Raw genomic sequence first — 46,907 nt, 5'->3', positions numbered from 1 at the left:
ATCAAGGCGGCACTGCACGACCCGGAACTCACCGGCATCGCCACCAAGGGCGTACGCCAGAAGCTCACCGAATACGCCGAGCACCTCCCCGGACGCCACTGATGGCGGGTGACACGACGGCACGGGAGGAGTACACGGTCGACGCGGTCGACGTGCACGCCTTCCAGGTGCCGTCCGACGGGCCGGACGGCAGGGAACAGGACGGCACCCTGGAGTGGGACTCCACGACCCTCGTCCTGGTGCGGGTGCACGCCGGTGGCAGGACCGGCCTCGGCTACACCTACGGCGACGCCTCGACCGCCGCCTTCGTGCACTCGAAGCTGGTCCCGGTGATCGAGGGGGCGAGCGTCTCCTCGCCGGCGGCGCTGTGGCAGCGGATGGGCGCGCAGATCCGCAACGCCGGGCGTCCCGGGGTCGGCGCCATGGCCCTGTCCGCCGTCGACGTGGCGCTGTGGGACCTCAGGGCGCGGCTGCTCGGTCTCCCGCTGGTCCACCTGCTGCCGGCATTCCACGACCGGGTGCCGGTCTACGGCAGCGGCGGCTTCACCAACTACTCCCTGGACCGCCTCACCGACCAGCTCGCCGGGTGGGTCGGACAGGGCATCCCTCGCGTGAAACTCAAGACATCGCGCGAACCGGAGGCCGACGCGCGGCGCCTGACCGCCGTACGGCGGGCGGTGGGCGACGAGCCGGAACTGTTCACCGACGCCAACGGTGCGCTCGGCCGCAAGGAGGCCCTGTACTGGGCCCACCGGTTCCACGACGAGTGGGACGTGCGCTGGTTCGAGGAGCCCGTCAGCTCCGCGGACCTGGAGGGACTGCGGATGCTGCGAGAGCGGGGACCGGCCCGGCTGGAGATCACGGCGGGAGAGTACGCGTTCACCTCCCAGGACTTCGTCAACCTCGTCGAGGGGCCGGCCGTGGACTGCCTCCAGGCCGACGTCACCCGGTGCGGCGGCATCACCGGCGTGCTGGAGGTCGCCGGCCTCGCGGCCGCCCAGCATCTCGACCTGTCCGCCCACTGCGCACCGGCCGTCTCCGCCCACGCCTTCTGCGCCGTACGCCGGTTGCGGCACCTGGAGTACTTCCACGACCACGTGCGGGTCGAGCGACTGCTGTTCGACGGCACTCTGTCCCCCGACGGCGGCGCCCTCTCCCCCGACACGGGCCGGCCGGGACTCGGCCTGGACGTCAAGTGGGCCGACGCGGAGCCCTATCGCGTATACGGCACGCGACCGTCCTGAACAGGCCCCACTTACCACGAGGAGATACGAGAACCCGATGGCGAAGGCAACGCGCGACGTACCCACCAAGACCCACCCGGAAAGCGCGGGACCGCCACGCGCCCGGCAGACCATCGACGTCGGCAGACTGGAGCAGGCCCTGCGCGAAGCAGTGGACGGCGAGGTCCGCTTCGACGCCGGCTCGCTCGGACTGTACGCGCAGGACGCCTCGAACTTCCGGCAGGTGCCGATCGGTGTCGTGGTCCCGCGCACCCTGGACGACGTGGTGGCGGTGCACAGGATCTGCCATCGCTTCGACACCCCCGTCCTCAACCGCGGAGGCGGCACCAGCCTGTCCGGCGAGACCGTCAACGAGGCCGTCGTCATCGACCACTCCAAATACCTGACGACCATCACGGACATCGACCCCGAGCGCCGCCTCGTCACCTGCGAACCCGGCGTCATCAACGAGGAACTCAATCGCCACACCGGCGAGTACAACCTGGTCTTCGGCCCCGACCCCTCCTCCCACTCCCGGTGCGTCATCGGCGGGAACATCGGCAACAACTCCTGCGGCATCCACTCGGTGCAGTCCCAGCTGTACGGACCCGGCCCGCGCACCAGCGACAACGTGGCGGCCCTGGAGGTCGTCACCTATGACGGCGAACGCTTCTGGGTCGGTGTGAACGAGGAGGAGCAGCTCGACGAGATCATCGCCGCGGGCGGGCGCAAGGGCGAGATCTACGCGGCGTTGCGCGACCTGCGCGACGAGTACGCCGACACCATCCGCGCCCGCTTCCCCTCCGAGAAGCAGGTGCCGCGCCGGGTCTCCGGCTACAACCTGGACGAACTCCTGCCCGAACGCGGCTTCAACGTGGCCCGCGCCCTGGTCGGCACCGAGTCCACCTGCGCCACGGTGCTGCAGGCAGTCCTCCAGCTCACCCCCGCCCTGCTGGAGCGCACCACCGTGGTCGTGGAGTACGACGACCTCGCCGATGCCGCCGAGCACTGCGAGGAGATCATCGAGAAGTGGCGGCCGATCGGCCTTGAGGCCCTGGACGACGAGCTGATCCGGGACCAGCAGGAACAGAACATGCACGTCGAGGACATCAAGGAGCTGCCGCGCCTGGGCGGCGGAGGCTGGCTCGTCGTCCAGTTCGGCGCGGACACCAAGGAGGAGTCGGTCGGGCAGGCCCACGGGTTCATCGAGTGGCTCACCGACGACAAGGGCTACGCCCGCGACCGCATCCGCATCGCCAGGAGCAAGCAGGAGGGCGGCACCAGCGAGCACCTGTGGGCGATCCGGGAGGGCGGTCTCGGCTCGACCGCCTTCCCGCCGAGCGGCAAGGACCACTGGCCGGGCTGGGAGGACTCGGCCGTCCCGCCCAGCCGGATCGGCGAGTACGTGCCCAAACTCCGCGAGGTCATGGACCGGCACGGCATCAAGGGCGCCCTGTACGGGCACTTCGGCCAGGGCTGCATCCACTGCCGGCTCAGCTTCGACCTGCGTACCGCCGACGGCATCGCCACCTACCGGGCCTTCATCGAGGACGCCGCCGACCTGGTCGTCGCCCTCGGCGGATCGGTCTCCGGCGAACACGGCGACGGCCAGCAGCGCGCCGAACTGCTGGAAAAGCAGTACGGGAGCGAACTGCTGCAGGCCATGCGGAAGTTCAAGGCCGTATGGGACCCCCAGGGCAAGATGAACCCCGGCAAGGTGGTCGATGCCTACCGGATGGACGAGAACCTCAAACTCGGCACCGACTACAACCCGCCCCGCGTCCCCCTCAAGTTCGCCTATCCGGAGGACGGCGGCGACTTCGCCCACGCCACCCTGCGCTGCGTCGGCATCGGCAAGTGCCGTGTCCCGCAGGCCGAAACCACGATGTGCCCCAGCTACCAGGTGACCCGCGAGGAGAAGCACACCACCCGCGGCCGGGCCCGCCTGCTGTACGAGATGCTCAGGGGCGACGTCATCACCGACGGCTGGCAGTCCAAGGAGGTCAAGGACGCCCTCGACCTGTGCCTGGCCTGCAAGGGCTGCACCAACGACTGCCCCGTCAACGTCGACATGCCGACCTACAAGGCGGAGTTCCTCCACCACCACTTCAAGTCGGCCCGGCGGTGGCGCCCGCGCCACGCCTACGCCTTCGGCTTCATCGACCAGGCCGCCCGGATCGCCTCGCACATCCCCGAGCTGGCCAACGTCGCCACCCAGGCTCCCGGCCTGTCGCAGCTCGCCAAGCTGGTCGCCGGCATCGACCGCAAGCGTCCGCTGCCCAGGTTCGCGCCGATGACCCTGCAGGAGTGGTTCGCACGGCGCGGCGGCAGCGCCAACCCGACCGGACGGCCCGTCGTCCTCTTTCCCGACACCTTCAACAACTACTTCCACACCCAGGTCGGCGTGGCCTGCGTCGAGGCCATCGAGGCTGCGGGCTGGCGGGTCATCATGCCCGAGCAGCACATCTGCTGCGGCCGGCCGCTGTACGACTACGGCTTCCTGGACGCCGCCGAACGCTATCTGCGCCGGGTTCTGGACGTCCTGCGGCCCGAACTGCGGGCCGGCACACCCATCGTCGGGATGGAGCCCAGCTGCCTGGCCGTCTTCAAGGACGAGCTGCCCAAGCTGCTGCCGCACGACGACGACGCCAAGCGGCTCACCCGCAACGCGTTCCACTTCGCCGAGTTCTTCCAGACCTACGCCATCAAGCCGCCCGCCTTCGACGGCAAGGCCCTCCTGTGGGGTCACTGCCACCAGCGGGCCACCGGCGGCATGAGCCCCGACCGGAAACTGCTGGAGGACATGGGCCTCCAGGTCGAGAACCTTCAGGGCGGCTGCTGCGGCCTGGCGGGGTCCTGGGGCTTCGAGTCCGGCAAGTACGACATCTCCATGGACTGCGGTGAACAGGCGCTGCTGCCCGCGGTCCGGGACGCCGAGACCGACTGCGTCGTGGTCGCCGACGGCTTCTCCTGCAAGACCCAGATCAAGGACGCCGGCACGGGCCGCGAGGCACTGCACGTCGCCGAGGTCATGAAACTCGCCCGGGAAGACGGGGCACACGCCGGGTCCGGCCGACCCGAGAAGGCCGGCCCCTCCCGCCCGGCTCCGCCATGGCGCAAACGTGCCCTGCGCATCTCGGCAGCCGCTGCCCTCGCAACAGCCGTCACCACGGCCGGAATCCGTGCGGCCCGCTCCTGACTCACGGGGGCCCGGCCGGAGCGGGCACCCCCGAAGGGCAGACCCGAGTCTCACCTTCGGGGCCCGCCCGGCCCCTTCGCCCTGACCGGAGCCGGGGCCGGCGAACGCGAGTCGCCGCCGGCCTGCTCATCGTCGAGCCTCACCCGCTTCAGGACCTCCCGTTGGCCCACCTGGTCATCGGCGGCTCCGGCAACACGGCCCTTCCTGGTCGGTGGTGTGCTTTCCGTTCCCCAGCACGGCTCATCACTCCCGCCCCGCGGTGAAGAGGCCGGCGCACTCCTCGTCACTGTCACCGGTGATGAGCAGTACCTCGTCGCCCACCCGCAACCGCGTGGCCCCGCGCACGGGAACGATGCCGCCCTCGCGGACGACCATGCTGATCCAGATCCCCTCGCCGATGTCCAGCCCGTCGACCCTGCTTCCATCGGCCGCGGACCCCTCCTCGACCACGTGTCGCGCGACCCCTTCGGGGCGGTCTCTCAGGCGCATGCCCAAGGCCCACGGTTCCAGCTCCACGGACCGCATCGGCACCCGGCACAGCCGGGCCACCGTGGGCACCAGCGAGCCCTGCACGATGACCGAGAAGACGACCACGACGAACACCACGTCGTACAGGCGGTCGGCCTGCGCGACTCCGGAACTGACGAGGTAACTGCCGAGGAGCACCGGGACCGCCCCCTTCAGCCCGGTGAAGGCGAGGAACACTTTCTCCCCCACGCGCAGGCGCATCCCCCACAGCAGCACGGCCATCACGACGGGCCGCACCACGAAGGCCAGCAGGACCGCCAGGAGGAGACCGTCCGTCCACGCTCCCTCCCTGGTGAACGTCCACAGCGGCACGGTCAGTCCCAGTACGGCGAAGGCGACGATCTCCCCCAGACTGCCGAGCGCCGTGTGGAAACGTTCGATCTCCCGTTTGTAGGGGGCCCGGATGTCGCCCAGCAGGACACCGGCCACGAAGACGGCCAGGAAACCGGAACCGTGCGCCACCGTGGTCAGCCCGTAGACCGCGAACGCTCCGGCCAGCGTGCGCAGCGGATACAAACCCTCGGCAGGCAGCGGCACCTTGCGCATCAGGAACTTGAGCCCCCAGCCGCCCGCCGCTCCCATCACCGCGCCGATGGCCATCTCCTGCACGAAGATCAGCGCCGTGTGGCCCGCCGTGTCGAGCGCCGACCCGGCCGACATGCCCAGCAGACCGGCCATCAGGGCGATGCCCACGGGATCGTTGGCGCCGGACTCGCCGGGCAGCAGGACACCCGTCCTGCCGGTGATCTTCCGGCGGCCGAGGACGGAGAAGACGACGGCCGGGTCGGTCGGCGCCAGTGCGGTGCCCAGCAGCAGGGCGGTGCGCCAGTCGAGCCCGAGCAGGAGGTGAGCCGCGACGGCGAGCAGACCGGCGGTGGCGAAGGTGCCCAGCACGCCGATCGAGAGGATGGCGCGGATCTCCGGCCTGAGGCGGCGCCAGCCGATGTCCATGCCGCCCTGGAAGAGCAGCACCACGAGCGCGATGGTGACGATGTCCTGCACCGTTGCCGTCGAGAGCTTCCTCAGTTCCGGGAAGACGTCCACCGCCACGGCGGTGCCGACGAGGAAGAACGCCGGGGCCGGGATGCGGGCGCGTTCGCTCACCCGGTTGGACCCCAGCGCCGCCAAGCCCGCCAGTGCCACGACCAGCACCGCCAGTCCGAACGACCAGACTCCCTCCATGTACTCCCCTCACTCCCTTCGGCGGCCTCCCCGGGGAGGCCGCGGCATCGGCCGGGCCACGAGTTGCGCGACGTCGGCGACCACGGGGAGGGCGCCGCGCTGCGACCGGTGCCAGGTGCGAGGGCTGTGTCCGGTGCCGGCCCGGCCGAGCAGCTCGGCCGGGAACCGTCGTCGAGCAGACCCCGCCAGTACCCGCGCCGCGACGGATCATGCCGTCGGCGCGGGCACGCGGAGCCCGTTCGGACGCGCCCGCGCCGGTTGGTACCTGTGGCACCTGCCCACGACGGGCGAGGGCAGGCCGACGGGATCCATGACGGCCCTCCGCTGTGACGCCTCTCTCCCGTGGTGACCGGATGTCACGACCGTGTGTCCCCGGGCGGGAACGCGCGAGCGGTCGAACTCCCCTCGGCGGCGACCGCGGCGATCAGGCACGGACACGCGGTTTCCCACGGCCTCGCGGGTCATGACCGGTCACCTCGGCCGCGCTGCTCCCTCGTCCTCGGTCCGGCCCGGGACACCTCGCTGGCCTACGGACGGCGCACGCGTCGGCTCGTGCGTACTCACCGGTCGTCCCTCCCGAGCGACAAGAGCGCACCCCGACGGGAGCGGCCCCGGACGGCCGGACCGTCGGAGTGTCCCCGGGTGCGGACGAACCTGTTTCCCCTCGGCCGCCGTTTCGGCCGCGCACACCTCGGGGACCCGTGCCAGGCTCGACACGAGCGATGAGCGACGAGTCATGAACAGCTTGCAGTCGGTACGGCTGAACGGCGGGAGGATGGCGCACCGTGGCGGTCCGGGACGGGAACCACACTGCTGGACAGGCCACGCGAGGAGAACGGGTGGTGGGCGCACTCGACAGGCGTCTTCCGCTCTCCTCGGCGGGCAAGGTGTTCCTGCGCAAGGCGTTCCCCGACCACTGGTCGTTCCTGCTGGGCGAGATCGCCCTCTACAGTCTTGTGGTGCTCGTGGTCACCGGTGTGTTCCTCACCTTCTTCTTCGACCCGAGCCTGGCGGAGCAGCCTTACACCGGTTCGTACGTCCCCCTGCAGGGCGTGATGACGTCACAGGCGTACGCCTCTGTGCTGCACATCAGTTTCGATCTGGGCGGCGGGCTGCTCATCCGGCAGATCCACCACTGGGGCGCCCTGGTGTTCGTCGCCGCCATCGGCGTGCACCTGCTGCGCATCTTCCTCACTGGTGCGTTCCGCCGGCCCCGCGAGGTCAACTGGACCATCGGGGTGACCCTGTTTCTGCTGGCCATGCTCGAGGGCTTCTGCGGCTACTCGCTCCCCGACGACCTGCTCTCGGGCACCGGGCTGCGCACGGCCCAGGGCATCATGCTCTCGATTCCGATCGTCGGCACGTACGTGTCGTTCTTCGTCTTCGGTGGGGAGTTCCCCGGAGCAGACATCATCCCGCGCCTGTACGTGGCACACGTCCTGCTGATCCCCGGACTGCTGCTGGCTCTCGTCGCGGCCCACCTGTCGTTCGTCATCTACCACAAGCACACCCAGTGGGCCCGCCCGGGCCGGACCAATCACAACGTCGTCGGCAAACCGTTCTACCCGCAGTACACGGCCAAGTCGGTCGGTCTGATGTTCGCCGTCGGGGGCGTGCTCACCCTGATGGGCGCCCTGATGCAGATCAACCCGATCTGGGACTTCGGTCCGTACCGCCCCGACAAGGTCTCGATCGACGCCCAACCCGACTGGTACGTGGGCTTCCTGGAGGGCGCCCTGCGCCTGATGCCCTCCGCGGAGACGAACTTCGCCGGTCACACCGTCGTGTGGGACGTCTTCCTGCCGGGTGTGGTGCTGCCCACGACGCTCTTCGTCGTTCTGTACAGCTATCCGTTCTTCGAGCGCTGGATCACCGGGCCCCTGCCCGAACAGCATCTGTGCGACCGGCCTCGCGACCAGCCCACCCGCACGGCCCTGGGTGTCGCGGCCGTCACCGCCTACGGTGTCCTGCTGTTGGCCGGCGGACAGGACGTCATCGCCCTGGTCTTCCACGTGCGACTGGAACTCGTGACCTACACGTGCCGCGTAGCGCTGTTCCTCGGGCCCTTCCTGGCCTATCACCTCACCAAACGGGCCTGCCTCGGTCTCCAGGCAGCCGACCGGCGGCGGCTGCTCCAGGGCCGGGCGACGCCTGAGGTGCGCCGGGCCGACGACGCCGGTTACCGGCAGGTCCGCACGCCGCTGCCGGCGGCCGACGCGTACCGCATCCTCGTCCGCGACGAGCCCCGGCCCCGGGGGCACGGCACGGAGGCGTGGCGCTGGTTCCGCAAGCACCGCATCCGCAACGCGCTGAGCCGCTGGTACTTCGGCAAGCGGGTCGAGCTGCCGGTCACCGAGTGGCAGCACCGCCGGATCGAGGCCGTGCGGGCGGCACCTGGTGAGGAGGAGACGGCGGACCAAGCGTGATCCATGCCGTTCGAGCGGGCGCACCGCCGTGAGCGCCGGGTCGGGCGGGGCACAGCCGGTACCCGTCCGCCGGCCGGGGCCGGGGCGGCCCCGGCGCGCGGCACACTCCGGGTCACGGGGGCGGGTCACGGGGGCGGGTGACGGGGGCGTCGGGCGCGTCGGGCGCGTCGGGCGCGTCGGGCGCGTCGGGCGCGTCGGGCGCGTCGGCCCGGGTTACTTCCCCAGGGCCGGCAGCGGTGGCGTCTCCCGGGCCTCGTGGTCTTCCCGGTCCTCCCGTGTGATCCAGGTCCAGGTGAGGGCGGCCGCGATGACGCCCAGCGGCAGCATGCCGACGATCATCGCGATGCCCTGAGCCGAGTGCCCTGCGACGATGACGCCGAGCGCGGGCAGATCCAGCAGAGGCGCGGCCAGGAACAGGTACAGGCAGCGGCCCGGATCGCTGAGCCGGTGCCGGGTGCGGGCCACGGCCGGCACCCAGAAGAGCACGGCGCCCGCGAGCAGCACCGGCTCCGTCACGAGATGCCCGCCCGCGGGGGTCGTCCCCAGTACGTCACCGAGTACCGCCCAGGCGTGCAGCAGCACCAGCAACGGCAGGGCCGCACCCGGGTGAACGCTGACCCGCTCCCACAGAGGGGACCGCCGCGAGAACCACACCAGGCCCGGTACCACGGCGGCCAGGGCCAACCCCGAGCAGGCCATGAGGGCCACGGAGGACAGGTGGACCGCGTGCGTCGAGTGGTCCACCGGCGTCACTCCTCCCGCACCGTCGTGCCGCGCACCGCCATGGCGCCCGCCACGGCCAGCAACGGCAGTCCGAGCGCCAGCAGCCACATGCCGTAGACGAACGTCAGCGCCACCAGGAGGACGCCGACGGCGGCAGGGGCCGCCGCACCGGCGGCACGTTCCGGTACCCGGTAGCGGGTGTGCTCTTCGGGCCCTCGGCGAGACGAGGCGAACACGGCGAGGGCGGTCAGCTCCAGCAGCACCACGACGCCTCCCCAGAGCCAGAAGACCAGCGCGCTCTCACCGTAGACCGCCAGCACCGTCAGCAGCACCGCGTTGAGTCCGCCCCATCCGGCCACGACCGTGAACGACACGAGCCGTTTCACGACTTGCCTCCCGGAGCCGGGTCCGGCACCTCGCGGCCCAGCCGCTGCCGCAGGTCGAGCAGCGGGGCGAAACTGGTGACCGGGGGCAGCGGGTACTCGGTGGAGAAGTTGAACCGCGGCGGCGGTGAGGCGGTGGCCCATTCCAGGCTGTGGCCTCCCCAGGGGTCGTCCGGCGCCGGGTCGGCGCGGCCCAGGTACCGCCGGCGCAGGGTCCACAGGACGTTGACGATGAACACCATCATGCCCGCGGCGAGGAACGCGGCTCCGATGCTGGACAGCAGGTTCATCACGCCGAACCCCTCGAAGTCCGCGTACGTCGCCACCCGGCGGGGCATGCCGAGGTAGCCGAGGGCGAACATGGGCAGGAAGGTCAGGTTGGTGCCGATCACCAGCAGCCAGAAGTGCAGACGGCCCCCGCGGTCCCCGAGCATCACGCCGGTCACCTTCGGGAACCAGAAGTAGACCGCGGCGAACAGCCCGAAGCCGCTGCCCGCGAACAACACGTAGTGCAGGTGGGCGACGATGAAGTAGCTGTCGGTGACGTGGTAGTCGATGACCGGTGTGCCGACCATGATCCCGGTCAGGCCGCCGATCAGGAACTGCGGGACGAACGCCAGGGCGAACATCATCGGCGTGGAGAACCGGATGCGACCGCCGACGATGGTGCCGAGCATGGCGAAGTACTCGACACCCGCGGGGACGAGCAGGGCGATGGAGGTCAGCGAGTAGTAGTCGTTGGTGGCCTGTCCGGTGGCGAACATGTGGTGACCCCACACACTCATCGACAGGGCGGCGAAGACCAGAAGCGACACGACCGTGCCCTTGTAACCGAAGAAGCGGCGGCCGGAGAAGACGGCCAGCACCTCGGCGACCGCCGCCAGGTAGGGGAAGAACATCACGTAGACGACGGGGTGACCGTAGAACCAGAAGAGGTGCTGGTAGCCGATGTTCCACACGTTGGACTGGAAGATCGACGGATCGACCCGCCCGGCGGCCAGCAGGGCCAGGGCGGCGAGCAGGGCCGGGAAGGCACCGATCACCATCAGGCAGGTGACGATCATCGACCAGGAGAACACCGGCAGCCGCAGCATCGTCATCCCGCGGGCGCGTTTGCGCAGCACGGTCCACAGCACGGACCAGCCCATGACGATGGTCCCGGTCGTCGCGAGTCCCACCCCGACGATCCACAGGTCCGACCCCACGCCGGGTGTGTACACGCTGTCCGCCAGCGGCGGGTAGGAGAACCAGCCGCTGCTGTGCGCCCCGTTCGAGGTGGCGAAACCGCTCAGCATCACCACCGCGCCGACGACGTAGAGCCAGTAGCCGAACAACGTGATACGCGGCATGGCGATCGCCGGCGCACCGATCTGCAGCGGTACCAGGTACACGCCCAGCCCGATGGCGAACGGGGTGAGCACCATGTAGATCATGCCGGAGCCGTGCATCGTGAACAGCTGGTTGTAGGTGTCCACGCCCACCAGCTCCTGCTCGGGCTGCGCGAGCTGCGCCCGCATGATCAGCGCGAGGATACCCACGAGGACCAGCAGTACCAGGGAGGTGCCGACGGTCAGCAGCCCGATGCGCTTGTGGTCGGTGCTCGTCACCCAGCCCAGCCAGCCGCCGGGCGCGACCGGCCGTCCGGCGGTCTCGTTCTCGGTGGCAGGCGGCGCCGAGGTCATACGGCCGCCTCCTGCCCGCTGCCCTGCTGGAGCCAGCGGTCGTACTCCTCGGGTGACACCGCCTTGATCCAGAAGTGCATCGCGTAGTGGAGGTGGCCGCAGAACTCGGCGCACTTGCCCACCCAGCGGCCCTCCCGGTCCAGCGTGAGGGTGAAGGTGTTGACGTGGTCGGGGAAGGCGTCCATCTTGTACCGCAAGTGCGGCACCCACAGGGAGTGGATGACGTCACGCGAGGTCAACCGGATCTCCACGGGGCGTCCGGTGGGCACCACGAGGGTCGGCAGGTCGTCGCCCCGGCAGGTCCCGGAGACGCTGCGCCGTTCGGCCGACTGGGGGTAGGCGAAGGTCCAGCACCACTGGCGCGCGGTCACGTCCACGCGTACGGGCGGGCGCGGGGAAGTCTCGTGCTCGCGATGGTTCTGCCACGCCGTCCACCCCACCAGGAACACGGCGAAGACGGCCAGGACCCCCACGTAGTAGCTTTCCAGACGGGGGCGCTCCGCTCGCTCGGAGGGTGTGACCCGCCGTGCGGCCCGTCGCCGGACCACCGCGTAGCCGAATATGGCCGACACGATGAGGAAGACCACTCCCGCGACGATCGACTCCAGCGCGAAGAGGTCGCCGAAGATGTGACGCTGCTTCACCCTGCCGCCTTCCCTGCCGGCCGCGCGCGGCGGCGAAGAACACGACCGTCCGTCGTGGCAGCACCCCCGACAACCATCCGATCACTCCCGTCTCAAACCGCGAACGAGGCTAACCGGACGTTACGGGCAAGCCTGACGGTCCGCGAGCAGACACACCGCTGGGCGAAGTGCCCGGGCCCGACGCTCTTACACCCTGCGCGGCCGCAGCGGCCTACTCCTGTGCGGGGTCGTCCTGATGCCCCTCTTCCTCCTCGGCCGTCTGCTCCTCGACCTCTTCTCCGTGCGAGGAGGACGCCTGGGCCCGTTCCGCCAGGGCGAGTTCGAGTCCGGCCACGAACAGGTAGACGACGGAGACGGTGAAGGAGGTCACCGGCCAGGCCACCACCCCGCCGACGAAGTGGGCGCAGCCCCAGGCAAGCACCACGGACGTCCCTACGGACACCAGGCTCAGGGACACGCCCATGGCCGTGACCGTGCTGGGCTCCGGCTCCAGCGGCTTGCGGAATCCGGCGGACGCCAGAGCCTGCAGGAGGCTGAAGGCCACGGCGGCACCCAGCGCGAAGTAGACCAGGTGTGCGGCCCCCGGGACCCTGGCCTCGGTGTTGAGCAGGGCCGCGGCGACGGTGATGGCCACCGAGTAGCCGTACGCCTGTCCGTTGTTGCGCAGGGAGGCACGCACTCCGTGTGCCAGGCGCCCGACAGAACCGTCCATGCGAACCGCTCTCGATCGTTCGGCGGAGTTCTCGTCACGGTATGTCCGCCCTGCCGCCCGCGCACGGCGCGCGGGGAGGAGCTCGGCTGCCTGGTGGGTCTTGTGAGCGAAGCGGGGCGGCGGGCGCCGGCGGGCGATTCCCGCCACCGGCTTGGCGACGCGGGCCAGTAGCGACCGGCGTCGTGACGACCTCCCCCGGACACCCCTGTGCCGTGGCTGTGGACCGATCGCCCGGACCCGCGAACGGAGCGGTCCGCCTCGCCACTCTCCGGGACCGGGGGCGGCACGATCGCCTTCACCCGGGTGGCGGCCGGGTCCGGTGACGAAGGATGACTCCGTGTTTCGTGGGGTGGCCGCCGGGTCACTCAAAGACCGACGGGCGCCGGGCCACCGCCCAGGGCGGTGCCTGCCAGGACTGCCACCCTCGCGTCCGGCCCGAAACCACGTGCCAGCCCGAAACCAACAGAGGCCCATGCTCCCCTCAACCGCCGTGTCCCTCCGGACGCACCGAGGTGCCGCGCCCCTGCAGCCGTCCCCGGAGGACCTGGACGCCCTGCTGCTGGAGTTGGCGCGCCGACCGCCGGGGCCGGAGCGTGCCGCACTGCGGGAGCGGGTCATCCGGCTGCTGCTGCCGATGGCCCGCCGCGTGGCGCGGCGGTTCCACCGGTACGGGGAGGACCCCGACGACCTGGTACAGGTGGCCTCGCTGGGACTGATCAAGGCCGTCGACGCCTACGACCCGACGCTGGGGCACGCCTTCCTGTCCTACGCGCTGCCCAAGGTCACCGGTGAGCTGCGGCGGCACCTGCGCGACCGCACCGCCACCGTACGGCTCCCCCGCGCCCTGCAGGAGGCGAGCGGGCAGGTCGTCCGGGCCGTCGAGGAACTGGAGCAGCGGTTTCACGGCCACTCCCCCACTCCCGAGCAGATCGCCGAGCACACGGGGCTCGACCCCGCACTCGTGCGGGCCACCGTGCGGGCCCTGCACGAGAGCCGTCCGCGATCTCTCGACGAGCCGGCGGCGCGCGACCACGAGGACCCGCTCTCCTGCCTGCTCGGCGCCGAGGACACCGGCTACGGCCGGGTCGTCGACACCGTGGCCCTGGCCGCTTTGGTCGAGCAGTTGCCGGAACGCGACCGCCACGTCCTCCACCTGCGGTTCTACCGGGAGCGGACCCAGCAGCAGATCGCCGACGTCATCGGCGTCTCCCAGATGCAGGTCTCGCGTATCCTGCGCCGCTGCCTCGACCGGCTCCGCGAGGGTCTGCTGACGAACGAGCCGCCGCGCGACGGCGCGCCCGTGCAACGCCCGCGCGGGCTACGCGACTCGGACGCCGCGCGGCCCACGCGTCCCCGGGGCGGGGGCCGTCATCGTGCGGAACCGGCTCGTCCCGGCAGCTCGGTCACTCCGCCGCCGCACACGGCGCCCGCTGCCGCGGCCACCGCGGAGGCGGGCCCGGCCCGGCAGGCGGCGAGGCGTTCCTCGCCCGTGGCACGGTGCCGTGGCGCCGTCGGGTGCGCTGCGGCCGGGCCCGGACGGGATGTCGTGCGGCGATCCGTCCGCGCGCTGCCGATGCCGATGCCGACCTGCCGAACGCCTCCTCGCCTCGCCGTGCTCTCCCCGCGGCCGGACCGGGCCCGAGCGGGGCCCGCAGGGCAGCCGCAGGCCACCGGGCGTCCCCGTCGCCGGACTCTCGCCCCGTCCCGCGAGCGGCCGGCGCGCCCCCCTCCCGACGCCCGTGGGGCCGAGGGGACGACCGGCACTGTCCAGAAGGAGGGACCTGTGACAACGCACGCGGCACGCGCGTCGACCGGCTCCCGCGGCGGGCACCCGTGACGGCGCGGGCGCTGGGCCGGGCCCTGCGGGTCGCACGTCCGGATCCCCGCGCGCCCGTGCGCGACCGGTTCGCGGCCGGCCTGCGGCTGTCGGTGCTGTCCGTCTTGTTGCTGGTGGGCGTCGGCTTCTGCGGGCGGCTCATCGGCTGGGTGGCTCTGACGACGACCATCGGGCCGACGGCGTACGTACTGCTGGCTCATCCCGGCACTGTGGGCCCGCGGTTGCGCCACGCCGTGCTCGCCCATGCCTCGGCGGTGGGCGTCGGCCTCGCCTGCCTGGCCGCCTTCGGTCTGTGGAACCACCCGTCGATCGTGGTACGGCAACACGACACCACCACGCAGATTCTGGCGCAGGCCATCGCGGTGGGCGTGACGCTCTTGCTGCTGCACGTGCTGAACGCCCCCCACCCGCCGGCCGCGGCGACCGCGCTTCTGATCACCTCCGGTATCTCCCGCCCCGGTCCGCCGCTGTACGGGATGCTGACCGGTCTGTCCCTGGTGCTGGCCGTCGCCTCGCTGCTCACGTGGGTGACGTCTCCGAGAGCGGAAGGCGCGCAGGAGGGGCGGAAGGCCCCGGACGACGGCTGAGCGGTGATGGCACGCACCCCGCTCGTCGAAACAGGAACTGCCACACGTCAGGAAGGCAGACAGCACATGGCTCGCTCATTCCGGCGGACCGCTCCTCCATGCCGGGGGCCTGGACCCGTCGCCGTGCTACTCGCCCTGATGGGGGCGCTCCTCGCCGCGTGCAGCGGTCCGGCCGCCACCAGCCGTCCGGAAGTGCTGGGGCAGGTGGAGTTCCCGTTCGACCGTGCCGTGCGCAAGGCACTCGACGAGGTTCCCGAGAGCAGACTGTTCTCCATCGGGCTGCGCCAGGTGTCCGGGCCGCACCCCGAGTGGCATACCGAGGTGGCCACCAGTGACGGCACCGTGCACGTCGTGCGTGTGGACGCCGTTCTCGGCCGGCTGCTGGGCACCTCCGTGCCTCCCGGCCAGTCACCCGCGGAGAAGGAGAAGAGGGCGGCCCTGGTGGAGGACGCGAAGGTGCTTCCGGAGGAGGCGGCCGAGAAGGCGGCGGCCACGGCGGTGAAGAGCCCGCACTACGGCAAGGTGACCGACGTCAGGCTCGCGAAGGACAGGAAGGACGGGGCCGAGTGGCTCGTCACCGTCGCGACCATCGAGCCAGGGCACCGACGTGTGTACGTGGTCGACGCCGTGACCGGGAACGTCCTCGACAGCCGGACGGACGCGCCCTCTCCTTCGTCTCCGGCCGACGCGACGGTTTCGCCGTGAGGTACCGCGCCGTGGTATCCGAGCCGGCCGTGCGCGTCGCGTGGGGAATCGTACTCGCGCTGTCCCCCCGCCTCGTGCTGCGCCGGTGTCCCCGTACCCCCTCCACTCCGGCCGGCCGGATGGTGGTGCGCGCGCTCGGCGTGCGGCATGTCCTGCAGGGGATCACCACCGCACGGGACGCCGTGCCGCCCGGGTGGAGCGCCGTACCCGACGCCCTTCACGCCGCGAGCATGGCCGGTCTGGCACTGCGCAGCGACCGGTGGCGCGCGGCTGCCCTCGGCGACTGCTGCGTCGCCTGCGCGTTCGCCCTGGCCTCGCTACAGGCCGCCCGCAGGGGGCGGCAGCGCTCGGCGGGCCGTGGGCCGGCCGGGTGACCTGCGCGGTTCCGGGCCATACCGACGGAAGGCCCCGGCCCGTGAACGACAGAGCCGAGGTGCCGACGGCGGCTCCCGACGCCGCGTGCCCTCCGTGGGCGCCGTGCGAGTACGCGTTCGGTGCGGCGGCTGGACGTGCATCAACGCCCGGACTTTCGCGGGCGCCTGCGGAATCCCCGGGGCGAGAGCGAGGGGTGGACCGCGCGGGACTGCGTCTGCGGCTCCTCGGCGCCCACCGCGTCGTCCGGCACCCGGAGGCGAAGCTGTGCGGGGAGCGTCGGCCGGGGCGGGGCGAGGAGCGCGACCCGGCGCTGTAACCATCCGCCCAAGCCACTGGTCCGTGAGGCGGTGACCGGTCAAGCTGGTCCGTGAGGCGGTGACCGGGACGTCCGTCCGGCGGGAGTCACGGCCCGTCCGGTCAGGCGTCCGGTTCAGCAGGGCGAACCGAGGCGCTGGCCGAGCAGGGTGGCGACGGTAGAGCCACCGGCCCTGCCCCACCGCCGTCCGAGCGCCCGTGCCGAACGCCGCGAGGCGCGGGGCGCCCGGGGCCTCACGGTCGGCGTCACGAGCGGTTCACCCGGTCGGCGAAGGGCTTTCCTCGTAGGTGGGCACTTGAGCCTGGATGTTGAAGGTGGTCGTGCCGGCTTTCTCGAACCGCATGGTGAACTCCATGAAGTCGCCGCCCCTGATCTGCCGGTTCACGTCGCGCAGCACCAGGTGTGTCTTGCCCGGCTCCAGTTGGACGAGTCGGCCCACCGGGAGTTCGACCCCGCCGGTCAGCACCTTGCCGTCGGCGTCCACCAGGTCCACCGAGGCCGCGGCCGGTGTCTCGGCGCCCACTAGCTTGTCGGCCTTGTCGCCCTTGTTGTAGAGCCACACATATGCGGGGACGTCGTCTCCGGACTGCCAGGGCTCGTCTTTCGGTTCAGCCACATGCGCATACCGGATCATCAGATCGCCGACACGACCGTTCTGCCCCGGCGCCTCCCAGTCGGGGAGGGAGAACTCGTCGTCCCCACCGCATCCGTTCGCAGTCATGGCCAGCACGAGCGCGCTCGCCGCGAGAGCACACCGCCTGCGCACCGCGAAGAGGGCTGTCATGGTCGCTCCTCTCACCAGCCCGATGGTCCCACCCTGGGTACCCACATCCTCCTGCGCAAAGGGAGTCGGGCCAATCGTGTGCGGAGGCTGCCCTCATGCACCTGCCGCGCACCGGTGGCCGGACGAGTTCGAGCGAACACGTGGAGGGGCCCTGGCGCCATGGCACCAGGGCCCCGAAGGAACTGTTACACCATCTGCCGACCCTCATCCTGCGTCGGCCTGCTGTTTCCGCAGACCTGGCTGAACTGCCGCCGGGCGTGCGGGGATCGCGGTTGCTTGACCGGAGACCACCTCACTGTCGATGTCCTGCGGTACCCGGGCTCAATACGTCAGCCCGGGCGATCCAGATGGCGCCTGGCTCCTCCGTTCTTTCCCTCTGATCCTGCTGAGCGGGAACTGCGTACTGCTGGTCGTGCGAACCGCACTTACTGAACTGGTGTTGCGGTACCGCTCACGGCGGCCCCTCATCACTGCGGGCCACCCGGTCCGGCGGTCAGTCCCGTCACCGTCGTACAACTGCTCTGGCTTCGAAACTCCACCACCGCACCGTCGTGCGAACTCCTGTACTACTGCCCGGCAGTTCGTGTCTGCCGGGCCTTGCCTGATCTCGACTACGTGAGAAACCATAACCACGGGGAGCGGGAATGTCTACTCCAGCCGAGACAGATTTCCATTCACCTGGTTGGCAGATAGTCGGGCTCCATCGGGAAGAGGGCGGCGGGGACCACACCGGTGGGACAGCACGCCGCACACAGCGCTGTTCACTCCGCACAGGCGCACGTCGGTCTCCGGGAACGAGCCCGGGTACGGGATGCCGGGCAGCCGGAGCCATCCGACCCGGTTCATCCGGAAAGCGACGAGCCCCACGTACGTGAGCCCGCCGTGCGTGTCGGGAACGGTGCCCCGCGGCATCAGCCCCGCCACGGCGGCGGGGCGACGGCCCGGTGGATGAAGGCGAGGTCGAGCCGCTCCCGGATGAGAGGCGGCCTCCGTGTCGCCGCGGGGGCGTCCAAAGTGACGGTGCTGGGCTTCTGCACGGCGCAAGAACGGCAGACAGGAGCGGCGAGGGCGGGTCGCGTCGGTGCGAGAGGATCACGGTGGGCGACCCGCGGGGCCGTGCGGCGCCGACGCCGGCCGGACCCGAGTCCGGAATCGCCCCGACGGTGTCCCGGAATCGCCCCGCAGTTGACCCTCGACCTGGTCAAGGGCCCAGAGTCCCCGACGTGGAGAGCGAGATGCGCAGCATTGGAGAGTTGGCCCGCGACAGCGGACTGGGCGTGAGTGCCCTGCGGTTCTACGACGGTGCCGGTGTGCTGGTCCCCGCCCGGGTCGATCCGGTGACTGGCTACCGCTGGTACGCCCCCGAGCAGCTCGACGAGGCCAGGCTGCTGGCCCGGCTGCGGCGAGCCGGCATGCCGTTGGCGGACATCCGGCTGGTGCTGGCCGGCTGGTCAGGCGCGGACACCGACCTCGTGCGCGGGCTTCTCCGGGCGCACCTGCGCCGCCTCGAACTGGGTCTGGCCGAGGCCCACGACGAGTTCTCCACGCTCGGAGCGATACTCGATCACAGGGAGAACCCCATGTCCGCCTCGCCGCGTGCCATCACCGTCCGACTGTCCCTCCCCGCGCCCGAACTGGCGGCCGCACTCGACGCGGTCCGCTTCGCGGCCGGTTCGGATCCCGAGCTGCCGATGCTCGGCGGGGTCCTGTTCGACGTCGAGGGCGACGCGCTCCACCTCGTGGCCACCGATCGCTACCGGTTGGCCGTCGCGCGCACGGCCGTCGCCGGGCACGGCGGACCCCGCGAACAGGTCGTCGTGCCCTCCCCGCTCGTCGACGCGATGCGCGCGCTGTTGAATGACGGCGAACCCGCCCGCTTCGCCGTGGAGGGTGACCGCGTGACGCTGGAGGCAGGGGAGCGCCAGGCGTCCGGGCGGCGCCTGGCGCACGAATTCCCCGACTACCGTCGTCTCGTCCAGCTGCCGTCCGGGCGGCCGGTCGTCGTCGATGTGCCCGCGCTCCGGCGGGCGTTGAAGACCGGCCCGGTCCGCGCGGGCGAGGCGTGCGGGCGCGACGGGGCCGCGCAGGAGGTCAGCGTGCTCAGGACGACGGACGACGGCACGGTGACCGTCTGCGGGGACGGGGACGGCGGCGGGGACGACGGAAGCGACGTCGGTGTCGACCGCGGGTTCCTGCTGGACGCGCTCGACGCCGCGGACCGGGACCGGCTCGTCCTGGAGTTCGGCGCCCCCACGGCACCGCTCGCGGTCCGCCGGGCCGACGACGAGGGAACGTTCTCGCTGCTGATGCCGGTCCGCCTGGACAACTGACGGCCATCCGACCGCCCTCCCCCGGCGGCCCCGTACCCTCGCGGCGTTGTCAGTGGGCTCGCCCGGAGTCCGGGCCGGCGCGCCGTTCCGGATCGACGAGGCGCTTTGGGAGGCCCTGCTCGTCGCCTTCCGCGACCTGCGCGGGGGGGGCGGTTCGGCGGAGGGCCGGGAGGCCGAGCGCCCCTCCACGGTCCTCGCCCGGCTCGGCGCGGCCGTCCGCACGGAGGAACCCGGCCGCGTCCTGGGCGCCGCCGCCTGGGAGCGAGCCCCGTCGGCCCCACCTCTCGAACACCCGCGGTCCCGGCCACCACGGTCCCGCCGCACACCGCGGAACAAGCCGATCGGCCGACGCCACCCGCACGATCGCCCCGCTGAGCCGGACGGGTCACCGTAGTATCGGATGATCTCGTGGGGGAAGGCGGGCGGAGATGGGCAGGCAGCGTCCCGGTACGCCGACGCTCGAGGAGGTGGCCGCCCTCGCCGGTGTGGGGCGGGGCACCGTCTCAAGGGTCGTCAACAACGCGGCCGGTGTGCGGGATTCGACGCGCCGTGCCGTCCAGCGGGCCATCGCCGAACTGGGCTACGTCCCCAATCTCGCGGCCCGCTCCCTGGCAGGTCACCGTGCCGACGCAGTCGCGCTGGTGATGACGGAGCCGGACTGGCGACTGTTCGGTGAGCCGTTCTTCACCGAGGTCGTCCACGCCGTCGGCGACGCCCTCTCCGACACCCCGGTACAACTGCTGCTCACCCTGGTTCGTACGGACACCGAGCGCCGGCGGTTCGTGGAGTACGCGCGCGGCGGCCGTGTCGACGGCGTGCTGCTGATGTCTGTGCACGCCGAGGATCCGCTGCCGGACATGCTCGCCAAGGCGGGGCTGCCCACCGTCATGCTGGGGCGGCGTTCCGGCGACGAGAGCGTCACCTACGTCGACGCCGACAACACCGGAGGCGCGCGCGGCGCGGTCACCCACCTGCTGGACGACGGCCGGACCGCGATCGCGGCCATCAGCGGGCCGCTCGACATGTACGTCGCCCAGTGCCGGTTGCGCGGGTACCGCGAGGCCCTGGAGCAGGCGGGGGTGGTGGCCGGATCATCACTGGTGGCCGAGGGGAGCGACTTCACGGAGGAGAGCGGGCGCCGGGCGATGACCGACCTGATCGCCCGGCACCCGGAGCTCGACGCGGTCTTCGCCGCCTCGGACACGCTGGCCGCCGGGGCGCTCAACGCGCTGCGCGCCGCGGGACGGCGAGTGCCGCGGGACGTCGCGGTGATCGGCTTCGACGACTTCCAGCCGTTCCGGCCCACGGACCCTCCGCTGACGACGGTCCGGCAGCCGCTGGAGGAGATCGGCCGCACGATGGTGCGGCTGCTGCTGGAGGAGATGGAGGACTCCGCTGTCGCCTGGCGGCACGTCATTCTCCGTACGGAGCTGGTGCTCCGGGACTCCGCCTGATCGACCACCTGCCGGGAGCGCTCCCGGCGAGGCGTCTCTCACCAGGAACTTCGAGATTCGTTCGACAACACTGGCGCGCACAGTCTTGTCAGGAACATGAACGGCTTCTACAGTCCCCAATCAACCGGTAAGTGGGAGCGCTCCCATCAGTGGGGAGTTGGGAGCGCTCCCGCGCCGGCCCCTCCTTCCCCCCGCCCACTCCCGGAGAGGCCCCCATGCGAACGTTACGGCCCCGAGTCCGCGCCCCGCGTGGTCTCTCAGGCGCCCTGAGCGCGGCCTTCGCGACCTTCGCCCTCGTCGCGTCGCTCGTGACGGCGGCGGCGCCCGCCCAGGCGGACACCATGATCTGCGAACCGTTCGGGACGACGACGGTCCAGGGACGGTACGTCGTCCAGAACAACCGCTGGGGCTCCAGCGCCACCCAGTGCGTCACCGCCACCGACAGCGGCTTCCGGGTCACGCAGGCCGACGGCTCGGCGTCGACCAACGGGGCCCCGAAGTCGTACCCGTCGATCTTCAACGGCTGCCACTACACGAACTGTTCACCGGGCACCGACCTCCCCGCCCGGCTCGACACCGTCTCCGAGGCGCCGTCCGGCATCTCGTACGGTTTCGTCGGCGACGCCGTCTACAACGCCTCGTACGACATATGGCTGGACCCGACCGCACGGACCGACGGAGTCAACCAGACCGAGATCATGATCTGGTTCAACCGGGTCGGCCCGGTCCAGCCCATCGGCTCACCGGTGGGCACGGCCACCGTCGGCGGCCGGACCTGGGAGGTGTGGAGCGGCGGCAACGGCACCAACGACGTGCTGTCGTTCGTGGCACCGTCGGCGATCACCAGCTGGAACTTCGACGTCATGGACTTCGTCCGGGCGACCGTCGCGCGCGGACTGGCCGAGGACGACTGGTACCTGACGAGCGTTCAGGCCGGGTTCGAGCCGTGGCAGAACGGCGCCGGACTGGCCGTGAACTCCTTCTCCTCCACCGTCGAGACCGACGGCACCCCGGGCGGCACGGACCCCGACCCCGGCGACCCGGGTGACGTGCCGGCGTGCGAGGTGTCGTACGGCACGAACGTCTGGCAGGGCGGCTTCACCGCGGACGCCACCGTCACCAACACCGGCACGGCTCCCGTCGAGAACTGGCAGCTCGCCTTCACCCTGCCCTCGGGTCAGCGGGTCACCAACGCCTGGAACGCGTCCGTCACGCCGTCCGCGGGAAGCGTCACGGCGACCGGCGTGAGCCACAACGCCCGGATCGCACCCGGCGCCGGCGTGTCCTTCGGCTTCCAGGGCACCTACAGCGGCACGTTCACCGAGCCGGCCGGCTTCCGCCTGAACGGCGCCGCCTGCGCCACGCCGTAGCGACCGGGCCCGGCTCATCGGCTCCCCGGCCCCACCGACTCCCCGCCCGTCCGGTCGAAGCGCCCGCCCCGGACGGGCGGGGGTTCCATCACAGACCCCGGCACCGGCCGCTCCCTCTTTGTCATGGGCGATCCCCACGGAGCGGTCAGCGCGAAGCGGTCACCACGGAGCGGTCAGCGCGAAGCGGTCACCACGGAGCGGTCAGCGCGAAGCGGTCATCAGCGAATGAAAGGCCGACCCCACAAACAACGGAAGACCCGGAACCGGAATCAGGAGACCCCCATGGTTCGACGCAGCAGATTCCTGTCTTTAGCGGCGGTACTGGCCACCCTGCTCGGCGCGCTCGGCGTGATCCTCGTGCTCGGGCAGGGGCGGGCCGAGGCACACGGCGTGGCGATGATGCCCGGCTCCCGCACCTACTTGTGCCAGCTGGACGCCAAGACCGCCACCGGCGCCCTCGACCCGACGAACCCGGCCTGCCAGGCCGCGCTCGACGAGAGTGGCGCGACGGCGCTGTACAACTGGTTCGCCGTTCTCGACTCCAACGCGGGCGGCCGCGGCGCCGGTTACGTGCCGGACGGCACTCTGTGCAGCGCCGGGGACCGTTCCCCGTACGACTTCTCCGCCTACAACGCCGCCCGCGCGGACTGGCCCCGCACGCATCTGACGTCGGGTGCGACGATCCCGGTGCAGTACAGCAACTGGGCGGCCCACCCCGGTGACTTCCGCGTGTACCTCACCAAGCCGGGCTGGTCGCCCACGTCCGAGCTGGGCTGGGACGACCTGGACCTGATCCAGACGGTGACCAACCCGCCCCAGCAGGGCTCGCCGGGCGCCGACGGAGGTCACTACTACTGGGATCTCGCGCTGCCCTCGGGCCGTTCGGGCAACGCGCTGATCTTCATGCAGTGGGTGCGTTCGGACAGTCAGGAGAACTTCTTCTCCTGCTCGGACGTCGTCTTCGACGGCGGCCACGGGGAGGTAACCGGGATTGGCGGTTCCGGCGGCACTCCGACGCCGACCCCGACGGACCCGACGACCCCGCCGCCCACGCACACCGGTTCCTGCATGGCCGTGTACTCCGTGGAGAACTCCTGGAGCGGCGGCTTCCAGGGCTCCGTAGAGGTGATGAACCACGGCACCGAGCCGCTGAACGGATGGGCCGTGCAGTGGCAGCCGGGCAGCGGGACGGCACTCGGCGGCGTGTGGAACGGTTCGCTGTCCAGCGGCACCGACGGCACGGTCACGGTCCGGAACGTGGACCACAACCGCGTCGTACCACCCGACGGGAGCGTGACCTTCGGCTTCACCGCCACGTCGACGGGCAACGACTTCCCGGTCGGCTCGGTCGGCTGCGTGACACCCTGACACGTCGGAACGCGGTCGGCGGGCCCCTGGCAGGGGGTCCGCCGACCTCACGTGCCGGTTACGAATCGCTCAACCTCTGGTTGCGAGGCGGTGATCGGGCGACGATGGGACCATGACTCAGGCCCAGCGCGCCTTCGAGCGGCTGCAAGCCTGGCCCGACCTCTTCGCGGGTCCGGCCAGTTGCGGAACCGGACGGGCCCTGTGCTCCGTCCGTGACGAGATCGTCCACTTCCACTCCGACCGGGACGTGGACCTCCACCTCACCCTCCGGGCCATCCAGCGCTTTAGGTACGACCTCGGCGGCTCCACCGCCATCCGCCTGGTCCCCGGCTCCCGTTGGGTCACCGTGCACCTGGACTGCGACGCGGACACCGACCTGTTGCTGAGCCTGGTCAGCATCGCACTGAAGGCCCACCAGACCCGGCCTCCCGCCGACCTGCCCTCGGAGTGCAACTTCCATCGCGTCACGGTGCTTCCGCGCTCCGCGGCCGGGGATGCCTGAGGCCCAGGGCCCGGAGCAGCGCAACGCACTCGCAACCTTCCCCGTGCTGGTATGCGTCCCATGGGCGACACATACGAGGAAACCCCCCGCGTCGAGCTGACTTCCGAGGCCGCCGCACTGCTGCGGCGGCTCCGCGAGGCGCACGGTCCGCTGATGTTCCACCAGTCCGGCGGCTGCTGCGACGGCAGCGCCCCCATGTGCTATCCGGCCGGCGAGTTCCGCACCGGCGGCGCGGATGTCCTGCTCGGCGAGCTGGTCGTCGACGGTGTCGAGGAGCCGGTGGAGTTCTGGATGTCGCGCGGCCAGTACGAGGCGTGGAGTCACACCCGGTTGACCGTTGACGTCGTCGCGGGCCGGGGCAGCGGCTTCTCGCTGGAGGCGCCCGAGGGGGTGCGCTTCCTCATCCGCTCCCGGGTCGTGGCCGTCCGGCCCGGACGGACCCCTCCCGACGGGCGGCCGTGAGCGGCTGAGGCCGCGGTCAGCGCATGGCCCGTCGGCAGCCCGACGTGCGCGAAGGTCCAGGCCGTGCGCGGACCGGCCGACGCGTCGCCGCCCTGGACGTGGTGCAGCCGCCGTCCAGGCCGTGCGCGGACCGGCCGACGGCTACGACGCCCATCGGCCCGTCGCGGACGGCGCCTTCGCCGGACTCTCCGCGGTGCGCGGCCCGGAGCACTGGTCGGCGGACGGCGCGCGTCAGACGCCGGCCGGCCGTGCGGACGGCGCGCAGGCGAGGCCGCGCCCGGTCGCGTGACCGGCGCGCCTCGGCGACGCTCGCGCGGGGGGCTACGGTCTGAGGCTGCTCACGATCTCCGCCGTCGCGGTCAGTCCGCTGCTGATGGTCGGGGCGATGCTCGTGCTCGCCAGGTAGAAGCCGAGCAGCAGGCACACCAGCGCGTGCGAGACCTTCAGCCCGCCGTTGCGCAGGAAGATCACCGCAAGGACGGACAGCAACAGCACCACAGAGATGGAAACGGCCATCGTCAACCTCCTCCGCCACGTCCACTTCGCGGCGTTCGGCCGCAAGTGTGGCGTAGCGGAGGGTTCGTCCGGGCGGCTGACCTGTCCTCCGAACGAGTGGTGTTCCCGCGCTGCCCTACCCGTCCCGGCGGGCGTCGAGGAACGCCTCCAGGCCCGCGAGGTCGTCGGTGTTGAGATGGTCGACACCGGCGGCGAGCAGTTCGGCCCACACGGCGTCCCGCGCGGGCCCCGCCACGTCGGGCGTGGCCCAGAAGCGCACCCGCTGTCCACGGGCGTGTGCCGCGCCGACGATCTCCCGCAGCCTGCGCCGCTCGGCCGCCGGGAAGGCACCGACGCCCTGCCAGGTGAAGTTGAGCGTCCAGTTGTCGCTGATCAGCGGAACGAGGGAGGCCGGCGCGGCCGTGCCGAGGTCGGCGAGGCGGCCGTCGTAGAAGGCGTGGCGGGTGCGCTGGGCCTCCATGGGCGCGCGGGCGGCCCGGTCGCCGGAGACCACCGCGGTGACCGCGCCCGGGAACACCCTTCCGTGGACGTAGGAGGTGAACAGGTGCTTGTAGCGGCGCAGTCGGCGGTCGAGTGCGAGGTACGTCGCCTCGCCCCCGGTCTTGATGTCGACCAGGAGTTGCAGGGAACCGCGGTCCCGCCGGTACACCCGGCCGTGCCCCGCGCGGACGCGGGCGGCGAGGGGGTCGAGATAGAGCGACTCCAGGGTTCGGGACGGGTCGAGGTCCTCGGGATCGTGGGCGACGAGGAGTTGACCGCCGACCAGGTAGATGTCGGCCTCGACGCTGCCGAAGCGGTGGCCGAGGGCGTCGAGGAGCGGACGGGGGTGTTCGTAGTCGTTGTGGGCGTGCGCACGCCACAACGGGCGCGGTCCGCGCCCGGCTTCGGACGCCAGCGCGGTACCTGCGGGCAGGGCGACCGCGCCCGCGAGGGCGGCGCCGAGGGTGGTGAGAGCTCTGCGTCGGGTGGTGCGGGCCATGCTCTGCCTCCCTGGAAGTACCGTACGGGACGCCTGTGAGTATGGGGTCCGGGTGACCTCGGAGAGCAGAGCCGTGCGGGGAGTTGGCCGGACCGCCGCCGGCCGTTCACCCGGCAGGTGCGGCGGGCACGGCGATGCCCGCCCCTGAGGGGACGGGCGTGAGCCGGGCAGAGGGGAAGGACGTCAGGGCGCCGGCAGATGCACCGACTCGGCCAGCGCCTCACGGTGGGTGCCCGCCGTACCGTAGGCGATCGAGTCCGCCTTGGCCCGCTTGAGGTAGAGGTGGACGGGGTGCTCCCACGTCATGCCGATGCCGCCGTGCAGTTGCAGCGCCTCCTCGGCGGCGTGCACGGTGACCTGGGCCGCGTACGCCTGTGCCACGGCGACGGCCACGTCGGTGTCCGCGCCGGTCGTCAGGGCGTCCGCGGCGTTCCGGGCGGCGGCGCGCAGGCCCGCGATCTCCAGCCACAGCCGGGCGAGTCGGTGCTTGAGCGCCTGGAAGCCGCCGACCTGACGGTTGAACTGCTTGCGTTCCTTCAGGTAGCGGACCGTCTCGGTCAGCAGCCAGTCGGCGAGACCCAGTTGCTCGGAGGCGAGCAATCCGGCACCGGCCCGCAGGGCGCGGCGCACGGCGGGTGCGGCGTCGCCGATCCGGCGCCCGGACGTGCCGTCGAGGGTCACGCGTGCCACCGGACGGGTGAGGTCGAGCGACACCTGTGGAGTGACGGTCGCGTCGGCGGCGCGGACGGCGTACAGGCCCCCGTCGTCCGCGGGTACGAGCAGCAGGTCGGCGATGGACGCGTCGGCGATGCCCGACAACTCGCCGTGCAGGAGGCCGCCTTCGAGCCGCACGTGCGGAACCGTGCCGCCCGGCGCGACGTGCAGCCCGACGGCCAGCGCGGCGACGGTCGCGGCGGACGCCAGCTCGGGGAGCAGGTCGTCGGCCCCGCAGGCCAGCAGCGCCTCGGTGGCGACGACGGCGCTCGTCAGGTACGGCACCGGCGCGACCGCGCGGCCCAGCTCCTCCAGTACCACCGCGGTTTCCCGGTGTGTGGCGCCCTGGCCGCCCAGTTCCTCGGGGATCAGCAGGCCCGCGAGGCCCATCGAGTCGGACAGGGCCTTCCACAGCGGCACGTCGTGGGGAGCGGCCGACTCGGTGCGGGCGATGACGCCCGCCGGGTCGCAGTGGTCGGTGAGCAGGTCCCGGACGGCGGCGCGCAGCGCCTCTTCCTCCTCCGAGTAGAGCAGAGCGGGTTCCGGCTGTGCGCTCATCGGGCGAGGTCCTTCCATGCGACGTCCTTGTCGGTGCGCGGTTCGGCGGGCAGGCCGAGGACGCGCTCGGCGACGATGTTCAGCAGGACCTCGCTGGTCCCGCCCTCGATGCTGTTGCCCTTGGAGCGCAGGTAGCGGTACCCGGCGTCGCGGCCGGTGAAGTCGACCATCTCGGGGCGGCGCAGGGTCCAGTCGTCGTAGAGCAGGCCCTCCTCGCCGAGGAGTTCGACCTCCAGACCGCTGATCTCCTGGTTGAGGCGGGCGAAGTTCAGCTTCATGCCGGCGCCCTCGGGGCCGGGCTGGCCCGCCACCAGTTGCTGGCGCAGGCGTACGCCGGTGAGGCGGGCCACCTCGGCCTCGACCCACAGGCCGAGCAGCCGCTGGTGCAGGTCGTGGGTGCGCAGCCCGGGGCGTTCCCGCCAGGTCGCGGCAAGCTTGCCGATCATGCCCCCCTCGCGGGGGACGGGGGTGCCGCCGATGGCGACGCGCTCGTTGTTCAGGGTGGTCTGCGCGACCCGCCAGCCGTCGCCGGTCTCGCCGAGGCGCCGCGAGTCGGGGATGCGGACGTCGGTGAGGAACACCTCGTTGAACTCGGCCTCGCCGGTGACCTGACGCAGCGGCCGTACCTCGACCCCGGGGTCGGTCATGTCGCACACGAAGTACGTGATGCCCCGGTGCTTGGGCAGGTCCGGGTCGGTGCGGGCGATGAGGATGGCCCAGCGGGCGAGGTGCGCGCTGGAGGTCCACACCTTCTGACCGTTGACGACCCAGTCCTCCCCGTCCCGCACCGCCCGCGTGCCGAGGGCGGCCAGGTCGGAGCCGGCGCCCGGCTCGCTGAAGAGCTGGCACCAGACCTCCTCGCCGGTCCACAGCGGGCGCAGCAGCCGGCGCTTCTGCTCGTCGGTGCCGTACTGGAGGATGGTCGGGGCGGCCATGCCGAGGCCGATGCCGATGCGCCGGGGGTCGTTGTCCGGAGCGGCGGCGGCCGCCAACTCGGCGTCCACGACGGCCTGGAGCACTCGGGGGGCGCCGAGGCCGCCGAGCCCCTCCGGGTAGTGCACCCAGGCGAGTCCGGCGTCGAAACGGGCCCGCAGGAAGTCCATGCGGTCCGTGGTGGCCGGTGGATGCGCGGCCAGCAACTCCCCCGTGAGACGGCGCAGTTCCGCTGCGTCGGTCATGCGGCGGCTCCCTTCTCCAGCTGCTCCGGTACGACGGCCACCCGGCCGGTCGTCCTGCCGTCGGCGACGCGCTGCACGGCGTCCGCCGCGCCGTCGAGCGGCACCCGCTCGCTCACCAGCGGCTTGATGGCTCCCCGTGCGGCCAGTTCGGTGAGCTGCTCGTGGCAGTGCCGCACCAGCTTCGGGTTCCGGGTGTTGTACAGGCCCCAGTGCAGGCCGAGGATCGCGTAGTTCTTGACCAGTGCGTGGTTCAGCGCGGCGCTGGGGATCGTGCCGCTCGCGAAGCCGACGACGACGATCCGGCCCTCGAAGGCGACGACCTTGGTGGACTGGGCGTACGCCTCGCCGCCCACCGGGTCGTAGACCACGTCGGCGCCGCGACCGCCGGTGGCCTCCTTCACGGCCGCGATGACGTCCTCACCGCGCCGGTCGACCACCACGTCGCAGCCCAGCTCGCGGGCGACGGCCGCTTTCTCCGTACCGCCGACGACCCCGATGACGGTGGCGCCGGCCGCCTTGCCGAGCTGCACGGCGGCGCTGCCGACGCCGCCCGCGGCGGCGTGGACGAGCAGGGTCTCGCCGGCTTCCAGCCGGGCCCGGCGGTGCAGGCCGAACCAGCCGGTCTGGTAGCCGATGTGCAGCGCGGCGGCCTCGGCGTCGTCCAGGGTGTCCGGCGCGGGCAGCAGGGTGCGGGCGTCCGCGAGGGCGTACTCGGCGAAGCCGCCGTGCGGCAGTGCCGGGTTGGCGAGGACACGGCGCCCGTCCTCGGTCTCGCCGCAGATCTCCACGCCAGGCGTGAACGGCAGCGGCGGCCTGACCTGGTACTGGCCCCGGCACAGCAGGGCGTCGGGGAAGTTGATGTTCGCGGCGCGGACCCTCAGCAGGATCTGGCCCTCCCCGGGTGTCGGCGGCGCCACGTCCGCGAGGCGCATCACCTCGCCCGGCTCGCCGTTCTCGTGCACCTGCCATGCCTGCATGCGGGGCCTCCACCGACTGTGTCGTCCGACCGGGTCCCTCGCATACTAAGCGGTCGCTTGCCCTTCGGGGAACAGGTCGCGGACAGTCGCCCTCCGCCGCCCCTCTTCACGGCCTCACGGCAGGCCGGGCCCGTACGTGCATCCGCTCACCCTGCGGCCCGAAGAGGCTGAGGAACTCGGCCGGCCCCTCTCCCGTCGACCCGAACCAGTGCGGTACCCGGGTGTCGAACTCGGCGGCCTCCCCCGCCGACAGCACGACGTCGTGATCGCCGAGCACGAGCCGCAGCCGTCCGGAGAGGACGTAGAGCCACTCGTACCCCTCGTGGGTGCGCGGGTCCGGCTCCTCGCTGCGCCGGGGTTCCAGCACCTTGAACGCCTGGAGCCCGCCCGCCTGCCGGGTGAGCGGCCAGTGCGTGCGGCCGTGGCGCACGATCGGCTCGGACCGGACCCGGGGGTCGACGACCGGTGGGGCGCCGACCAGTTCGTCCAGCGGCACCTGGTGCGCCTGGGCGATCGGCAGCAGCAGTTCGAGGCTCGGTTTGCGCAGCCCCGACTCCAGCCGCGACAGGGTGCTCACGGAGATGCCGGTCGTTTCGGACAGGGCCGCCAGGGTCACCTCACGCTCCTTGCGGACCTGGCGGAGCCTCGGTCCGACACCGGCGAGTACGTCGTCTGAAGTCGTCATGCGTTTATTGCAGAACCGGCAAATAAGTTTGTCAATCCCGAAGGACCGAGCGACCTTCTACGTGGAGGTGGTCACCATGACCCAGAACACGGACCCGAAGGCCCCGGAGATCGCGCAGGCCCCGTCCGGGAAGCAGGCCCCGTCCGGGAAGTACGACGTGGTCGTCGTCGGAGGCGGTGCCGCCGGACTCTCCGCCGCGCTGGTCCTCGGCCGCTCGCGGCTGCGCACCCTGGTCGTCGACGCCGGTGAGCCGCGCAACGCGCCCTCGGGCCACATGCAGGGCTACCTGACCCGCGACGGCATGTCCCCCGCCGAGTTCCTCTCGCTCGGCCGGGAGGAGGTCGCGCGCTACGGCGTGGAGCTGGTCCACGACCGCGCGGTGGAGGTCCTGCGGGGCGAGGACTTCGCGGTGGGGCTGGCCGGCGGGGGCACCGTGCGCGCCCGCCGCCTGATCGTCGCCACCGGGCTCAGGGACGAGCTGCCGACCGTGCCGGGAGTCGCCGAGCGGTACGGCCGGGACGTGCTGCACTGCCCGTTCTGCCACGGCTGGGAAGTGCGCGACGAGCGTTTCGGCGTCCTGGCCACGACTCCGCTCGGCGTACACCAGGCGCTGATGGTGTCCGGCTGGTCGGACGACGTGACCCTCTTCCTGCACACGGTCGCCGAGCGGGAGCTGTCCGACGACGACCTGCGGCGCCTCGCCGCGGCCGGGGTCAAGGTGGTGCCGGGCGAGGTCGCCGGGCTGCGGGTCGAGGACGACCGGCTCACCGGGGTCCGTCTGACGGACGGCACAACGCACGACCGATCGATCATGTTCGTCGCTCCGAAGGCGGTCCCGCAGACGGGCCTGATGGAGCGGCTCGGGGCGGAGCTCCGGGAGACGCCGTTCGGCGCCTACCCGGTGGTGGACCCCACGGGCCTGACCACCGTGCCGGGCGTGTGGACCGCCGGCAACGCCATGGGTTTCGCCGAGCAGGTCGTCCACGCGGCCAGCGGCGGCTACCGCGCGGCCGCGGCGATCGTCGGCGACCTGATCATGTCGGACCTGGACGCGGCCCTCACGGAGTGAGGGCATGCCGGCGAGGGCGTACGCCGGCACGTGGCGGCCGCGGGGCCGTCCGGCAGCCGCGGGTGTGGGCCCGCCCTCTCCGGTGCACCATGACTGCATGCTGCTTGCCCGGTTGGCCCAGGTGTCCCGGGAGGTCGCCGCCACGTCGGCGCGGTCCCGGAAGACCGTCCTGCTCGCGGAGCTGTTCCGCGAGGCGGAGGCGGAGGACGTGCCGGTCGTCATCCCGTATCTGGCGGGACGGCTCCCGCAGGGACGGATCGGCGTCGGCTGGAAGGCACTGAGCCGCCGGGTGCCGCCGGCCGGGGAGCCGGCCCTGACCGTGCGCGAGGTGGACGCCCGGCTCACCCGGCTCGGCGCGGTGGCCGGCGCCGGTGCGCAGGCCGAACGGACCCGGCTGGTCGGCGAGCTGATGGGCGCGGCCACCGAGGACGAGCAGCGCTTCCTGACCGGGCTGCTCACCGGCGAGGTCCGCCAGGGCGCCCTGGACGCCGCCGCCGTGGAGGGCCTGGCCGCGGCGACGGACGCTCCCCCGGCGGACGTACGACGGGCGGTGATGCTCGCGGGCTCCCTGCAGACGGTCGCCGAGGCCCTGCTGGCCGACGGGCCCGGGGCCCTGGACCGCTTCCGGCTCACCGTCGGCCGGCCCGTCCTGCCGATGCTGGCGCACAGCGCGTCCTCGGTCGCCGAGGCCGTCGGCAAGCTGGGCGCCGCGGCCGTGGAGGAGAAGCTGGACGGCATCCGCGTCCAGGTGCACCGGGACGACGGCACCGTACGGGTCTACACCCGCATCCTGGACGACATCACCGACCGGCTCCCCGAGGTCGCCGGGGCGGCCCTGGCGCTGCCCGGGGAACGCTTCATCCTGGACGGCGAGGCGATCTCCCTGGACGAGAGCGGGCGTCCCCGTTCGTTCCAGGAGACCGCCGGGCGGGTCGGCTCCCGCACCGACGTGGCCACGGCCGCGCGGGCGGTCCCGGTCTCCGCGGTGTTCTTCGACGCACTGTCCGTCGACGGCCACGACCTGCTGGACCTCCCGCTGACCGAGCGGCACGCGGAGCTGGCCCGGCTGGTCCCCGAGCCGCTGCGGGTGCGGCGCACGCTGGTGCGCGGACCCGAGGAGACCGGGGCCGCCGAGGGGTTCCTCGCCGACACGCTGGCGCGCGGACACGAGGGCGTCGTCGTCAAGGGGCTCGACGCCGCCTACAGCGCGGGCAGGCGCGGCGCGTCCTGGCTGAAGGTCAAGCCCGTCCACACGCTGGACCTGGTCGTACTGGCCGCCGAGTGGGGCCACGGCCGCCGCACCGGCAAGCTCTCCAACCTCCATCTGGGCGCCCGCACCGCCGACGGGTCCTTCGCCATGCTCGGCAAGACCTTCAAGGGCATGACCGACGCGCTGCTGGCCTGGCAGACCGAGCGCCTGGGGCAGCTGGCCGTCGAGGAGCACGCCTGGGGCGTGACCGTGCGCCCCGAGCTCGTCGTCGAGATCGCCTACGACGGCCTCCAGCGCTCCACCCGCTATCCGGCCGGCGTCACCCTGCGCTTCGCGCGTGTGGTCCGCTACCGCGAGGACAAGCGCCCCGGGGACGCGGACACCGTGGAGACCCTGCTCGCCGCGCACCCCGGGGTGGCCCGGTGAGGCGCAGCGCGGGCCTGCTGCTGCACCGGCGCGGTCCCGGCGCGGAGCTACAGGTACTCCTCGGCCACATGGGCGGCCCGTTCCACACCCGTCGGGACGCCGGGGCGTGGACCGTCCCCAAGGGCGAGTACGACCCGGCGGAGCCGGCGTGGGAGGCGGCCAGGCGCGAGTTCGAGGAGGAGCTGGGGCTGCCGCCGCCCGAGGGTGAGGCCGTCCCGCTCGGCGAGGTGCGCCAGGCGGGCGGGAAGGTCGTCACGGTCTGGGCTGTCGAAGCCGACCTCGACCCGGCGGCGGTCGTCCCCGGCACCTTCCGGATGGAGTGGCCGCCGAGGTCGGGGCGGACCGAGGAGTTCCCGGAGCTGGACCGGGTGGCGTGGTTCCCGCTGGAGCGGGCGCGCGAGGTGATCGTGAAGGCGCAGGCCGCGTTTCTCGACCGCCTGGCTGAGCACTCGCACTGAGACAGACGACAGACGACGACGGGCGGCGTGAGGCGATGCGCGGCGGGACGGGACACGCTCCGGCGGGGCCCTTCCGCGTTGCGGTGCCCCATGCGGCGCGCCAAGGTCGAAGCACGATCGCGCACCCAGGGAGGTCGGCCATGCCCATCGCGACGGTGAACCCGGCGAACGGCGAGACGCTCAGGACGTACGAGGCCATGGGCGAGGAGGAGATCGAGCGCCGGCTCGAGCTCGCGGAGGCCACCTTCCGCACGTACCGGACCACGGGGTTCTACGAGCGGGCCGGGCTCATGCGCCGGGCCGCCGACCTCCTGGAGGCCGACCAGAAGGAGATCGGCAGGGTCATCACCACGGAGATGGGCAAGCCGGTCAAGCAGGCCCGCGCGGAGGCGGCCAAGTGCGCGAAGGCGATGCGCTGGTACGCCGATCACGCGGCGGAGCTGCTGGCCGACGAGGAGCCCGCCGAGTCCGACGTGAAGGACTCCGGTGCCTCCCGGGCCCTGGTGCGCTACCGGCCGCTCGGTCCGGTGCTCGCGGTGATGCCGTGGAACTTCCCCCTCTGGCAGGTGATCCGCTTCGCGGCGCCCGCGCTCATGGCGGGCAACGTCGGACTGCTCAAGCACGCCTCGAACGTCCCGCAGACGGCCCTCTACCTGGAGGACCTGTTCCACCGGGCGGGCTTCCCCGAGGGGTGTTTCCAGACCCTGCTCATCGGTTCCGCCGCTGTCGACGACGTCCTGCGCGACGAGCGGGTACGGGCCGCCACCCTCACCGGCAGCGAGCCGGCGGGCCGCGCGGTGGCCTCCACCGCCGGGGAGATGATCAAGAAGACGGTGCTGGAGCTGGGCGGCAGCGACCCGTTCGTGGTCATGCCGACCGCCGACGTCGACCGGGCCGCCGAGGTGGCGGTGACCGCGCGCACGCAGAACGCCGGGCAGTCGTGCATCGCGGCCAAACGGTTCATCGTGCACACGGACGTGTACGACGCCTTCGCCGAACGCTTCACCGAGGGCATGCGCGCGCTGAGGGTCGGCGATCCGATGGAGGAGGAGACCGAGGTCGGTCCGCTCTCCAGCGAGCAGGGGGTGAACGACCTGGTGGAGCTGGTCGACGACGCGGTGCGCGGCGGTGCGACGGTGCTGTGCGGCGGCGAACGCCCGGACGGGCCGGGCTGGTACTACCCGCCGACGGTGCTGGCGGGCGTCACCCGCGAGATGCGCATCCACCGCGAGGAGGCCTTCGGCCCGGTCGCCACCCTGTACCGGGCGGCCGACCTGGACGAGGCGGTGCTGATCGCCAACGACACGGACTTCGGTCTCAGCTCCAATGTGTGGACGCGCGACGACGCCGACGTGGACCGCTTCGTGCGGGACCTGGAGGCGGGCGGCGTGTACGTCAACGGGATGACGGCGTCCCATCCGGCGTTCCCGTTCGGCGGGGTCAAGCGGTCGGGCTACGGGCGTGAGCTGTCCGGGCACGGAATCCGCGAGTTCTGCAACATCACCACCGTATGGCACGGAGCGTGAGCCTTCCGCGACTACGATCCCCTTTGTGAACCGCGAAGTGACCCTGCCTCTGATCGTCGACGACCGCGGCACGCTCCAGGTCGCCGCGTCCGACGTGAGCAAGCTGCTGCGCACGGTGGGCGGACGGTGGCTGCGGCTGGTGGAGACCGGCGAGGAGAGCCTGGACGAGGACACGGTCGCGGCCCTCACCATCGAGCTGGCCAAGCTGGCCGACCGCATCGACGTGGCGTGCATCGCCCACAGCAGCGACCGCTCCTCCTGACGCCGTTACCCGCCTTCCCCGCGCCCCCTGCCTTCCCGCGTTCACTGAGACTGGGCAACCCGGCGAGAGATCACCGTGCCGGTGGGTGATCGCCGATGGGCACCCCGGAAGAGGTGCGCCACTGGCCGAGTTGATGCGCGAGGGCCCCTCACCCGGATGTCGCCGCCCAACAGGGAAGGCTGGGCCTGACTGACCCGCCACGCCGACGTCCGGCTGGTCACCGACGACGCCGCTCGGGCGCGAGGTCACGGGCCGGCAGGTCACGCGCCCGGCTCCGCACTTCGTCCCTGAGCGCGGCGCGGTCGGCTTCCCGGACCCGCCCGGTCACACCCGGCCGCGCCGCTCGGTGGCCCCGGCCTTGGCGGCGCCGGGCGTGGAGCGCGTACGCGAGCGGTCCCGTTGCGCGCTCGACGAGCACGTCGGCGCCATACCGAGGGCCGGGCAGCAGATCACCGGGACGGGGAACGCCCTTACCCCGGCTGGCCGCACGCCTTCGCGCATCCGACGGGTGAGCCGGCCGAGAGGTCTTCCGGGCCGGACCGACCCCGGACCACGAGTGCCGCTTCGAGGAGCTGCTGGAGACGCGGGGCAGGGGGGCCGCCCGGCCACGGGGCCATCGAGGCGCTGGGGGGCGGAGCACGACATCGAGCAGCCGGCGCCGCTCAGGCACGGGCCCGGTGCGTCCTGGGTCCTGTCGTCGAACTCCCGTCTGCCCTCCGGGCGACGACGCGAGTTCGACGACGGGACCTAGTTCTAGCGGATCGGCATCCCCGCCAGGGTCCGGGCGATCACCAGCCGCTGGATCTCGCTCGTGCCCTCGAAGATGGTGTAGATCGCGGAGTCGCGGTGCATCCGCTCCACGGGGTACTCCCGCGTGTAACCGTTGCCGCCCAGGATCTGGATCGCCTGGGCGGTCACCTTCTTGGCGGTCTCACTCGCGAACAGCTTGGACATCGACCCCTCGGCCGCCGTGAACGGCTTGCCGTTGACCGCCATCCACGAGGCCCGCCACACCAGCAGCCGTGCCGCGTCGATGGACGTCCGCATGTCCGCGAGCTGGAAGGCGACGCCCTGGTTGTCGATGATCGGCCGCCCGAACTGCTCCCGCGTCTGCGCGTACTCCAGCGCCACCTCGTACGCGGCCCGGGCCGTGCCCACGGCCATGGCTCCGACCGCCGGGCGCGAGGCCTCGAAGGTGGCCATCGCCGCGTTCTTCACGCTCTCCCGGCCTCCGGCCCGGGGAACCCCCGCGCCGCTCTTCTTCGCCTTCTCCCGGGCGCGGGCCAGACGCGCGTCCAGCTTCTCCTTGCCGCCGAGCAGGCAGGAACCCGGGACGCGCACGTTGTCCAGGACCACTTCGGCGGTGTGCGAGGCACGGATGCCGTGCTTCTTGAACTTCTGGCCCTGGGTCAGCCCCGGGGTGTCCGGCGGGACGATGAAGGAGGCGTGGCCTCTGGAGCCCAGCTCCGCGTCGACCACCGCGACGACGACGTGGACGTTGGCGATGCCGCCGTTGGTCGCCCAGGTCTTGGTGCCGTTGAGCACCCACTCGTCCTTGGCCTCGTCGTACACGGCGCGCGTGCGCATGGAGGCGACATCGGAGCCCGCGTCGGGCTCCGATGAGCAGAAGGCGGCGAGCTTCACGTCGTTGGTGTCGCCGTACATCTGCGGGATCCAGGTGCCGATCTGCTCCTCGGTGCCGTTGGCGAGGACGCCGACGGCGGCGAGGCCGGTGCCGACGATCGACAGGGCGATGCCCGCGTCGCCCCAGAACAGCTCCTCCATCGCCATGGGGATGCCGAGCCCGGTGGAGTCGAAGTACTGCTGGGCGTAGAAGTCGAGGGAGTAGATGCCGACCTTGGCGGCCTCCTGGATGACCGGCCAGGGAGTCTCCTCGCGCTCGTCCCATTCGGCGGCCGCGGGGCGGATGACGTCGGCGGCGAAGCCGTGCAGCCAGTCCCGGACCTCCTTCTGTTCGTCGCTCAGCTCCATGGTGAACCCGGCCATGTCCCCTCCAGTGACGCCCATGCATGTTACTTGCGGTAACCCCGAGTCTGTTACCGGCTGGTAGGAAAAGTCAACTCCCGAGGCATCCCTCGCCCTCCCGTTCGATGGCCGGTGCCCTGTGAGTGTTAGTTTGCGCAGGCGTCACCGAAACAGCACGGGTGGGGAGAGCACATGGACACCACACAGCGGACCGACCAGCAGAGGTCCGCCGACCGCCGACGGCGCGAGCTGCTCGAGGCCGCCGACCGGGTGGTGCTGCGCGACGGTCCGCACGCCTCGATGAACGCCATCGCCGCCGAGGCGGGCATCACCAAGCCGATCCTCTACCGCCACTTCGGCGACAAGGGCGGACTCTACGCCGCGCTCGCCGTGCGGCACACCGACGCCCTCCTCTCCTCGCTGCGGGCCGCCCTGGACGCCCCGGCGCAGCGGCGGCAACGCGTCGAGTCCACCCTGGACACCTATCTGGCGGCCATCGAGGCACGTCCGCAGGTGTACCGCTTCCTGATGCATCCGGCGGAGGGCGCCGGCACCCCGGGCGACCAGGCCGAGCAGGGCTTCGACGTCGGCAGGCACTCGGCGCCGCTGCTGCGCCGGATGGGCGAGGAACTGGCCCAGGTCATCGAGGAGCGCCTCGACGTGGGACCGGGCACCCAGCAGCTGGCCCGGGTCTGGGGGCACGGGATCGTCGGCATGATGCACGCCGCCGGAGACTGGTGGCTGGGCGAACGCCCCTGCCCCCGGGAGGAATTGGTCCGCACCTTGGCCGACCTGCTGTGGGGCCGCCTCGCCGAGGCAGGCGACAAGGCGGGCGGCCCGGGCTTCTGACGGGGCCGGTCGCCGGCTGACCGTCGGCGCGCCACCGCCCCCGTCGCCGGAAGCCCCTCAGCGGTGCCAGGGCGCCCGTGCGACCTGGCGCATCAGCTTCCGACGGCGCCGGCCGGACAGACGGTCGGCGTAGACCCGCCCCTCCAGGTGATCGCACTCGTGCTGGAGGCACCGGGCGAAGAACCCCGTACCCCGTACGGTGACGGGCTCCCCGGTCGCCGTGAAGCCCGTCACGACCGCCTCGTCGTGCCGCTCGGTCGCCGCCTCCAGGCCCGGCAGCGACAGGCAGCCCTCCGGGCCGCGCACCACCACCCCGCCGGTCTCCACCAGCCGGGGGTTCACCACGTGACCGAGGTGCCGCTCGTCCCCGTCGTCCGGGCAGTCGTACACGAAGACGCGGACCGCCTCGCCGATCTGGCTCCCGGCCAGGCCCACGCCGTGCGCGGCGTACATGGTCGCGAACAAGTCGTCCACGAGCGCCGCGAGTTGCGGACCGAAGTCCGTCACCTCGCCGCAGGGGGCGTGCAGGACGGGGTCGCCGAGGATGCTGAGGGGACGGACGCGCCCGTGGGCGCCCGGGATGGGGCCTTGTCGCATGGCGGCCAGAGTAAGGTCCCTGCTGTCCCCCGGCGGCAGGCGCCCACCGCCGGACCCCGTTGGCCGGTGCCGCGATTCGGGAGTGCGAATGGATCTCGATAGGCTGAGGTCCACACCACGTGGCCGTCAGGCTTCACAGGCTTCAGGCGCGGCGCGTACGGCAAGGAGGATCGAGAACTGATGGCAGGCAACTCGGACCCGCTCACGCCGCGGGCCAAGATCGCCGTGACCGCGGGCAAGGCGGTCGCGGCGGCATCTCGCGCCGCGGGGCGCGGCAGCGGTTCGGTGATCGGCGGCCGGGTCGCGCTGAAACTCGACCCCGACCTCCTCGCCCGGCTCGCCGGACACCTGGACGTGACCCTGGTCTCGGCGACCAACGGCAAGACCACCACCACCCGGCTGATCGCCGAGGCGCTCAAGGCGGCCGGTCCGGTCGTCTCCAACGCCCTCGGCGCCAACATGCCGGCCGGCATCACCTCGGCGCTCGCGGCCGGCGCGGAATCCCGGTTCGGGGTCATCGAGGTCGACGAGAAGTACCTCGTCGGCGTCGCCCAGGCCACCGGCCCCAAGTGCATCGCCCTGCTCAACCTCTCCCGCGACCAGCTGGACCGCGCCGCCGAGACCCGCATGCTCGCCGAGAACTGGCGCGAGGGGCTGGCCGGTTCGAAGTCCGTGATCGTCGCCAACGCCGACGACCCGCTGGTGGTGTGGGCCGCGTCCTCCTCCCCCAACGTGATCTGGGTCGCCGCCGGGCAGATGTGGAAGGACGACGCCTGGTCCTGCCCGTCCTGCGGTGGTGTGATGCAGCGCCCCGGCGACGACTGGTTCTGCGGCGAGTGCGGCTTCCGGCGCCCGACGCCGAGCTGGGCGCTGTCCGGCGACCACGTCCTGGACCCGCACGGCTCCGCCTGGCCGATCCACCTCCAGCTGCCGGGCCGCGCCAACAAGGCCAACGCCGCCTCCTCCGCCGCCGTCGCCGCCGTCTTCGGAGTGCCGCCGCAGGTCGCGCTGGAGCGCATGTACCAGGTGCAGGCGGTCGCCGGACGCTACGACGTCGTCCAGTTCCAGGGCCGTGACCTGCGCCTGCTGCTCGCCAAGAATCCGGCGGGCTGGCTGGAGACCTTCTCCCTGATCGACCCGCCGCCGGCCCCGGTGATCCTCTCGGTGAACGCGCGCGGCGCAGACGGCACCGACACCTCCTGGCTGTGGGACGTGGACTACACCCGGCTGACCGGCCACCCGATCTGCGTGGTCGGCGACCGCAAGCTGGACCTCGCGGTGCGCCTGGAGGTCGCGAACCAGCAGTTCCAGGTGTGCGAGGACCTCGACCAGGCGGTGCAGCAGTGCCCGCCGGGACGCATCGAGGTCATCGCGAACTACACCGCCTTCCAGGACCTGCGCCGCCGCGTCGGCAACTGACCGCGAGACTTCAGGGGACTTTCGTGAGCGACAACCAACTGCGGATCGTCTGGATCTACCCGGACCTCCTCAGCACGTACGGCGACCAGGGCAACGCCCTCGTCGTGCAGCGCCGGGCCCACCAGCGCGGCCTCGACGTGGCCCGGCTCGACGTGCGCAGCGACCAGCCGATCCCGACCTCCGGCGACATCTACCTCATCGGCGGCGGCGAGGACCGGCCGCAGCGGCTCGCGGCCGAGCGGCTGCGCCGCGACGGCGGTCTGCACCGGGCGGTGGAGAACGGCGCGATCGTCTTCTCCGTCTGCGCCGGCTACCAGATCCTGGGCCACGAGTTCATCAACGACCTGGGCCAGCGCGAGCCGGGCCTCGGCCTGCTCGACGTGGTCTCCACCCGCGGCGAGGGCGCGCGGTGCGTCGGCGACGTGCTCGGCGACATCGACTCGCGCCTCGGCCTGCCCCCGCTGACCGGCTTCGAGAACCACCAGGGCGTCACCCACCTGGGGCCCGGAGCACGTCCGCTCGCCCAGGTCCGTTTCGGCAACGGCAACGGCACGGGCGACGGCACCGAGGGCGCGTACAACGACACGGTCTTCGGCACGTACATGCACGGCCCCGTGCTGGCGCGCAACCCGCTGGTCGCGGACCTGCTGCTCAAGCTGGCCCTCGACGTGAACGCGCTGCCGCCGACCGACGACCGCTGGTACGAGGCGCTCCGCAACGAGCGCATCGCGGCTGCGCAGCAGCCTGCGTAGACACCCGCTGCGCGGCAGCCTGCGCGGGCCCAGCCGCGCGACGGCCCGTCCGGTGGCTTTCGCGCGGCCCGTCTGATGACGCGTCCGCACAGGTGAGCGGGTGCGTCCAGCAGGCGGACGCACGGTTCGGTCCCGCCCCCGGATGCCGCTAGGGTGGCGGGGATCGAGCCGGACAGCGCGGTCCGGACCCGTGCCACGTTGAGAAGGTATTTCCGGCTATGCGCATTGGTGTCCTCACGTCCGGCGGCGACTGCCCCGGCCTGAACGCCGTCATCCGGTCCGTCGTGCACCGTGCCGTCGTCGACCACGGCGACGAGGTCATCGGTTTCCGGGACGGCTGGAAGGGCCTCCTGGAGTGCGACTACCTCAAGCTCGACCTCGACGCCGTCGGCGGGATCCTCGCGCGCGGCGGCACCATCCTGGGCTCTTCCCGGGTCCGTCCCGAGCAGCTGCGGGACGGCGTCGAACGGGCGCGGGGGCACGTCGAGGAGCTCGGGCTCGACGCGATCATCCCGATCGGCGGCGAGGGCACGCTGAAGGCGGCCCGGCTGCTGTCCGACAACGGCCTGCCGATCGTGGGCGTGCCCAAGACGATCGACAACGACATAGCGGTCACCGACGTGACGTTCGGCTTCGACACCGCCGTGACCGTGGCCACCGAGGCCCTGGACCGGCTGAAGACCACCGCCGAGTCCCACCAGCGGGTGCTGATCGTCGAGGTCATGGGCCGGCACACCGGCTGGATCGCCCTGCACTCGGGCATGGCCGCCGGCGCGCACGCCGTCGTCGTCCCGGAGCGGCCCTTCGACATCGACGAGCTGACGGCGAAGGTCGGCGCGCGTTTCTCGGCCGGCAAGCGGTTCGCGATCGTGGTGGCCGCGGAGGGTGCCAAGCCGAAGTCCGGCACCATGGACTTCGACGAGGGCGCCAAGGACGTCTACGGCCACGAGCGCTTCGCCGGGATCGCGCGCCAGCTCTCGATCGAGCTGGAGGAGCGGCTCGGCAAGGAAGCACGCCCCGTCATCCTCGGCCACGTCCAGCGCGGCGGCACCCCGACCGCGTACGACCGGGTGCTGGCCACCCGGTTCGGATGGCACGCCGTGGAGGCCGTGCACAGCGGGGAGTTCGGGATGATGACGGCCCTGCGCGGGACGGACATCGAGATGGTGCCGCTCGCCGACGCGGTGGAATCGCTGAAGACGGTGCCGGACGCGCGGTACGCGGAAGCGGAGTGCGTGCTCTGAGCCACGGAGCCGCTGGGAGTCCGGTCCGACCGGCCCACTGGTCCGTCGCGGGCTGCCGACCGTCGTGGCTGCTCGCGCCCACGCGGGCGGAAGCCGCACACCGATACGGCTCTACGCGCCTCCACGGCGCGTTCGCCGCCCCCGGTCACCGGTGTGGCCGGGGGCGGTTCTAGTCTTGCTTCGGACAGACGGCGCTCAATCGCGCTCAACCCGCACGAAACAGGAGCCGGCGGATGGATCACAGCGGGCACGGCATGACGATGGATCTGCCGCCGTTCACGCTGGGGCGGGGCCTGGCCTGGTCGACGGATCCCTTCTTCCTGGTCGCCTGCCTCCTGGGTCTGGCGCTGTACGGCTGGGGCGTCGTCCGGCTCACCCGGCGCGGTGACAAGTGGCCGGCCGGCCGGACCGTGTCCTTCCTCGCCGGTGTGCTGAGCATCGCCCTGATGATGTGCACCAGGCTGAACGACTACGGCATGGTCATGTTCAGCGTGCACATGGTCCAGCACATGGTGATCAGCATGGTGTCGCCGATCCTCCTGCTCCTCGGCGCCCCGATCACGCTGGCCCTGCGCGCGCTGCCCCCGGCGGGCCGGGGCCGCAAGGGCCCCCGCGAGCTGCTGCTGATGCTGCTGCACAGCCGGTACATGCGGATCATCACCCACCCCGCGTTCACCATTCCGCTGTTCATCGCGAGTCTGTACGGGCTGTACTTCACCCCCCTCTTCGACGCCCTGATGGGCTCCCCGGCCGGGCACATCGCGATGATGGTGCACTTCCTGGCCGTCGGTGTGGTGTTCTTCTGGCCGATCATGGGGGTGGATCCCGGCCCGCACCGGCCGGGTTACCTGATGCGGATGCTGGAGCTGTTCGCGGGCATGCCGTTCCACGCGTTCTTCGGCATCGCCCTGATGATGGCCTCCTCTCCGATGGTCGAGACCTTCAAGAACCCCTCCGCCTCGCTCGGCATCGACGCGCTCTCCGACCAGAACGCGGCCGGTGGCATCGCCTGGGCGTTCAGCGAGGTCCCGTCCGTGCTGGTGCTGCTCGCGCTGCTGTTCCAGTGGTATGCCTCGGAGGAGCGGCAGGCCCGCCGCAGCGACCGGGCCGCCGACCGCGACGGCGACAAGGAACTCGCCGCTTACAACGCCTACCTGGCCTCGCTGCACACCCGCGGCGGCTGACCGGAACCGGAGCGGATCCGGTCCACATCTCGTCGTCCGCATCCCCATGGGAGCAGAACCGGGGCACCATGGGGAGGAGCGGACCACGAGGAGGGTGTTGCGATGCCCGGTACCACGGACAGTTCGACGAAGACGATGGGGGCGCTCACCATCGGCGGCCTGGTCGCGGTGACGGCCTACACGGTGGCGCTCGGGAGCAACGGCTGGCTGTGGTTCGGCTGGGTCGTGCTGGGCCTGATCACCCTGGGACTGGTGGCCACCCGCAGCGCCTGAGACCCACACGGGACGCCCGCCGGCTCACTCGCGGCCGAGTCGGCCCGCCGAGTGCACGCCCGGCTGGTATTTCGGCAGCCGGACCGTGATCTTCATGCCCGCGCCGACGGCCGTCTCGATGACGAGGCCGTGGTCGTCCCCGTAGACCTGGCGGAGGCGGTCGTCGACGTTGGACAGCCCGATGCCGCCCGACGGGCTGACCTCGCGGGCCAGGATGCGCCGCAGCAGGCCCGGATCCATGCCGGCGCCGTCGTCCTCGATGACGACCAGGGCCTCGGCGCCCGCGTCCTGGGCGGTGATCTGGATGCGGCACCGGTCGGCCTTGCCCTCCAGGCCGTGCTTGACGGCGTTCTCGACGAGCGGCTGGAGGCAGAGGAAGGGCAGCGCGACCGGCAGCACCTCGGGGGCGACCTGGAGGGTCACGGCGAGGCGGTCGCCGAAGCGGGCCCGCACCAGGGCCAGGTAGTGGTCGATGGCGTGCAGCTCGTCGGCGAGGGTGGTGAAGTCGCCGTGCCTGCGGAACGAGTAGCGGGTGAAGTCGGCGAACTCCAGGAGCAGCTCGCGGGCGCGCTCGGGGTCGGTGCGCACGAAGGACGCGATCACCGCGAGCGAGTTGAAGATGAAGTGCGGGGAGATCTGGGCCCGCAGCGCCTTGATCTCGGCCTCGATGAGCCGGGTGCGGGACTGGTCGAGGTCGGCCAGCTCCAGCTGGACGGAGACCCAGCGGGCCACCTCACCGGCCGCCCGGACCAGGACGGCGGACTCGCGGGGCGCGCAGGCGACGAGGGCGCCGTGCACCCGGTCGTCGACGGTGAGCGGGGCGACGACCGCCCAGCGCACCGTGCAGTCCGGGGTGTCGCAGGTGAGCCGGAACGCCTCGCCGCGGCCGGTCTCCAGCGGCCCCGCGAGGCGTTCCATGATCTCGGTGCGGTGGTGGGTGCCCACGCCGTCCCAGACCAGCACCTCCTTGAGGTCGGTCAGGCACAGCGCGTCCGTGCCCAGCAGGGAGCGCAGCTTGCGGGCCGACTTGCCCGCGGTCTCCTCGGTCAGGCCAGCCCGCAGCGGGGGCGTGGCGAGGGAGGCGGTGTGCAGCGTCTGGAAGGTGGCGTGCTCGACGGGGGTGCCCAGGCCGCCGAGGTGCTGCGGACGGGCCGTGCGCCGGCCCAGCCAGAAGCCGGCGGCCAGCAGGGGGAGCACGGCGACGGCCAGGCCTGCCAGGAAGCCGCCCATCGAGCCGCTCACCGCGTCGCCTCCTCGCGCGGGCCGGCTGCCCGAGGCCCGTCTGCCCCGGAGTCGTCCCCCTGCGGCTCGCCCGCCCTCGGATCGCGGCCCGCCGGATCGCCGGCCGGCCGCTCGTCCGCGCGCAGTTCCTCCGTCCCCAGCTCCTCCGGCAGGTGGAAGCGGGCCAGGATCGCCGCCGTCCCGGCCGGTACCCGGCCCGGGGTGGCCAGGGAGACCAGGACCATGGTGAGGAAGCCGAGCGGTACCGACCACAGGGCGGGCCAGGCCAGCAACGCGTGCAGCGCCCCGCCGCCGCCCGGGAAGCCGCCCATGGTCGCGGCGACGGCGAGCAGGGCGGAGCCGCCGCCCACCAGCATTCCGGCCGCCGCACCGGGCGGGGTCAGCCGCCGCCACCAGATGCCGAGGACGAGCAGCGGGCAGAAGGAGGAGGCGGAGACGGCGAACGCGAGGCCGACGGCGTCGGCGACCGGCAGCCCGCCGACCGGCGCGCTCGCCGCCAGGGGCACGGCCATGGCGAGCAGGGTGCCGAGCCGGAAGTGCGGCACGGCGCGGGACGGCAGCACGTCCTGGGTGAGGACGCCCGCGACGGCCATGGTCAGTCCCGACGCGGTGGACAGGAACGCGGCGAAGGCCCCGCCCGCGACCAGCGCCCCGAGCAGGTCGCCGCCCACTCCCCCGATCACCCGGTCGGGCAGCAGCAGGACCGCTGCGTCGGCGTCGCCGGTGAGGGTCAGCTCGGGGGCGTAGAGGCGGCCGAGGGCGCCGTAGAGGGGCGGCAGCAGGTAGAAGGCGCCGATCAGGGCGAGCACGGCGACGGTGGTGCGGCGGGCGGCGACACCGGTCGGGCTGGTGTAGAAGCGGACCACGACGTGCGGCAGGCCCATGGTGCCCAGGAAGGTGGCCAGGATCAGACCGTAGGTGGCGTACAGCGGGCGTTCCGTGCGGCTCTCGGCCCTGGACGGCGACAGGGCGTCGTCGGCGCCGCGCCCGGCGGCCGGGACCGGGCTGCCGGCGGCGAAGGTGAGGCGGGTGCCGGCCTCGATGTGGTGGGGTCCGGCAGGCAGGCCGATCCGGGTGCCGTCATGGGCGCGGCCGTCCACGGTGCCGTCCACGGTGACCGTCAGCGGCTCCTCGATCTTGAGGGTGAGGCTGTCGTCGACCCGGACGGAGCGCTGTTCGCGGAAGGTGGCGGGTTCCTCGAAGGGGCGGCCGGGGGCGCCGTCGCCCTGCCAGGCCAGCACCAGGAAGAGGGCGGGGACGAGGAGGGCGGTGAGTTTCAGCCAGTACTGGAAGGCCTGGACGAAGGTGATGCTGCGCATGCCGCCGGCGGCGACGATGGCGGTGACGACGACGGCGACGATCACCCCGCCCAGCCAGTCGGGCGCCCCGCCGAGGACGGTCAGGGTCAGTCCGGCGCCCTGGAGCTGGGGCAGCAGGTACAGCCAGCCGACGCCGACGACGAAGGCACCGGCGAGTCGCCGTACTCCCTGGGAGGCGAGCCGCGCCTCGGCGAAGTCGGGCAGCGTGTAGGCACCGGAGCGGCGCAGCGGGGCGGCGACGAAGAGCAGCAGGACCAGATAGCCGGCGGTGTAGCCGACCGGGTACCAGAGCATGTCGGGGCCCTGGACGAGGACCAGTCCGGCGATGCCCAGGAAGGAGGCGGCGGAGAGGTACTCGCCGCTGATGGCGGCGGCGTTGAGACGGGGGCCGACGGTGCGGGAGGCGACGTAGAAGTCGGAGGTGGTGCGGGAGATGCGCAGGCCGAAGGCGCCGACGAGGACGGTCGCCACGACGACGAGGGCGACGGCGGATATGGCGTAGCTGGAGTTCACGGCGCCTCCGACACCGGCAGCACCGGCAGCGCCCTCGACGCCTTCACGGCCCTGTAGGGCAAGGTCATCGGTCCTCGACCAGGCGCACGAAGTCGCGTTCGTTGCGTTCGGCCCGGCGCACGTACCAGCGGGCCAGGAGGACCAGCGGGGCGTACAGGCCGAAACCGAGGACGGCCCAC

Annotated in this window: 45 protein-coding genes and 1 pseudogene (1 of these 46 running past the window's edge); 27 read left to right on the top strand and 19 right to left on the bottom strand. The window is 72.1% G+C overall.

Features of this window, described 5'->3' with window-relative positions; translation table 11 throughout:
• Positions 1-101: 101 nt before the first annotated feature.
• The gene (locus tag ACGFYH_RS19775) at positions 102-1,244 is read left to right on the top strand and encodes an enolase C-terminal domain-like protein (protein ID WP_393804421.1); all 1,143 of its coding nucleotides are present in this window, start codon (positions 102-104) and stop codon (positions 1,242-1,244) included.
• Between the two features lie 37 nt (positions 1,245-1,281).
• Positions 1,282-4,422 carry an FAD-binding and (Fe-S)-binding domain-containing protein gene (locus ACGFYH_RS19770; protein ID WP_393804420.1) on the top strand — a complete coding sequence of 1,047 codons (3,141 nt, stop codon included), beginning with the start codon at positions 1,282-1,284 and terminating at the stop codon, positions 4,420-4,422.
• 243 nt (positions 4,423-4,665) lie between these two features.
• Here ACGFYH_RS19770 and ACGFYH_RS19765 read toward each other — a convergent pair whose 3' ends face one another.
• Positions 4,666-6,132, bottom strand: a complete 1,467-nt coding sequence (locus tag ACGFYH_RS19765; RefSeq protein ID WP_393804419.1) for a cation:proton antiporter — start codon at positions 6,130-6,132, stop codon at positions 4,666-4,668.
• Positions 6,133-6,971: 839 nt separating this feature from the next.
• Between ACGFYH_RS19765 and ACGFYH_RS19760 the strand changes: the two genes are divergently transcribed.
• Positions 6,972-8,558, top strand: coding sequence for a cytochrome bc complex cytochrome b subunit (locus ACGFYH_RS19760; protein WP_393804418.1), 1,587 nt, complete (start codon positions 6,972-6,974; stop codon positions 8,556-8,558).
• A gap of 213 nt (positions 8,559-8,771) precedes the next feature.
• Here the strand turns inward: ACGFYH_RS19760 and ACGFYH_RS19755 are convergent, their stop codons facing one another.
• The 5 genes from ACGFYH_RS19755 to ACGFYH_RS19735 all read right to left on the bottom strand — a co-directional run bounded on the left by ACGFYH_RS19755 (position 8,772) and on the right by ACGFYH_RS19735 (position 12,702).
• Positions 8,772-9,302, bottom strand: a complete 531-nt coding sequence (locus tag ACGFYH_RS19755) for a hypothetical protein (protein WP_393804417.1) — start codon at positions 9,300-9,302, stop codon at positions 8,772-8,774.
• Between the two features lie 5 nt (positions 9,303-9,307).
• The gene (locus ACGFYH_RS19750) at positions 9,308-9,667 is read right to left on the bottom strand and encodes a hypothetical protein (protein ID WP_393804416.1); all 360 of its coding nucleotides are present in this window, start codon (positions 9,665-9,667) and stop codon (positions 9,308-9,310) included.
• Complete coding sequence (locus ACGFYH_RS19745) at positions 9,664-11,346, bottom strand: cbb3-type cytochrome c oxidase subunit I (RefSeq protein ID WP_393804415.1); 1,683 nt, start codon at positions 11,344-11,346, stop codon at positions 9,664-9,666. The genes ACGFYH_RS19750 and ACGFYH_RS19745 overlap by 4 nt, the downstream gene beginning before the upstream one ends.
• Entirely contained in the window at positions 11,343-11,990 is a 648-nt protein-coding gene (gene coxB / locus ACGFYH_RS19740) for a cytochrome c oxidase subunit II (protein WP_393804414.1), read from the bottom strand. The genes ACGFYH_RS19745 and coxB overlap by 4 nt, the downstream gene beginning before the upstream one ends.
• A gap of 211 nt (positions 11,991-12,201) precedes the next feature.
• Positions 12,202-12,702, bottom strand: a complete 501-nt coding sequence (locus tag ACGFYH_RS19735) for a hypothetical protein (RefSeq protein WP_393804413.1) — start codon at positions 12,700-12,702, stop codon at positions 12,202-12,204.
• Between the two features lie 490 nt (positions 12,703-13,192).
• Here ACGFYH_RS19735 and ACGFYH_RS19730 point away from each other — a divergent pair, with 490 nt between their 5' ends.
• From ACGFYH_RS19730 to ACGFYH_RS19710, 5 genes are all read left to right on the top strand, one after another.
• Positions 13,193-14,539, top strand: a complete 1,347-nt coding sequence (locus ACGFYH_RS19730) for a sigma-70 family RNA polymerase sigma factor (protein WP_393804412.1) — start codon at positions 13,193-13,195, stop codon at positions 14,537-14,539.
• On the top strand, positions 14,536-15,126 hold the full coding sequence (locus ACGFYH_RS19725) for an HPP family protein (protein WP_393804411.1): 591 nt from the start codon (positions 14,536-14,538) through the stop codon (positions 15,124-15,126). The genes ACGFYH_RS19730 and ACGFYH_RS19725 overlap by 4 nt, the downstream gene beginning before the upstream one ends.
• A gap of 123 nt (positions 15,127-15,249) precedes the next feature.
• Entirely contained in the window at positions 15,250-15,831 is a 582-nt protein-coding gene (locus ACGFYH_RS19720) for a PepSY domain-containing protein (protein WP_393804410.1), read from the top strand.
• Positions 15,832-15,842: 11 nt separating this feature from the next.
• Positions 15,843-16,205, top strand: coding sequence for a hypothetical protein (locus ACGFYH_RS19715; RefSeq protein ID WP_393804409.1), 363 nt, complete (start codon positions 15,843-15,845; stop codon positions 16,203-16,205).
• Positions 16,206-16,399: 194 nt separating this feature from the next.
• Positions 16,400-16,522, top strand: coding sequence for a hypothetical protein (locus ACGFYH_RS19710; protein WP_393804408.1), 123 nt, complete (start codon positions 16,400-16,402; stop codon positions 16,520-16,522).
• A gap of 256 nt (positions 16,523-16,778) precedes the next feature.
• On the opposite strand, the gene ACGFYH_RS19705 is transcribed toward ACGFYH_RS19710, so the two are convergent.
• Positions 16,779-17,306 carry a copper chaperone PCu(A)C gene (locus ACGFYH_RS19705; RefSeq protein ID WP_393804407.1) on the bottom strand — a complete coding sequence of 176 codons (528 nt, stop codon included), beginning with the start codon at positions 17,304-17,306 and terminating at the stop codon, positions 16,779-16,781.
• 756 nt (positions 17,307-18,062) lie between these two features.
• A pseudogene (locus ACGFYH_RS19700) lies at positions 18,063-18,343 on the bottom strand (DUF2071 domain-containing protein); the annotation flags it as partial.
• Between the two features lie 198 nt (positions 18,344-18,541).
• On the opposite strand from ACGFYH_RS19700, the gene ACGFYH_RS19695 reads away from it, so the two are divergent.
• From ACGFYH_RS19695 to ACGFYH_RS19660, 8 genes are all read left to right on the top strand, one after another.
• Positions 18,542-19,636: a MerR family transcriptional regulator gene (locus ACGFYH_RS19695; RefSeq protein WP_393804406.1), complete on the top strand. Its 1,095-nt coding sequence runs from the start codon at positions 18,542-18,544 to the stop codon at positions 19,634-19,636.
• Positions 19,637-19,682: 46 nt separating this feature from the next.
• Positions 19,683-20,030, top strand: coding sequence for a hypothetical protein (locus ACGFYH_RS19690; RefSeq protein ID WP_393804405.1), 348 nt, complete (start codon positions 19,683-19,685; stop codon positions 20,028-20,030).
• Between the two features lie 34 nt (positions 20,031-20,064).
• Positions 20,065-21,090 carry a LacI family DNA-binding transcriptional regulator gene (locus ACGFYH_RS19685; protein WP_393804404.1) on the top strand — a complete coding sequence of 342 codons (1,026 nt, stop codon included), beginning with the start codon at positions 20,065-20,067 and terminating at the stop codon, positions 21,088-21,090.
• A 215-nt stretch (positions 21,091-21,305) separates the two neighbouring features.
• Positions 21,306-22,460 carry a cellulose binding domain-containing protein gene (locus tag ACGFYH_RS19680; protein ID WP_393804403.1) on the top strand — a complete coding sequence of 385 codons (1,155 nt, stop codon included), beginning with the start codon at positions 21,306-21,308 and terminating at the stop codon, positions 22,458-22,460.
• Positions 22,461-22,742: 282 nt separating this feature from the next.
• Positions 22,743-23,828, top strand: a complete 1,086-nt coding sequence (locus ACGFYH_RS19675) for a lytic polysaccharide monooxygenase (protein WP_393804402.1) — start codon at positions 22,743-22,745, stop codon at positions 23,826-23,828.
• A gap of 112 nt (positions 23,829-23,940) precedes the next feature.
• A complete protein-coding gene (locus ACGFYH_RS19670) occupies positions 23,941-24,330 on the top strand; it encodes a luciferase family protein (protein WP_393804401.1) in 390 nt (129 codons plus the stop codon).
• Between the two features lie 60 nt (positions 24,331-24,390).
• On the top strand, positions 24,391-24,792 hold the full coding sequence (locus ACGFYH_RS19665) for a DUF779 domain-containing protein (RefSeq protein WP_393804400.1): 402 nt from the start codon (positions 24,391-24,393) through the stop codon (positions 24,790-24,792).
• A gap of 121 nt (positions 24,793-24,913) precedes the next feature.
• Positions 24,914-25,081 carry a hypothetical protein gene (locus tag ACGFYH_RS19660; protein WP_393804399.1) on the top strand — a complete coding sequence of 56 codons (168 nt, stop codon included), beginning with the start codon at positions 24,914-24,916 and terminating at the stop codon, positions 25,079-25,081.
• A gap of 32 nt (positions 25,082-25,113) precedes the next feature.
• On the opposite strand, the gene ACGFYH_RS19655 is transcribed toward ACGFYH_RS19660, so the two are convergent.
• The 6 genes from ACGFYH_RS19655 to ACGFYH_RS19630 all read right to left on the bottom strand — a co-directional run bounded on the left by ACGFYH_RS19655 (position 25,114) and on the right by ACGFYH_RS19630 (position 30,399).
• Entirely contained in the window at positions 25,114-25,308 is a 195-nt protein-coding gene (locus tag ACGFYH_RS19655; protein WP_393804398.1) for a hypothetical protein, read from the bottom strand.
• Between the two features lie 115 nt (positions 25,309-25,423).
• Positions 25,424-26,287: a phosphatidylinositol-specific phospholipase C/glycerophosphodiester phosphodiesterase family protein gene (locus ACGFYH_RS19650; protein ID WP_393804397.1), complete on the bottom strand. Its 864-nt coding sequence runs from the start codon at positions 26,285-26,287 to the stop codon at positions 25,424-25,426.
• Between the two features lie 183 nt (positions 26,288-26,470).
• The gene (locus tag ACGFYH_RS19645) at positions 26,471-27,559 is read right to left on the bottom strand and encodes an acyl-CoA dehydrogenase family protein (RefSeq protein ID WP_393804396.1); all 1,089 of its coding nucleotides are present in this window, start codon (positions 27,557-27,559) and stop codon (positions 26,471-26,473) included.
• Complete coding sequence (locus ACGFYH_RS19640; protein ID WP_393804395.1) at positions 27,556-28,737, bottom strand: acyl-CoA dehydrogenase family protein; 1,182 nt, start codon at positions 28,735-28,737, stop codon at positions 27,556-27,558. Before ACGFYH_RS19640 ends, ACGFYH_RS19645 begins: the two co-directional genes overlap by 4 nt.
• Positions 28,734-29,714, bottom strand: coding sequence for an NADPH:quinone oxidoreductase family protein (locus tag ACGFYH_RS19635; RefSeq protein WP_393804394.1), 981 nt, complete (start codon positions 29,712-29,714; stop codon positions 28,734-28,736). The genes ACGFYH_RS19640 and ACGFYH_RS19635 overlap by 4 nt, the downstream gene beginning before the upstream one ends.
• Positions 29,715-29,820: 106 nt before the next feature.
• Positions 29,821-30,399 (bottom strand): helix-turn-helix domain-containing protein, encoded by a 579-nt coding sequence (locus ACGFYH_RS19630; RefSeq protein WP_393804393.1) that lies wholly within the window; start codon positions 30,397-30,399, stop codon positions 29,821-29,823.
• Positions 30,400-30,475: 76 nt separating this feature from the next.
• Between ACGFYH_RS19630 and ACGFYH_RS19625 the strand changes: the two genes are divergently transcribed.
• From ACGFYH_RS19625 to ACGFYH_RS19605, 5 genes are all read left to right on the top strand, one after another.
• Positions 30,476-31,468 carry an NAD(P)/FAD-dependent oxidoreductase gene (locus ACGFYH_RS19625; RefSeq protein WP_393804392.1) on the top strand — a complete coding sequence of 331 codons (993 nt, stop codon included), beginning with the start codon at positions 30,476-30,478 and terminating at the stop codon, positions 31,466-31,468.
• A 97-nt stretch (positions 31,469-31,565) separates the two neighbouring features.
• Positions 31,566-33,104 (top strand): ATP-dependent DNA ligase, encoded by a 1,539-nt coding sequence (locus tag ACGFYH_RS19620; RefSeq protein ID WP_393804391.1) that lies wholly within the window; start codon positions 31,566-31,568, stop codon positions 33,102-33,104.
• Entirely contained in the window at positions 33,101-33,562 is a 462-nt protein-coding gene (locus tag ACGFYH_RS19615; protein WP_393804390.1) for an NUDIX domain-containing protein, read from the top strand. Before ACGFYH_RS19620 ends, ACGFYH_RS19615 begins: the two co-directional genes overlap by 4 nt.
• 140 nt (positions 33,563-33,702) lie before the next feature.
• Positions 33,703-35,088, top strand: coding sequence for an NADP-dependent succinic semialdehyde dehydrogenase (locus ACGFYH_RS19610; protein ID WP_393804389.1), 1,386 nt, complete (start codon positions 33,703-33,705; stop codon positions 35,086-35,088).
• A 25-nt stretch (positions 35,089-35,113) separates the two neighbouring features.
• Positions 35,114-35,350 carry a DUF6213 family protein gene (locus ACGFYH_RS19605; protein ID WP_328559173.1) on the top strand — a complete coding sequence of 79 codons (237 nt, stop codon included), beginning with the start codon at positions 35,114-35,116 and terminating at the stop codon, positions 35,348-35,350.
• Positions 35,351-36,103: 753 nt separating this feature from the next.
• On the opposite strand, the gene ACGFYH_RS19600 is transcribed toward ACGFYH_RS19605, so the two are convergent.
• Positions 36,104-37,357 (bottom strand): acyl-CoA dehydrogenase family protein, encoded by a 1,254-nt coding sequence (locus tag ACGFYH_RS19600; RefSeq protein WP_393804388.1) that lies wholly within the window; start codon positions 37,355-37,357, stop codon positions 36,104-36,106.
• A gap of 171 nt (positions 37,358-37,528) precedes the next feature.
• Between ACGFYH_RS19600 and ACGFYH_RS19595 the strand changes: the two genes are divergently transcribed.
• Positions 37,529-38,185, top strand: coding sequence for a TetR family transcriptional regulator (locus ACGFYH_RS19595; RefSeq protein WP_393804387.1), 657 nt, complete (start codon positions 37,529-37,531; stop codon positions 38,183-38,185).
• A gap of 57 nt (positions 38,186-38,242) precedes the next feature.
• On the opposite strand, the gene def is transcribed toward ACGFYH_RS19595, so the two are convergent.
• Positions 38,243-38,782, bottom strand: coding sequence for a peptide deformylase (gene def / locus ACGFYH_RS19590; RefSeq protein ID WP_393804386.1), 540 nt, complete (start codon positions 38,780-38,782; stop codon positions 38,243-38,245).
• Positions 38,783-38,962: 180 nt separating this feature from the next.
• Between def and ACGFYH_RS19585 the strand changes: the two genes are divergently transcribed.
• From ACGFYH_RS19585 to ACGFYH_RS19565, 5 genes are all read left to right on the top strand, one after another.
• Positions 38,963-40,201 (top strand): MurT ligase domain-containing protein, encoded by a 1,239-nt coding sequence (locus ACGFYH_RS19585; RefSeq protein ID WP_393804385.1) that lies wholly within the window; start codon positions 38,963-38,965, stop codon positions 40,199-40,201.
• A 23-nt stretch (positions 40,202-40,224) separates the two neighbouring features.
• Positions 40,225-40,953, top strand: coding sequence for a type 1 glutamine amidotransferase (locus ACGFYH_RS19580; protein ID WP_393804384.1), 729 nt, complete (start codon positions 40,225-40,227; stop codon positions 40,951-40,953).
• Between the two features lie 218 nt (positions 40,954-41,171).
• Positions 41,172-42,197, top strand: coding sequence for a 6-phosphofructokinase (locus ACGFYH_RS19575; RefSeq protein ID WP_393804383.1), 1,026 nt, complete (start codon positions 41,172-41,174; stop codon positions 42,195-42,197).
• Between the two features lie 233 nt (positions 42,198-42,430).
• Entirely contained in the window at positions 42,431-43,381 is a 951-nt protein-coding gene (locus tag ACGFYH_RS19570; RefSeq protein WP_393804382.1) for a cytochrome c oxidase assembly protein, read from the top strand.
• 102 nt (positions 43,382-43,483) lie between these two features.
• Positions 43,484-43,654, top strand: a complete 171-nt coding sequence (locus ACGFYH_RS19565) for a hypothetical protein (RefSeq protein WP_393804381.1) — start codon at positions 43,484-43,486, stop codon at positions 43,652-43,654.
• 24 nt (positions 43,655-43,678) lie between these two features.
• Here the strand turns inward: ACGFYH_RS19565 and ACGFYH_RS19560 are convergent, their stop codons facing one another.
• The 3 genes from ACGFYH_RS19560 to ACGFYH_RS19550 form a co-directional block, all read right to left on the bottom strand.
• Positions 43,679-44,884, bottom strand: a complete 1,206-nt coding sequence (locus ACGFYH_RS19560) for a sensor histidine kinase (RefSeq protein WP_393804429.1) — start codon at positions 44,882-44,884, stop codon at positions 43,679-43,681.
• A gap of 8 nt (positions 44,885-44,892) precedes the next feature.
• Positions 44,893-46,728, bottom strand: a complete 1,836-nt coding sequence (locus ACGFYH_RS19555; RefSeq protein ID WP_393804380.1) for a cation acetate symporter — start codon at positions 46,726-46,728, stop codon at positions 44,893-44,895.
• 64 nt (positions 46,729-46,792) lie between these two features.
• Positions 46,793-46,907 carry the 3' end of a hypothetical protein gene (locus tag ACGFYH_RS19550; protein ID WP_393804379.1) on the bottom strand. It continues 245 nt past the right edge of the window, so 115 of the gene's 360 nt are visible here — the last part of the coding sequence; its start codon lies beyond the right edge, outside the window; the stop codon is at positions 46,793-46,795.

The sequence above is a fragment of the Streptomyces sp. NPDC048392 genome, from assembly GCF_043200575.1.
In the GTDB taxonomy this organism is placed as follows: domain Bacteria; phylum Actinomycetota; class Actinomycetes; order Streptomycetales; family Streptomycetaceae; genus Streptomyces.
This window is presented reverse-complemented; position numbering and strand designations above follow the sequence as displayed.

Bases quoted from the DNA above. Each gene is read 5' to 3' on its own strand.
- ACGFYH_RS19560 (WP_393804429.1), bottom strand. From the start codon at position 44,884: ATGGGCGGCTTCCTGGCAGGCCTGGCCGTCGCCGTGCTCCCCCTGCTG.
- ACGFYH_RS19635 (WP_393804394.1), bottom strand. From the start codon at position 29,714: ATGCAGGCATGGCAGGTGCACGAGAACGGCGAGCCGGGCGAGGTGATG.
- ACGFYH_RS19775 (WP_393804421.1), top strand. From the start codon at position 102: ATGGCGGGTGACACGACGGCACGGGAGGAGTACACGGTCGACGCGGTC.
- ACGFYH_RS19675 (WP_393804402.1), top strand. From the start codon at position 22,743: ATGGTTCGACGCAGCAGATTCCTGTCTTTAGCGGCGGTACTGGCCACC.
- ACGFYH_RS19630 (WP_393804393.1), bottom strand. From the start codon at position 30,399: ATGACGACTTCAGACGACGTACTCGCCGGTGTCGGACCGAGGCTCCGC.
- ACGFYH_RS19770 (WP_393804420.1), top strand. From the start codon at position 1,282: ATGGCGAAGGCAACGCGCGACGTACCCACCAAGACCCACCCGGAAAGC.
- ACGFYH_RS19575 (WP_393804383.1), top strand. From the start codon at position 41,172: ATGCGCATTGGTGTCCTCACGTCCGGCGGCGACTGCCCCGGCCTGAAC.
- ACGFYH_RS19645 (WP_393804396.1), bottom strand. From the start codon at position 27,559: ATGAGCGCACAGCCGGAACCCGCTCTGCTCTACTCGGAGGAGGAAGAG.
- ACGFYH_RS19610 (WP_393804389.1), top strand. From the start codon at position 33,703: ATGCCCATCGCGACGGTGAACCCGGCGAACGGCGAGACGCTCAGGACG.
- ACGFYH_RS19650 (WP_393804397.1), bottom strand. From the start codon at position 26,287: ATGGCCCGCACCACCCGACGCAGAGCTCTCACCACCCTCGGCGCCGCC.
- ACGFYH_RS19600 (WP_393804388.1), bottom strand. From the start codon at position 37,357: ATGGCCGGGTTCACCATGGAGCTGAGCGACGAACAGAAGGAGGTCCGG.
- ACGFYH_RS19640 (WP_393804395.1), bottom strand. From the start codon at position 28,737: ATGACCGACGCAGCGGAACTGCGCCGTCTCACGGGGGAGTTGCTGGCC.
- ACGFYH_RS19595 (WP_393804387.1), top strand. From the start codon at position 37,529: ATGGACACCACACAGCGGACCGACCAGCAGAGGTCCGCCGACCGCCGA.
- ACGFYH_RS19565 (WP_393804381.1), top strand. From the start codon at position 43,484: ATGCCCGGTACCACGGACAGTTCGACGAAGACGATGGGGGCGCTCACC.
- ACGFYH_RS19655 (WP_393804398.1), bottom strand. From the start codon at position 25,308: ATGGCCGTTTCCATCTCTGTGGTGCTGTTGCTGTCCGTCCTTGCGGTG.
- ACGFYH_RS19570 (WP_393804382.1), top strand. From the start codon at position 42,431: ATGGATCACAGCGGGCACGGCATGACGATGGATCTGCCGCCGTTCACG.
- ACGFYH_RS19680 (WP_393804403.1), top strand. From the start codon at position 21,306: ATGCGAACGTTACGGCCCCGAGTCCGCGCCCCGCGTGGTCTCTCAGGC.
- ACGFYH_RS19625 (WP_393804392.1), top strand. From the start codon at position 30,476: ATGACCCAGAACACGGACCCGAAGGCCCCGGAGATCGCGCAGGCCCCG.
- ACGFYH_RS19685 (WP_393804404.1), top strand. From the start codon at position 20,065: ATGGGCAGGCAGCGTCCCGGTACGCCGACGCTCGAGGAGGTGGCCGCC.
- ACGFYH_RS19745 (WP_393804415.1), bottom strand. From the start codon at position 11,346: ATGACCTCGGCGCCGCCTGCCACCGAGAACGAGACCGCCGGACGGCCG.
- ACGFYH_RS19585 (WP_393804385.1), top strand. From the start codon at position 38,963: ATGGCAGGCAACTCGGACCCGCTCACGCCGCGGGCCAAGATCGCCGTG.
- ACGFYH_RS19620 (WP_393804391.1), top strand. From the start codon at position 31,566: ATGCTGCTTGCCCGGTTGGCCCAGGTGTCCCGGGAGGTCGCCGCCACG.
- ACGFYH_RS19670 (WP_393804401.1), top strand. From the start codon at position 23,941: ATGACTCAGGCCCAGCGCGCCTTCGAGCGGCTGCAAGCCTGGCCCGAC.
- ACGFYH_RS19695 (WP_393804406.1), top strand. From the start codon at position 18,542: ATGCGCAGCATTGGAGAGTTGGCCCGCGACAGCGGACTGGGCGTGAGT.
- ACGFYH_RS19765 (WP_393804419.1), bottom strand. From the start codon at position 6,132: ATGGAGGGAGTCTGGTCGTTCGGACTGGCGGTGCTGGTCGTGGCACTG.
- ACGFYH_RS19735 (WP_393804413.1), bottom strand. From the start codon at position 12,702: ATGGACGGTTCTGTCGGGCGCCTGGCACACGGAGTGCGTGCCTCCCTG.
- ACGFYH_RS19705 (WP_393804407.1), bottom strand. From the start codon at position 17,306: ATGACAGCCCTCTTCGCGGTGCGCAGGCGGTGTGCTCTCGCGGCGAGC.
- ACGFYH_RS19665 (WP_393804400.1), top strand. From the start codon at position 24,391: ATGGGCGACACATACGAGGAAACCCCCCGCGTCGAGCTGACTTCCGAG.
- def (WP_393804386.1), bottom strand. From the start codon at position 38,782: ATGCGACAAGGCCCCATCCCGGGCGCCCACGGGCGCGTCCGTCCCCTC.